The organism is Neoroseomonas soli (genome assembly GCF_018129065.1).
Classification (GTDB): Bacteria; Pseudomonadota; Alphaproteobacteria; order Acetobacterales; family Acetobacteraceae; genus Neoroseomonas; species Neoroseomonas soli.
Genome location: NZ_JAAEDM010000027.1, coordinates 1 through 49,105, shown reverse-complemented (window position 1 = coordinate 49,105; position 49,105 = coordinate 1). Strand labels below are relative to the sequence as shown.

Here is a 49,105-nt window from a genome sequence, read left to right as displayed (position 1 = left end):
CGCCGCGCCGGCACCGCGCCCGGTGCCGGCCGCGCCCGCCGGCATCTCGATCTTCGACCTGCTGCCGGAAGCGCCGCTCGGCATCCCGCTGATGGCCTGGGTCGGCGGCGCCATCATGGTCGTGATCCTCGCGCTGATGTTCCTCCGGTGAGCGATCCCCGCACCGTCGAGGAGACCCAGGCGCTGCTCGCGGCCGGCGGCTATGTCGCCGACCGCGCGCTGGCGACCACGGTCCACCTCGCGCTGCGCATGGGGCGGCCGCTCTTCCTCGAAGGCGAGCCGGGCACCGGCAAGACCGAGATCGCCAAGGTGCTGGCGAAAACGCTGCCGCGGCATCTCGTGCGCCTGCAATGCTACGACGGGCTCGACCTTTCCGCCGCGGCCTACGAGTGGAATCACGCGCGCCAGCTCATGGCCATCCGCCTGGCCGAAGCGGCCGGCGAGACGGACCGCGAGGCGATCGAGCGCGGCATCTACGACCGCAAGTTCCTCCAGGCCCGCCCGCTGCTGCAGGCGCTGGAAGGCGAGCCCGCGGTCCTGCTCATCGACGAGCTCGATCGCGCGGACGAGCCCTTCGAGGCCTTCCTGCTCGAGATCCTCGCCGATTTCCAGATCACCATCCCGGAACTCGGCACGGTGAAGGCGATGGCTCCGCCGGTCGTCATCATCACCTCCAACCGCACGCGGGAGGTGCACGACGCGGTGCGCCGCCGCTGCCTCTACCACTGGGTGGACTACCCGGATGCGGCGCGGGAACGCGCCATCCTGCGCGTGCGCGCGCCGGGCCTGCCGGAGAAGCTCTCGGCGCAGATCGTGGCCTTCGTGCAGAAGGTCCGCGACGGCGACTACTTCAAGCTGCCGGGCGTCGCCGAGACCATCGACTGGGCGCAGGCGCTCGCAGCGTTGGACGCGAAGGAACTGGAGCCGGGCGCCGTGGATGAGACGCTCGGCGTGCTGCTCAAGTACCAGGACGACATCGCCAAGCTGAAGGGCGCCGAAGCCGCGCGGCTGGTGTCGGAGGCCGTGGCGGCGGCCGCGGGGTGACGCCCGATAGGGACGCCGCGCGGATCATCGGCGCAGTCCAGGCGCGCGCGGCCGGGGCCGCCACGGCGCCCGGCGGATACCTGGCCGAGAACCTGCTCGCCTTCACGCGGCTGCTGCGGCGCACCGGCCTGCCGCTCGGCCCCGGCGAGGCCATCGCGGGCCTCGAGGCGCTGACCGAGATCGACATCGCCGAGCGCCGCCAGGTGCACGCCGCGCTGCGGGCCGTGATGGTCCACCGGCGCGAGCATTTCGAGATCTTCGACCAGGCCTTCCAGCTCTTCTGGCGAGACCCCGACGCGGCGGCGCACGCCGCCGCCATGGCGCTGATGGATGGCAACAAGCCGAAGGACGAGAAGGCGCCGCCTGCCTCCCGCCGCCTCGCGGAAGCGATGCAGGAGAACCGGCCGAAGCCGAAGCCCCCCGAGGAACCGCCGCCGCGGCACGACATGACCTTCACGGTCAGCGAGCGCGAGCGCCTGCAGCAGATGGATTTCGAGGCCATGTCGGCCGCCGAGATCGCGGCCGCGAAGCAGGAGATCCGCCGCCTCGTGCTGCCGCTCGATGAGCAGCGCACGCGCCGCTTCCGCCCCGATGCCCTCGGCCCGGTCGCCGACCTGCGCGCGACCGTGCGCCAGTCCCTGCGCACCGGGGGCGAGATCCTGAGCCTCGCGCGCCGCCGCCGCGTGACGCGGCCGCCGCCGCTGGTGGCGCTATGCGATATCAGCGGGTCCATGTCCCGCTACGCGCAGATCCTGCTGCACTTCCTGCACGCCGTCGCCAATGACCGCGACCGCGTGCACACCTTCCTTTTCGGCACGCGGCTCACCAACGTCACGCGGCAACTCAAGCACCGCGACCCGGAAGTGGCCTTCGAGATGGTCTCGCACATCGTGCCGGACTGGTCGGGCGGCACGCGGATCGGCGAATCGCTCGCGCTGTTCAACCGGCTCTGGGGGCGGCGCGTGCTGGGCCAGGGGGCGGTGGTGCTGCTCATCACCGACGGGCTGGACCGGGAAGGTGCGAAGGGCCTCGCGGAGGCCACGGAACGCCTGCGCGGATCCTGCCGCCGGCTCATCTGGTTGAATCCCTTGTTGAGATTCTCGGGCTTCCAGCCCAAATCCCAGGGCATCCGGGCAATGCTGCCCCATGTGGACGATTTCCGCCCGGTGCATAATCTGAACAGCCTGCGTGACCTGGTCGCCACCCTGTCCGGCCGTCACGCCACGCAGCGCGGGAGGATGGCGGCATGAGCACCGACACGACGCAGTCCGAGGACATCCTCGCCACCGCCGCCGCCTGGCGAGCGGAAGGCGAGAAGGTCGCGATCGCCACCGTGGTCGAGACCTGGGGCTCCTCCCCTCGCCCGGCCGGTTCGCGCCTTGCGGTCACGGCCTCGGGCCGGCTTGCCGGCTCGGTCTCCGGCGGCTGCATCGAGGGCGCCGTCGCCGACGCCGCGAAGCAGGCGATGGCGACCGGCACGCCGCAACTGCTCGATTTCGGCGTCACCGACGAGCGCGCGTGGGAGGTCGGCCTGTCCTGCGGTGGCAAGGTGAAGGTCTTCGTGGAGCCGCTGACGTGAAGGCGGAGATCCTCGAAAGGCTGCAGGCCGAACGCGCCGCGCAGCGCCCGGTCGTGCTGCTGACGCGCATGACCGATGGCGAGCAGCATCTCTGGCCGCAGGAAGCCCTGCCCGCCACGCTCGCGGAAGCCGCGCGCGCGGCCCTCGGCAGCGAGAAGGCGGGCAACGTCACGCTCGACGGCGAGACCTGGTTCGTCCACCCGCACAACCCGCCGCTGCGCATCATCGTCGTCGGCGCGGTGCACATCGCGCAGGCCATGGCGCCGATGGCGGCACCGCTCGGCTTCGAGATGATCGTGGTGGACCCGCGCCGCGCCTTCGCGACCGAGGAACGCCTGCCCGGCATCACGCTGCGCACCGACTGGCCGGACGAGGCGATGGCGGAACTGAAGCCCGACGGCCGCAGCGCCGTGGTCACGCTGACGCACGACCCGAAGCTGGACGACCCCGCGCTCGACGCAGCGCTGCGCTCGCACGCTTTCTACGTCGGCGCGCTCGGCAGCCGCCGCACCCATGCGAAGCGCGTCGCTCGGCTGAAGGATCTCGGCCATGGCGACGATGCCATCGCGCGCATCCACGCTCCCGTCGGCCTCGACATCGAGGCGGTGACGGCGCCCGAGATTGCGCTCTCCGTCATGGCGGAGATCGTCGCCGCCCGCCGCGGCGCGGCGCTCGGCCAGCCGCGCCTGCAACCCGCCCCTGACCAGGGCCGCATCAGCATCGGTCTTTCCGCATGATCTTCGGCCCGACGCCGATCGAGGAGGCCAAGGGTGCCATCCTCGCCCATTCGCTGCGCCTGCCCGGCAAGGTCATCAAGAAGGGCACCGTGCTCGACGAAGAGGCCGTTGCCGCGATCAAGGATGCCGGCAAGCGGGATGTCATCACCGCCCGCCTCGAGGCCGGCGACGTGCCCGAGAACGACGCGGCGGAACGCCTGGCGGCGGCGCTGACGGCGCCGCTCGTCGCGCGGTCCCGTGCCGCGACCGGCCGGGTGAACCTGCTCTCCGAGACCGCCGGCCTGCTGGTGCTGGATGCGCGGCGCCTGGACGGCATCAACGCCGTGGACGAGAGCCTGACCGTCGCGACCCTGCCCAACTACACCCCCGTCGCGGCGCGCGAGATGATCGCGACGATCAAGGTCATTCCCTTCGCCGTGCCGGGGAAGTTGCTCGGCGTGGCGGAGGCGGTGGCCCGCGGGGGCAAGGCGCCGGTCTTCGCCGTCCATCCCTTCCGCCCGCTCAAGGTCGGCCTGGTGCTGACCGAACTGCCCGGCATCAAGGAAAGCGTGATGGAAGGCGCGGTGGAGGCCACCGCCGCGCGGGTCGAGGGGCTCTGCGGCAGCATGCTGCCCGTCGAGCGCGTCCGCCACGAGGAAGCGCCGGTCGCCGAGGCGCTCGGCCGGCTGAAGCGCGCCGGGGCGGAGGTCCTGTTGATCGCCGGCGCCTCGGCCGTGGTGGACCGCCGCGACATCGGCCCCGCCGCCATCGTGCGCGCCGGGGGCCGGATCGAGCATTTCGGCATGCCGGTCGATCCGGGCAACCTGCTCTGCCTCGGCCGCGTCGGCGATACTCCGGCCATGGTCCTGCCGGGCTGCGCGCGCAGCCCGAAGCTGAACGGCTTCGATTGGGTGCTGCAGCGCGTCTTCGCGGGCGTGCCGGTGGCGGCGCGCGATGTCATGGCGATGGGCGTCGGCGGGCTGCTCAAGGAGATCGAGGTCCGTCCCCTGCCGCGGGAACAGGCACCGCGCGTCGCCCCGCCGGCGCTGGCCCCGCGCCGGGCGCGCAACGTCGCCGCCGTGGTGCTCGCCGCCGGGCGCTCGCGCCGCATGGCGCCGCTCAACAAGCTGCTGGTTGCCGACAACCAGGGCACGCCGATGGTCGCGCGCGTGGTGGACAACGTGCTCGCGAGCCACGCCCGCCCCGTCATCGTCGTCGTCGGCCACGAGCGCGATCGGGTGGAGGAAGCGCTCGCCGGCCGCCCGGTCATCTTCGCCCATGCCGAGGACTACGCCGAGGGGCTCTCCGCCTCGCTCAAGGCCGGGCTCGCGGCGCTGCCGGCGGATGTGGAAGGCTTCGTCGTCTGCCTCGGCGACATGCCGCTGGTCTCGGGTCCGATGCTGGACCGGCTGATCGCCGCCTTCGACCCGGAGGAGGGCCGCGCCATCGTCATGCCGACCTTCCGCGGCAAGCAGGGCAACCCGATGCTCTGGTCGCGGGAATTCCTGCCCGAGATGTTGGCGATCACCGGCGATGTCGGCGCCCGCCACCTGATCGGCACGCATGCCGACCGGATGGTCGAGGTCGAGATGGCGGACGACGCCGTGCTGCGGGACTTCGACACAACGGATGCGTTGAAGGCAATGCCGGGCGCGGGCCGGGGCGGATAGGCTGCGCGGCGGCGCGGATCCAATTTGATCGCGGGGTGGTTCAAGAATGATGGCTTCGCTTCGTTTCGGCTTCATTGTCCTGTCGATGCCGAAATGCGCCTCCTCCTCCTTGCAGCAAGCATTGATGCCGGTCTGCGACGTTCGTTTCAAAGATCACATGAAGCATGTGAGCTATGCCTTCGTCACGGATTGGGTCTTGCCAATGATGAAGGCGCGCAGGGCCCCCGCCCCCTATGAGCCGCGTGTATTTTCACTTGTAAGAGACCCGATAGACTGGCTTTATTCTTGGTACCGCTATTCCTGGGACGAAAGAGGGCGCCCCACACCGGGAGGCGGCGCTAAGGAACAGCCGGTCTATTCAACGTTCGCCTCATTCCTCGATGCCTATTTCTCATCGAAGCCACCGCGCGTAGGCGGTGTGCTGCGGCAGTCCGATTTCCTGCGGGACCGCACCGGCGCGCTCGGCGAGGTGGAACTGTTCCGCCTCGAATCGCACGCTCGTTTGATCGCGACTCTCGAGACATTGAGTGGGCAGAAGCTCGACGTGAAGGTGACGAACCAATCCCGAGCCCGCAGCGATGTGGATTTCGAAGGCATCGATCTGCTCGCGCTGCGTCGGCGCCTTGCCTCGGAGTACGAGCTTTACGACGCCATCCCGGCGAGCTGACGTGAGGCCGCGCCTTCGCCGCCCCATGGTCATCGGCCAACGCCACGCATTCGACATTCAGGACACGCGGAGAGCCCGCCGTCAGCGGAGGCTTCGGATTCGCGTGGGCAGTCGCGGCCGCACTTGCTGGCATGCCGAGGCGGCCGCCGCGTGGAACACTCCGTCAGCGAACGATCAGGCTGGCTGCCGTCTTCGGGTCTCGGAGACGGATTGAGGTACGTGCGCCCACCCCGCCGACGACCTCATGTTCCACCTGCAGGATCTGCTGCCGGAAACCCTTGGCCGATGCGATCTCGATAAAGGTCCGCCACAGGTCCCGCGGGATGCCGCGATCCAGAATGCTGACCCTCGCCCGCACTCGGTCCAGCAGCAGCAGCAGATGGAACGCCGAGCCCATGAAGCCCGCGATGTCCTCCGCCTCCGCCAAGGCTTCGAGTTGCCCAGCGAGCGGCAGGGCTTCTGGCGTCACGATGGTCCACCCGGCCGAGATGAGGCTGTGCTCGACCTCGTCCTCGCCTTCGATCAGCGCCTTGCCCCCGCTGAGGCCCCGGCGCGAGAGCCAGATTCGGCGGCCTGGCTGCGGTGGCCTTGCCGACACGGCGCCCAGTGCCTGGGCCTGCTCGGGGGAGAAGCGCCCGCCCATCACGGCGCCTTGCGCGGGGACCACCAGGCTTTCCGCCGCCACTGTCTCAGATAGAACCAGGTCCTCCCTTACGGAAAGGCCGAGGAGGCAGAGAATTTCCTGATGCACACTTCCCAGTTTCCCGCCGCGACGGTGCCACAGGACGGGAAGCTCAGGATGTCGCCTGAGGTACCAGGCACGCGACAGGCTCTCGACCAGGAAGTGCCCGATATGCGGCATGAGAATGCCGCCATAGGCGTAGCGCCCCGACAGGAAACGCGCGACCGGCCCCGGCTCGGCGCCGCCCATCCGCCAGCTTCGGCGCAGGAAATCGCCTTCCGGGATGGCGGAGCCGTCGGCCGCAAGGATCGCCATCCGAAAGGGGACGCCGGGCGCTCCGCTGTGACCCGGCGGCACGAGTATCGCCCCTGCGACCAATCGGCCGCGCGCCTCCGGTTCTACGGGCACGACGGCGCCGCTCGGCAGGTCGCGATGCAGGTGCGCGTGCTTCACCTCGCGGCTCATGGCCGGGAAGGCAGCGGTGACCTGATACGGCATGGGCAACACGGCCCCGCTGGCCTGCGCCTCGGTGATGGCGGCGGCTTCAAGCGCGAGTTGATCGATCCACCACAGGTTGGTCCCATCGTGCCGCCAGAAATAGTCGATGGCCCCCGCGACCGCTGCGGCATAGCGCCGCCCCCGAGGCCCGTTCGGCACGAAGAAGAGGCCTGCGGCCAACCGGCGCCAGGGCAGATAGCCGCTTGCCGAGCGCGGCCGGATGCGCGCCATCACGCGGTCCGCCTTCGCCGCCTCCGCCAGCAATTGCGCCACCGCGGGCGTCGGCTCGGGCAGGCTGTCGGCATCGAGGATGAGCAACGAGCAGCCGAGGCGCTCCATCACCATCGGCGCGACCAGGAAGCGCGCGCATGCATGGAAAGCGCGCTCGGCCGAAGGCGCGGGACCGGCGGTCACGGCAAGCGTTGTGCCAAGCGCCTCGGCCCGCGCGTGCAGCCCCGCGGCGATCCGCTCCGCTTCGGCCCGCGGGGCCACCAGATGGAGGTGCAGTCCAAGCCCTTCGGTGCCGGCAAGACCGCGGAGCAGCCCTTCGGCGAAGGCCGCCGCATATCGCGGGTCGACCGACGCGCTCGCCATCACCGCCGGCATTGCGGCAGGCAGCGGTCCCACGGGCTCGGCGATCGCGCCCAGGGCAGCTGGAGCGGATGGAAAGGCCGCCGGCAAACGCCGGATGAACCGAACGGGCGAAGCGAAGTCGAAGCGCTCGAACAAAGGCGAGGCCTCTGCACCGGCCTCGGCGAGGCGCGCGAACGCGAGTTCGGCATCGCCGGCGACATAGGCGCGCACGCCCTCAAGCACGCCAAGGAACGTCCGGGAGCGCGGTGGCATGCTCGCGGCTTCGTCGATCAGGGCGTCGAGCGCGCCAAGTAGCGCCGGCGTCGCCTTCTCCGTCCGCGCTTCCCAATGCGTGGGCTCGCGCAGCAGCGCGAGGGCCGCCAGCACCAGAAGGTAGTGGGCCCAGCGATCCGGCACGCCGCGCTGAAGTGCATCCCGCGCCGCGACGTGCAGTTCCGGAAGTGTGCCCGTGGCAACGGCATGCGAGACGATCTGTCGGATGGCGGCGAGCGCGGCCGCCTGATCGCCGGCCACGGCCAGCTTGCTCAGCGGCGTGGCGATAAGGGTGTCGCCTTCGGCGTTCACGAAGCTTGGGCTCTCACCGGCAGGTTCGGAGTGAAGAAACCGTCCTCCTCGATCAGCCAATGCATGCGATTCAGCCCATCCAAGGTGCGCCGCACCAGGTCCTGGTCTTCGAAGCGGCGGAGCAGGCGGCTACTACCCTGCTTGAACGTGACGAGCTCCGGCGCCGCCGGCTCTGTCACGCCAATGTACCGCGCGGCATTGCGCAGGAATGCAGCGTTCGACAGGTCCTTGTACTCGATCAGGCAGAACGGCTTCCCCGCCTGGTCGCATTGCGCGATCAGCCCGTCGTAGTAGCGCCGGTAGTGGTCGTACTCGTGCAGGAACTCCTCGGGCGAGAAGGAAAGTACCGGCGACGGCAGGGCTGCGGCGGGGCTGCGCGCGATGTATCGTCCGGTCAGCCGCGCCGTCCGCTGGGAGGCGAAGAGCGCGAGGAAGTTTTCCCGGTAAAGCACCAGCACGCGCCAGTCGGGCGCGGAGACGACGTGGTCGCGGACCTGCGCGCTGTGGCCGCGGAACCACTTGAAGCCGAAGTTCGAGGTCGGGCAGGCGGCGGCAACGCGCGCCAGAAAGGCGACCGGGTCGGCATCCCGCTCCGCCATCAATGCGGCCTGGTCCTTTCCTGCCGCGGGCATGAAGCGCGGCAGGTGGACCTTGTTCTGGTGAAAGATCTCGTGCGCGAAGGAAGTGTCGGGCTGCGCGTCGAGATACTCCATCAGCATGGTGGAGCCCGACCGTGCATGCGCCAGGAGGACGGTCTTCACCTGCACGGCCATGGCGGCTCCGTTACTGCCCGGGCTCGGGTCGGTCAAGCAATCGCCGCCCGCACCCATTCCGCCCAGGCCAGCACCGCCGCGTCGTCGCCGATGCGCCCGGCAATCTGCACGCCGAGCGGCAATCCCTTCGGCCCGGTGCCGGCCGGAACCGTGATGCAGGGGCCGTGCAGCAGGGTCCAAAGCGCGTTGAAGGCCGGGTCGCCGGTCCAGTCGAGGCCCTTCGGCGCCTCCCCCGGCGCGGCGGGCGTCAGCACGGCGTCGAAGCCTTCGATCGCCGCGGGGAAGGCGGCGCGGGCGGCGGCGAAGGCGGCGCGGCCCTCCACCAGCTTCGCGCGCGGCTGCGCCCGCGCCCAGTCCATCCGGTCCTGCAGCACGGCCGAGAGCTGGGCGCGCGCATGGGCGAGTTCCCAGCCGATCGCCTCGGCGCTTTCCATGTTCATCACATAGGGATGCGCGGCATAGGCGGCGTCGAAGGCCTCGGGCAGCGTGACCGGGGTGACGGTCGCGCCGGCGCGGCGGCAGGCCTCCGCGGTGCGCTCCATCAGCGCGAGGGTCTCGGGCGCCGGTTCCACGGCGGCGGGCGCCATCACCAGGGCGAGGCGCGGCGCACGGGGCGCCTGCCGCTCCGGTGCGCCGTAGTCGAGGCCGGACATGGCGTGCATGGCCAGCGCACAATCGGCGACGCTGCGGGCCATGACGCCGATGGTGTCGAGGCTCTCGCTCATCACCTTCATGCCGGCGCGGTGCAGCGTGCCGTAGGACGGCTTGAAGCCCACCACGCCGCAATAGGCCGCCGGGCGGACGATGCTGCCCGCCGTCTGGGTGCCGAAGGCGATCGGGAAGAACCCCGCCGCGACGCCCGCCGCAGAACCGGAGGAGGACCCGCCCGGCGTATGCGCCGTGTTCGCGGGATTGGCCGTCGGCCCGGGGTGGCGGGTGGCGAATTCGGTCGTCACGGTCTTGCCGATCACGACGGCCCCGGCCGCCCGCGCCGCGGCGACGCAGGCGGCATCCGAGCGCGGCCGGTGCCCCGACCAGGCCGGGGATCCGTATTGCGACGGCATGTCGGCCGTGTCGATCACGTCCTTCACGCCGATCGGGACGCCCGCGAGCGCCCCCTGCCCGGCCGCCGCCGCGGCGCGCCGCGCCAGCGGGGCGTCGAGCCAGGCGAAGGCACGGACCTCCGGCTCGCGCGCCGCGATGCGGTCGAGGCAGGCCTCCATCAGGGTGGCCGGCGAGAGGCGCCCGGCGCGCATGGCGGCGAGGGCGGCGGAAACGGTCAGGTCTGCGGTCTCGGTCATGGCGCCATGACGGCGCGGGCGAGGCGAGCGGTCAAGCCACCCTGGCGCCGGCCCGCCCGCGGTGCCACATCCCCGTCCATGCCAGCGCCGATCCGGGTCGCGCGCGCCCCTGACGGGGTGCTCGCCTATGCCGTTCCCCTGCCGCCCGAGGCCCTGCCCCCGGTCGCCCCGCGCGACCTGGAAGCGGCCTGGGACCATGCGCGCGCCGCCGCGGCGGCTGAACGCTGGGGCGCGCCGCGCCGGCTGCTCTTCCTGCGCGCCGACGGGACGCCGCAGGAATTGGTGCTCGCCGACACCGACGCCGCCTGCTGGGCGGAGGCGGTGGATGCGCGGCACGACCTCGGCACCCTGTCCGGCCTCTCGCTTTGCCTGCGCTTGCTGGCGCTGGTCGAGGTGATGACGCGGGCGCGCTGGCTCGCCGGGCTCTACAGCCTGACGCCGGACGGGATCGACCTGCACCCGGCGTTGCTGCGCGCGGCGGCCTCCATGCCGCTGGACGCGGCGGCGCGGTTCGACGAAACGGGACTTCGGCGGCTATTGTCACGCCCGATTCCTTCCGGAGTATCCGCATGATCCGCCTGGCGCCCGTGCTGCCGCTTCTCGCATCCCTGGTACTCGCGGGCTGCTCGACGGCCGAGGCACCGCGCTCGATGCGCTCGGCGACAGCCGCGGCCGGCGACGACGCCGCGCTGCGCAATGCCTGCGAGGCCGAGGCCGAGCGCGCCGTGATCTACCGCGAGCGCGGCCAGGAAGCCCGGCTCGACCGCGACCTCGGCCAGACCGACCAGACCAACACCATCCCGTCGCTCCGCGTGCAGTCCGACGCCTTCAACCGCCGCGTCCTGCGCGAGGAACTGATCCGCGACTGCATCCGCGCCAATACCGCCGGCCCGCAGCCGACGGACCGGACCCCGGCCCCGGCGCCGCGCGGGCGGAGGAACTGAAGGCGCGGCGCGCCGCGCGATGGCCTCACTCGGAACGCTGACGCGGGCGCTCTCGCACCGCAACGCCCGCATCTTCTTCGGCGCCTCGCTGGCCGCCTGGACGGGCCTGTGGATGCACCGCATCGCGGTGTCCTGGCTCGCCTGGGAACTCACCGGCAGCGCCTTCTGGGTCGGGCTCGTCGCCTTCTGCGACCTGGCGCCGGCGGTCATCGCGAGCCCCATCGCCGGGGCGGTCGCCGACCGCGCGGACCGGCTGCGCCTGACCATGCTGAGCCAGGCGGCGATCGGGCTGAACGCGGCACTGATCGCGGCGCTCGTGGCCGCGGACCTGATGGGCATCCATCTCCTGCTGGCGCTCGAGGTGGTGGGCGGCATCGCCGCCTCCTTCGCGCAGCCGGCGCGGCAGTCGCTCATGCCTGGGCTGGTGCCGCCTGCGGACCTGCCGGCGGCGGTGGCGCTGAATTCCCTCACCTTCAACGTGGCGCGCTTCATCGGGCCGGCGCTGGCCGGGCCTCTGATCGCCGTGGCCGGCGTATGGCCGGCGATCGCCGCCAATGCCCTCGCCTACCTGGTCGCCACCACCACCACGCCGATGCTGCGCGTGGAGGCCGCCGCGCGGCGCGGCCATTCGGCGAACACGAGCCTGTTCAGGGAGACGCTGGACGGCATCCGCTACGCGGCGCGCCATCCGGGGCTCGGCCCCATCCTGGCCTTCGCGGCGGTGGCCGCGGTGCTGCTGCGCGGCGTGCAGGAGATCCTGCCCCCCTTCGTCGATCGGGCCTTCGGCCTGGGGGCGGAGGCGCTGGCGGTGCTGACCGCGGCCTTTGGCGTCGGCGCGCTGGTCTCGGGCCTGGCGGTGGCGGCGCGCGGGCGGATGGCGGGGACGACGCGGCTCGCGGTGCTCGGCGTCGCCGCGCTGGCGCTGGCGACGGCGGGATTCGCCGCGACCGGGTGGTTCGCCTTCGGCGTGCTCTGCGCGGCCTTCATGGGGGCGGCGGGATCGGTGCATGGCATCAGCGTGCAGACGCTGGCGCAGAATTCCTCCGACCCGTCGATGCGCGGGCGGGTGCTGAGCCTCTGGGGATTGATCACGCGGGCCTGCCCGGCGCTTGGGGCGCTGATCCTCGGCGGCGCGGGGGAACTCTTCGGCCTGCGCTGGCCGGTTCTGCTCGCCGTGGCGCTTTCCCTGGTCGCGGTCGCCTGGGGCCTGGCGCGGCTGCCACGCATGGCGGCCGCGCTCGAGGGCGAGCAGGCCGGTCGGTAGCGGCCTCGTCGCCCCGCGCTCCGCGCGGTAGGAAGTGCGCCGTCGATCCAATTCGAAGGGGAGTTGCGGATGCTGAAGGCCGCCATCGTGGGCATGGGCAAGTGGGGCCAGACGCTGGTGGACAGCGTCCAGGGCAAGGATGGCGCGGGCATCCGCTTCGTCGCCGGCTGCACCGGGCGGCCGGAGCGCGCCGCGGACTGGGCGGCGCGGCAGGGCGTGCGCATCCTGCCCTCCTTCGAGGCCGTGCTGGCCGACCGCGAGGTGCAGGCGGTCGCCATCGCCTCTCCGCACGGAATGCACGCCGAACAGGTGATCGCCGCCGCACGCGCCGGCAAGCACGTCTTCGTCGAGAAGCCCTTCACCATGACCAAGGTCTCGGCCGAGGCGGCGGTGGATGCCTGCCGCAACGCCGGCGTGGTCCTGGCGCTCGGCCACAACCGTCGCTTCCTGCCCGCGGTCGCGGAGATGAAGGCGATGCTCGCCGATGGCCGCCTCGGCACGCTGTTGCATGTCGAAGGGCAGTTCAGCGGGCCGGGCGCGCTCGCCTACAAGCCGGGCATGTGGCGCGCGAACCGTGCGGAAAGCCCGCTCGGCGGCATGGGGGGCATGGGCATCCACATGGTGGACATGTTCATCAACCTCGCCGGCCGCATCGCGGAGGTGACGGTGCAGTCCCATGCGCGCGTGCTCGACAACGGGCTGGACGACACCACGGCGGGGCTGTTCCGCTTCGAAAGCGGGGCGACGGCGAACTTCGCGACGCTCGCCTATGCGCCGCGCTACTGGCGTGTCGGGCTGTTCGGGACCGATGCCTGGGCGGTGCTGCACGGGCATGAATCGCTCGTCACCTGCCGGCGCGACGGCACGCCCGAGGAGAAGGTCTTTCCCGTCACCGACATCGAGCGTGCGGAACTCACGGCCTTCGCCGCGGCGGCGGCGGGCGGGCCGGCGTATCCGCTGCCGCTCCAGGACGCGATCCACGGCGTCGCGGTCTACGAGGCGATGATCGGCGCCGCAGCTTCGGGAAGCACCTACCGCGTGGCGTGAAGCGCTTCGTGGCGGCGGGCCGTCGACGCGGCAGGATGCGCGCATGACGCCCCGCCGCCGCCCTCCCGCTGCTGCTGGTCGCCTGCGCGATGCGCGGCGCGGCGGCGAGGTCCACCGGCCCTTAGCCTGCCGATACGTGCGCGCCCGGAGATGCCTCGAAACACAGCGCCGCAGGCAAGGCACGGACCGCGGCCGACGACGGCGGGGCGCGCGGCCGCTGCCCCGATTGCGCCGCGCTTTCCAGCGGCAAGGGCTGACAGCGTCCGGGGGGTCATTCCCGATGATGGGAAGCTGTTCTAGAAGCGGGCAGCGCGACAGGCGCAGCATCGCGAAGGAGCGGCCGGAATGAGCAAGATCACCCGCCAGGGCACGAACCAGATCCTTTCGTCCTCTGTCGAATACCACAACTTCGTCTACCTCGCGGGGATGACCGCCGACGACCTCTCGAAGGATATCAAGGGCCAGACGGCCGAGGTGCTGGCGAAGATCGACGCCGCGCTCGAGGCGAACGGCACCGACACGACGCGTCTTCTCTCCGCCCAGATCTGGCTGAAGGACATCCGCGACCGCGGCGCGATGAACGAGCTCTGGACCGCCTGGCTGCCGGCCGGCATGGCCCCGGCGCGCGCCTGCGTGGAGGCCAACATGGCCGACCCGCGCCACCTGGTGGAGATCATGATCACCGCCTGCCGCTGATGCGGCCCCGCGCGGCGGAGTCGCATCGCAGGAAATAATTCCGCGAATCAAGCAGGCAGCGCCCGGCCCTCAAGGCCGGGCGCTGTTGCGTTCCGGCCACCACACTGTTGCCTCGCCCAATTCCCGCCGTATTTCGCGGACTGTTTTCCTTTTCTCCGCGACGTTCCAAAGGGCATTCGTGGAAATCACTCCGGATTACACCGGGTAACAGCCGCGGCGGGTTGTCAGCCTCCGCGCGGCCTTGTTACCCCCGGTTGTGTGATCGGGCGCACAAGGCCCGAGGGGAATCACTGGGGGCACAGGGGGCTCATGAAGACAAAGAGGGCGGCGATCGCGTTCGCGATCCTGTTCGGTGGCTTCGGCCTTGCGGCGCAGGACGCCGCTGCCAGGACACCCGATGGACGACAGGGCAAGCCCGCGGCGCGGGCATCTGCGGCACCGGCCGCTGCCGGAGCCCGCGGCACCACCACGCGCACGGCGAATGCGACCGCCCGCGGGTCCAACCAGCGCGGCCAGAACGCCACGCTGCGGACCGCCTCGGTGGGCAATTCCGGAACTGTGGCACGCAACGGCCGTCGCGGCGGCGGCGCGGGCGCCTATGCCGGCGGTGGTGGCGGCGGCATCTCCTGCGTGCCCTATGCGCGCCAGGCGACCGGCATGGCCATCAGCGGCAATGGCGGCCAGTGGTGGTACAACGCCGCCGGCCTCTATGCCCGCGGCAACCGCCCGGAAGTCGGTTCGATCATGGCCTTCCCGGGTTCGGGCGGCATGCGCGCCGGGCACGTCGCGGTGGTCGAGCGCGTCGTCTCCTCCCGCGAGGTGCTGATCCATCACGCCAATTGGGGTGGCCCCGGCATTCGCCGCGGAAGCATCATGCGCGGCGTGTCGGTGGTTGATGCCTCCCCGCAAAACGACTGGACGCAGGTGCGCGTGCAGGTCGGCCACAGCAGCGACAACTACGGCCGCACCTATGCCGTGCAGGGCTTCATCTACAACCGTCCCGACGCGACGGGCGGTACATTGTTCGCCGGCACCGGCCCGCTGCGCGTGAATTCGGCGCAGGCGGCAAGCCTCGGGCTGGAGGAAGTGGCCCAGGCTGGCCCGGCGCGCTCCACGCGCCGCTGAGGCGGGCACGCTCGAACGAAAAGGGGCCGCTCCGGCGACGGGGCGGCCCCTTTCCTTTTGCGGGCGGCGTGGATCAGGCCGCGCGCATCTCCTTGCTGCGGTCCCAGAGGTTCGGCACTGCCGCGTTGTCGTAGCCGGAGACGAAGCGCTTCTGCGCCCCCGTCACGGGGTCGAAGACGCTGCGGGCGATGGCGCCGATGTTGCCGCCATAGACGTGGATGCTGATGCTGGCGCGGTCGGGCAGCGCGTTCTCCACGACATGGATGTCCGTGAGGTTGGGGCTGACCGCCACCACCTCGCCCGGCCGCAGGTGGTCCACCTGGCCGAAGGCCATGGGCACGCCGGGCTTCACCTCGGTCGAGATCTCCTCCCCGCGCAGCATCCCGACCAAGCCCCAGACGGTGTGGTTGTGCACCGGCGTCTTCTGCCCTGGCCCCCAGACGAAGGATACGACGCAGAAGCGTTCCATCGGGTCGCAATGCAGCAGGTACTGGCGGTAGCGCGGGCCGGGCTGCGCGCATTCCTCCGGCAGCCAGGTGTCGTTGGCGATGAGTTGCCGCAGCAGCGCCGCGCCCTCCGTCAGCCAGCGCGATTCCGTCGCGCCTTCATCCGCCAGTCGCGTCATGGCGCGGATGAAGTCCCGCAGCGGCGTGATGTCTGTCATGGTGGAGCCCTTCCGTCCTTCCCGGCATCATGGGGAAGAGGTTTCCACGCGGCAAGGATAGGGACGACATGCACGAACACCGGAAGGACGGTGCGGAGATGCTCCTTCTCCCGGAGGGGCGCGACGTCCCGAACAATTCGCGCCTGCCCGTGCTGGTGCATCGCGGGGCCGTGCCGGCTGGTGACGCCGCAGCGGCCGAGACCCTGTTCCGCGGCCATGGCTGGCGCCCGGCCTGGCGGAACGGCATCCACCCCTGGCACCATTATCATTCCAACGCGCATGAGGCGCTGGCCATCGTCTCAGGCCAGGTCCGCGTGCTGCTGGGCGGCGAGGCCGGGGTGGCGGTGGAGCTCGCGGCCGGCGATGTCGTGGTGCTGCCGGCCGGCACCGGCCACCGCAACATGGGCGCGAGCGAGGACCTGTTGGTGGTGGGCGCCTACCCGAAGGGCGCAGCGCCGCCGGACCAGTTGCACGGCGCGCCGGAGGAACGGCCGCGCGCGCTGCATTCGATCGCCACGACGCCGGACCCGGCGAAGGACCCCGTGACCGGCGGCCCCTACGCGCGGGGCTGATGCGCCCGGCATCAGGGCCGGCGTATCCGCAGGCGGCCGCCCCACCAGCCCCGCGCCATGCCGTTCGCCTCGCCGATGATGAGATCATCGGCAATGCTCGGCGGCATGACGCCGTGATGCGACAGGCCGCGCAAAAGAAGGGCGCCGCGCAGCCGGGCCACGCGGCGCCTTCCTCACGATGGCGCGTCCGGTCCCCCGCCATGCGGCGCGGGGCGCGGCAGGGTCAGGCCGCGCTCGCCGTCAGGCGGCAGGGTCAGGCCGCGCTCGCCGTCAGCACGATGCGGCCGACGACCTTGCCTTCCTTCAGCCGGTTCAGCGCGGCGTCGGCCTGGTTCAGCGGCATGTTGGTGATCGGGATCGCCGGCATCTTGCCGGACTGGGCGATGCCGACCAGTTCCCGCAGCTCCTTAACGTTGCCGACGTAGGAACCCTGGATCGTCAGCGCGCGGATCGGCATCAGCGGCAGCGGAATGTTCATCTCCCCGCCGAAGAGGCCGACCTGCACCAGCTTGCCGCCCTTGCGCAGCGCATCGAAGGAGAAGCGCGCCGTGTCGGTGCCGTTCACCAGGTCCACGATCGCGCCGACCGGGCCGCCGGCGGCCTCGATGATGCGCTTGGCAGTATCGGGGCCGTCGGCGAGCACCGTGTCGGTAGCACCTTCCTGCTTCGCCGCGTCGAGCTTCGCCTGGCTGACATCCACCACGACGATGCGGCGGTGCCCCTTGGCCTTCAGCACGGCGACCGCATTCAGCCCGAGGCCGCCGGCGCCGACCAGCACGATCGGCTCATCCGCCGGCATCGGCATGACCTTGTTGATGGCGCTGAACACCGTGATGCCCGAGCAGGCGTAGGTCGCCGCCAGCGACGGATCGAGGCTGCCGACCGGCACCAGGTGCCGCGGTTCCGGCGCCAGCACATGCGTGGCGTAGCCGCCATGCTGATAGACGCCGAGGCTGCGCGGCGAGAGGCACATGTTGTCCTCGTCGGCCAGGCACTTGTCGCACTTGCCGCAGCCGACCCAGGGGAAGACGATCATGTGGTCGCCGACCTTGAGGCCGGCATTGTTTGCCTCCGGCCCCCACTTCAGCACCTTGCCGACGATCTCGTGGCCCATGGCCAGCGGCAGGACCACGCCGCGATCGGTCAGGCGCATCTTGCCGCGGGAGCCGAGGTCGTACTCGCCTTCCCAGATGTGCAGGTCGGAATGGCAGACGCCGGCGTGGGTGATCTCGATCAGCACCTGCTTGCCGGTGGGCTCGGGCGTCGGCAGTTCGATTTCCTGAAGCGGCTTGCCCGTTTCGATGACGGCCCAGGCGCGCATGGCGTTTCCTCCGTTGGGTGGTGACGTCCCCGCGCATCGGACCAAGGGGGGCGGGCGCGGTCAAGGGAGGGCGGTGCCGAGGAAATGTTCCGCCCGAAGGACGCCCGCGTATAGGATCGCAACGGCTCCGGAATGCAACGGGAGGACGGCCATGTCTTACGGCAAGGGCGGCGGGGGCGAGGCCCTCGAGGGCCTGCTCGGCATGCTCGCTGGCGGGCGCGGCGGGGCGGAGGGCCTCGGCACGCTGGTCGAGCGGCTTCGGCAGGGCGGCCTCGGCGATGAAGTGGACAGTTGGGTTGGCTCCGGCGCCAACAAGCCCGTCGCACCGGACCGCCTCGCCAGGGTGTTCGAGCAGGGCGAACTGAACGCAGTGGCGCAGCGCATCGGCGCCGATCCCGCTGCCGCCGCCGGTCCCGGTGAGGGCGGCGGCGTCGCCGGTCTCCTCGCGGCGGTCCTGCCGCAACTGGTCAATGCCCTGACGCCGCAGGGCCACGTGCCGCAATCGGACGCCGAGTTCGGTTCCAGCGGCATGGGTGGCGCGCTGGCGCAGATCATGGGCGCCATGGCTGGCGGCCAAGGTGGCGGGGGCGCGGCTGGCGGTGGCCTGGGGACGCTGCTAGGCGCACTGGCCGGCGGCGCTGGGTCCGGCGGAGGTGGGTCCGGCGGCGGGCTTGCGGCGCTGCTCGGCGGGTTGATGGGTGGCGGGGAGGAGGCGCCGGCCGGCAAGCCCGGCATGTCCGGCGATCCGGGTCAGGCCGGCCCCTCGAAGCAGGGATTCGGCGGCGGCACGGCGGCGCCCCCGGGCAAGGCGGGGCTCGGCGGGGACGCTGGCGGGCCCCTGCCGCAAAAGCCGCGGCCGCTGCGCTGAGGGTTGCGCGCCGACCGAGGATTCAGCGGCCGACCCGCCGCGCGAGGAATGCGAGGACCGCCTGCGCGCCTCGTCCGTCCTCATCGTTCAGCACAGCGGGATGCGCGGTGCCGGGGAGCATCTCCAGCCGCGCATCGCGCGCGGCTTCGGCCACCCGTCGCGCATGGCCCGCCGGGGTCACGCCGTCGCGCTCGCTGCCCACCACCAGCACCGGGGCGCGGATCGCGGGCAGTCGTGACAGGGTTTCGAAGCGATGCCGCAGCAGCATGTCGGTTGGCAGGAATGGGTAGATCCCGCGCGCCAGGTCGGCGACCGAGGTGAAGGGACTCTCCAGCACCAGCGCCGCGATGCCGTCGCGGTTCTCCGCGAGCCGCGCCACCACGCCGCTGCCGAGGCTCTCCCCCCACAGCACCAGGGCGCTGTCCGGGAAGCGCGCCCGCGTCCAGGCGAGGTAGGCCGCGGCGTCGCGGGCGAAGGCTTCCTCCCCCGGCCTACCGGGGTTGCCGCCATAACCGCGGTATTCCGCAAGAACAACGCCATAGCCCCCGCGGTTCAGGTACGCGCCGAGAGTCGTTCTGTGTTCCACATTGCCGCCGTTGCCGTGGAAATGCAGCAGCACGGGCGCGCCCGGTGCCGGCGGAACCGCCAGGAAGGCGAGGTCCAGCCCGTCCTCCGTGCGCAGCGTCCCGCGTACCCACCCCGGTGGCGTGGCGAAGGCGCGCCTGTCCGGGATGAAGATCATCCGTTCCTGCCCTGCCCAGAGCAGCCCGACCACGATCAGCGGTGCCACCGCCAGGACGGCCAGAGTCGTCAGCACCCTGCGCATGCCCCTCCCCGGCATTCGGTTCCCGAAGGTCCAGGAAACTGAGTTTCCTGGCGGGGTCCAGGGGCAGCGCCCCCGGCCTGCTTCACTTCTCGCAGGGCTGCGTCCCGATGGCAGCCCCCGCGAGCGCCCCCACCCCTGCCCCGATCAGCGCGCCGCGCCCGGCATCCGCATTGGCCGAGCCCGCCAGCGCCCCGATCCCCGCCCCGATCGCCGCGCCATAGGCCGCGCCGGCGCCCGGATCCTCGCAGACGGGCGTAGCCGGAATAGCCAGGGGCGTGGGCTGGACGACGACACAGCCGGCGAGCGGCAGGACCAACAGCGGCAGGAGGCGCTTCATCGCGCCAGCCTGCCGCCGCACTCCGGCGGGAGTGTGGCGCCGCTCAGTCCGGGCGGATGTTGTTCTCGCGCACCACACGGGCCCAGACCTCCATCTGCCGTGCGAGGTAGGGGGCGAAGACGTCCTCGCCCTTCGGGTCGAGGTCGATGCCGAGGCCGATGACGCGGTCGCGCACCTCCGGGATCGCCAGCGCCTTGCGGACCGCGGCCTCCATCCGCTGCTTGATCGCGGGCGGCAGGTTGGCGGGACCGAGGAAGCCCCAGAAGGCGCGCGCATCGATGCCCGGAATGCCAGCCTCGGCGAGCGTCGGGATGTCGGGCATGGATGGCGAGCGCGTCGCCCCCGTCTGCGCCAGCGGGACCAGCGTGCCGGAATCGACATGCACGCCGATGGCCGGGCGCGTCGCGACGGGCAGGTCCACCTCCCCCGCCGCCGCCGCGACGGCGAGCGGCCCGCCGCCGCGATAGGGCACGTGCACCAGGCGGAAGCCGCCCGCGCGCTGCGCCAGTTCCATCGTCAGGTGCGCAAGGCTGCCATTGCCGATGCTGCCATAGGTGATAGTCTCGGGCCTCGCCTTCGCCGCCTCGATCACCTGCGTCAGGCTGCGGTAGGGCCGCGCGCGATGCGCCGTCAGCACCATCGGCGCGGTGCCGAAGAGCAGCAGCGAGGTCAGGTCCTTCTGCGTGTCGAAGCCGATGTTCGGAATCAGCGCGGGGTTCACGGCATGGGTGTCGAAGACGATGAGCCAGGTGTTGCCGTCCGGGGCCGCGCGCGCGGCCTGTGCCGTGCCGAGCGAACCCGAGGCTCCACCGCGGTTCTCGACCACGATGGGCACGCCGAACTCCGCCTGCAGGCGCGGCTGGAGCAGGCGCGCCATGGCGTCCGTGGACCCGCCCGGCGGGAAGGGGACGATGATGCGGATGGGCCCGTTGGGCCAGGCACCCTGGGCAGCGGCGATCGAGGGCGCGGCAAGGGCCGCCGCCGCAGTCAGCAGGGCGCGACGATGCAACATGGACGTGCTTCCTCCGTTGGTCTTGCCAACGGAGGTCGCCCGTCATGCGGGGCTCGTCAAGCCACCGACGGTGGTGGCACCGCGCAGCGACGCCACCACGCAGGCGGATGGGTCAGCGCCCGCTGCCGCCGCTCGATCCGGCAGCCAGCGCAAAGAGCGCCCCGCTCGCGCTCGGCACGCGTGGCGGCTGCGACAGGCGCCGGACGGTCTGATCCGGCCCCGCGGTGAAGACGCCGCGCGGCAGGGCGCGCGCCACGGCCGCGCGGTCGTTGGCGTCAAGCGCCGCCGCCGCCCCCTGCAGCCCGTCGATCACCTGCTGGGCGGGGGCATTCGCCGGGATGCCCAGGGCGCGGCGCGCCTCGCTGCGCGCCTGGGCGAGTTGCGTGACGGCGCCGGCGCCTGCGGTCTGCCAGCGCGGATCCGTCGGCACCGCACCGGCAAGATACTCGATGTCGGCGATGGCGCGCGCCGCGGCCGCGGGCTGCCCGGCCTGCGGCCTGGCAAAGAAGGCCGCTGCGTCCTGCCGCGCGGTGACGATCTGGTCGGTGGTGACCGCACCCTGGCCGGCGGGTGTCCCCAGCGTGGGCGGCGGTTGCGCCGGTGCGCAGGCGGCTACGGCCAGCGCGGTGAGCAGGGCAGAGCGGCGAAGCATGGCGGGATCCTCCGAATGCGCCGTATTTTCGGCAGCGCAATCATTAGCATCCCGCGCCGTGACGCGATTGATGTTTCGCAATACGCCGGCGGGCGCTTGCCCTCAGCCCAGGCCTTCCCGCCTCAGCCGCTCGCCCAGCACCTTCACCTGGACTTCGAGCGCGGCGCTCTCCTCTTCCCGCAGGCGGTCGCGAAGGCCGCGGGCACCGGTTTCGAGGTCGGTCAGCAGGGCGGCAAGTCCGGGCGGCGGCGCCGCGCCCGCTTCCAACCGGGCGACGATGCGTTCCAGCGCGTCGAGGTGCAGCGCCAGCGCGTCCCGCGCCTGGGCGAGGCGCTCGGGGCGGCGCTCCAGGTCGTCCAGCACCCCGCCGATGGCCGAGGCAACCGGCATGAGGCGTGGCTCCGGCAGGGAAGGCAGGCGGCGGATGATCGCGGCCAGCCGCGCGCGCGCCTCGCGCAGGGCCTCGGGCGGCGGCGGCGGGGCGACCGGCGTGCCTTCCTCCATGCCCGTATAGAGCAGGCGCGCCCCACCCCAGGCGCCGGCGCCGAGCAGCAGCGCGGCAACCGGCCCGGCCTCGGCGCCGAGGGCAGCGACCGCGACCGCTGCGCCGCCCATGGCGAGCGCAGCACGGCCGGCATCCCCTTCCCGCCCCCGGCGCAGCAGCCAGGATGCGAGCAGCGGCAGCACCATGCCGATGACGCAGCCGAGCAGCGCGAGGTCGCGCCCGGCGAAGAGGTTGAACAGCGTCGCCGGCAGGAGCGGCAGCGCCATCAGCGGCGGAAGCCAGCCGCGCCAGAAGGCCTTCACGAGCCGAACACCGCCATGGCCGAGCGGATCAGCGCCAGCATGCCGGCGATCCACATCGTCCCGGCCAGCAGGAAGAAGCCGAGGCCGCGCGTGACCAGCAGCGGAAGGGCTGGCGTCCGTGCCGGGAGGGGTGCGTTGCGGGGATCGCTCACGCGGACTTAGATCGCCCGTAGCGACCGGCCGATCAAGGCGGCGCGCTCGGAGGAAAGCGGCATGGAACGCATCGCGGTGGTCGGGGCGGGGCTGATCGGGGGTGCCTGGGCCATTGTCTTCGCGCGTGCCGGGCACTCCGTCGCGATCTGGGATCCCGCGCCGGGGGCCGCGACGGCGACGCTCGCGACGATCCACGCACGACTCGCGGACCTCTCCGCCGCCGGGCTGATCGCGGAAGCGCCGGCGACGGTGGCCGAGCGCGTCTCGGTCGCGGCGACGCTGGAGGAATGCCTCGCCGGCGCGTCGCATGTGCAGGAGAACGGGCCGGAACGGGTCGAGGTGAAGCGCGAGACCTTCGCCCGGCTCGATGCGCTGTGCGGGCCGGATGCGGTGCTGGCCTCCTCGACTTCCGGCATCCCGGCGAGCGCCTTCACCGAGGGGCTGGCGGGCCGGGCGCGCTGCCTGGTCGCGCATCCGGTGAACCCGCCCTACCTGGTGCCGCTGGTCGAGCTGGTGGGCGCCCCCTGGACCGATGCCACCGTGGTGGCGCGCACGCGGGACCTGATGAGCCGGGTCGGCCAGGTGCCGGTGACAGCGATGAAGGAAACGCGCGGCTTCGTGCTGAACCGCCTGCAGGCGGCGCTGGTCGCCGAGGCCTTCCGCCTGGTGCGCGACGGCGTGATGTCGGTCGAGGATGTGGACGCCTGCGTGAAGGAAGGCCTCGGCCTGCGCTGGTCCTTCATGGGGCCCTTCGAGACCATCGACCTCAATGCGCCCGCCGGTGTCGCGGACTACGCGGCGCGCTTCGGCCCGCTGATGGGCGGCATCACCGAGGAGCAGACGCCGTTCCTCTACGACGCGGCGACGGTGGCGCAGGTGGATGCGGCACGGCGAACCAGGCTGCCGCGGGAGGCGATCGGCGACCGTTCCGCCTGGCGCGACCGGCGGCTGATGGCGCTCGCCGCGCACAAGAAGTCTCAGGCAAAATGATGCGGCGACAGCACGAGTCGGGGGCCTGATGCAGATCACCTACAGCACGACCACGGTCCGCTCCGGTGGCCGGGTGGGGCGCATCGTGCCCTGGATCCTGCTGGTGGTGGGGCTCGGGCTGCTGGCCGGCTCGGGCTTCGCGATCTGGTCCGAGATGAAGTTCCGCGGCATCGCGGTGGAGACGGACGGTCGCGTCGTCGAGATGCTCGCGAGCACCAGCCGCGACCGGGACGGCCGCACCTCGCGGACCTACCGGCCAGTCTTCACCTTCGCCCTGCCGAGCGGGAAGCAGATCAGGGTGGAGGGCTCGGTGGCCTCCAACCCGCCCTGCTGCACGGTGGGAGAGGCGATCCGCGTGCGCTACGACCCGGCGCGACCGGAGCACGCGGCGATGACCGGCTTCATGGAGAGCTGGTTCGTCGGCACGCTGCTGGGCGGGATGGGCGTGGTGTTCACCCTTGTCGGCGTGGCGACGCGGCGCGTCTTCGGCCGCCGTGGAGTTGCCGCCATGCCCGGGATGCCGCCCGCGGCGGTCGGCAGCGCCATGGGCTTCGCCGTCCCGCTCGCCGGGCTGCGGCGGGAGCAGACGCCCCAGGGCCCGCGCTGGATGGTGCAGGCGCGCTGGCAGGACCCGCGCAGCGGCGTCCAGCGCCTGTTCGAAGGCGAGCCCCTGCCCTTCGACCCTGTCCCGCAGATGCGGCAGATGACGACGGTGCAGGTGCAGTTCGACCCATCGGCGCCGGACGGGCCGTATTGGATGGACCTGTCCTTCCTGCAACTGCCGGGCACGGATACCGACGCGACCATCGTGGCTGGCCCGGTGCGGCGCGGCTGATCAGGCCTGCAGGAAACCGAGGCGGTCGCCCTCGAAGACAGCGCAGGTCAGGGGGCCGCCGGACCAGGCGGCAGTGTCCACGCAGATGCGGTTGTCCCGCACCACCGGCTGGAAGCCCGCCGTATGGCCGTGGACCACGACCATGCCGTGGTCGCGCTCGCTGCCGAGGAAGTCGTGGCGGATGCGCAGCAGGTCCTCGCGCGACTGGTCTTCCAACGGGATGCCCGGCCGGATGCCGGCATGGACGAAGAGGTAGGATCCCTCCTGGTGCCAGAGGCCGAGGCGCCGCAGGAAGCGCATCTGCGCGGCGGTGAAGTGGTCGGGCCAGGCCTCGCGCGGGGCCTCGGGATCGATGCCCCAGGATTCGAGCGTCGCCCGCCCGCCGCCCCAGAGCCAGTCCGCCGCCGCCGCCCCGTCGCCGGAGAGCGCGGCGAGCATCGTCTCCTCATGGTTGCCGCAGAGGAACATGGCCGGCAGGCCAGGCACCGGGTCCTGATCTACGAGGTAGTCCACCACGCCGCGGCTGTCCGCGCCCTTGTCCACGTAGTCGCCGAGATGGATCAGCAGCGCCGAGGAAACCGGCCGCCGCTTCAGGTCGGCAGCGATCTGCCCGTGCAGGTCGCGCAGCCGGCCGAAAGTTCCGTGGATGTCGCCGATGGCGTAGATGCGGCGCCCCCGCGGCAATTCGCCGGGCGCCGAACGCAGTTCGATCATGTCTTGTCCGCGCGCGGGTCCAGCGCGTCGCGCAGCCCGTCGCCCATCAGGTTGAATGCCAGCACGACAACCATGATGGTCAGGCCGGGGAAGATCGACAACCAGGGGGCCTGCGTCAGGAAGCGCTGGGAGGAATTGAGCATCGACCCCCAGGAAGGATTCGGCGGCTGCTGGCCGAGGCCAAGGAAGGACAAGGCGGCTTCCGCGATGATCGCCTCGGCGATGGCGAGGGAGGCCTGCACCAGCAGCGGCGGGACGATGTTGGGCAACACATGGACGAAGGCGGTGCGCCAGGCGGGGTTGCCCAGGGCGCGCGCCGCCTCGATCCAGTCGGTGGATTTCGCGTCGAGCGCCATGCCGCGCGACAGGCGCACGAAGACCGGCGAGGCGGTGATGGCGATGGCGAGCATCGCATTCTCGAGCGCCGGCCCGAGGAAGGCGGCGAGCGCGATGGCCAGGATCAGGAAGGGCACCGAGAGCATCGCATCCGCGACGCGGGAGATGACGGCATCCGTCCACCCGCCCGCGAGCCCGGCCAGCAGCCCCAGCGGCACGCCGATGCAGAGCGCCCCCAGCACCGAGACGACGCCCGCCATCAGCGAGGCCCTCGCCCCCCAGATGACGCGGGAGAGCACGTCGCGCCCGTTCTCGTCCGTGCCGAACCAGTGCAGTTCGGAGGGCGGCTTGCGGATGCGCGCCCATGAGGTCTGCAACGGGTCATAGGGCGCGATCACCGGCGCGAGGATCGCCACCAGCACGAAGGCGACGACGATGACCAGCCCGAAGACGGCCAGGCGGTGGCGCAGGAAGCGCCTGATGGCGCGGCGCGTGGGGCTTTCGGGCGCGGCGATTGCGGCGGTGGTGCTCATGGCGCGTGAACCCGTGCGACTGCGCGGCCTTGGCCGGTCGGCCGCACCCTGCGGCCCGAGGCTTCGCCTCGGGCCGGGAGCGCAAAGCGCGACCGCGCCCAGACCGCCCGTCGCGCTGGGCGGTCCAGTGCACGGCGCGCAAGCCAAGCCGGCGGATGCCGGCGCCGGCGCGTGAGGCAGAAAAAAAGCAAGCGGCTGAGGAACGCCATCAGGCGTTCCTCAGCCGCGGGTTTATGGCCATGTAGAGAAGATCCGCGATCAGCGAGAGGACCACGAAGATCAGCGCCGTCGCCAGCACCACCCCCTGCACCACCGGGTAGTCGCGGTTGAACACGGCATCGACGATCAACTTGCCGAAACCGGGGATGGTGAAGATCTGCTCGGTCAGCACGGCGCCGGCGAGCAGGCGGCCGAACTCGATGGCGCCGAGCGTGACCACGGGGATCAGCGCGTTGCGCAGCGCGTGCTTCCACACCACGACGCGCTCGCGCAGCCCCTTCGCCCGCGCAGTGCGGACGTAGTCCTGCGACAGCGCCGTCAGCATCGCCGCCCGCGTGTGGCGCATCAGTACCGAGGCCACTCCGGTGCCGAGCACGAAGGCCGGCATGATGGTGGTGGCGAGCGACTGCGCCGGGTCCTCGAAAAGCGGCACGTAGCCGGAGGGCGGCAGCCAGCCGAGTTCCACGCTGAACAGCAGGATCATCATGATCCCGAGCCAGAAATTCGGCGTCGAGATGCCGAACAGCGCGACGCCGTTCGCAGCCCAGTCCGCCGGCGTGTCCTTCCGTACGGCGGAGAGGATGCCGAGCGGCACGCCGATGAGGATGGCGATGACAAAGGCCATCGACGCAAGCTGGAAGGTCACCGGCAGCTTCGCGAGGATCAACTCGCTGACCGGCACGCGGATGCGCCAGGAGAAGCCGAAGTCGCCGGTCAGCACCTTCGACATCCAGATCACGTACTGCTCATGGACCGGGCGATCGAGGCCAAGTTCCGCGCGGATCTGAGCGAGCACGGCCGGGTCGCCGCGTTCCTCGCCAGCCAGGATCACGGCCGGGTCACCGGGCATGAGCTGCTGCAGCCCGAAGATCAGGATCGAGAGGATCAGGAGGGTGGGGATCACCTGCCCCACCCTGCGCAGCAACCAGATGCCCACGTTACTGGAGCCGCATGCCCTGCAGCCGGATCATCCCGTCCGAGATCGGCCGGTAGCCCGTCAGCCGCGCGGTATGCGCCATCACGTTCTTGCGGTGCCACAGGTAGATGCGGCCGACATCCTGGCCGAAGGCGATGCGCAGCGCCTGGGCATAGAGGTCGCGGCGCTTCTCGATATCGAGTTCCGTCCGCGCCGCATCGAGCAGGCGATCCACCTCGGGGTTCGAGTAGCGGCCGTCATTCTGCCCGCCGCCGGTGCGGGTGAAGGTGTAGATGTTGCCGTCCGGATCGGTGCGGCCGGACCAGCCGACCAGGTAGGTCTGGAACTCGCCGCGCGTCGCCGCCTGGAGCGAGGAGGCGAACTCCATCGCGCGCAGCGTCAGGGCGAAGCCGGCTTCGGCGACCATGGACTGGATCACCTCCCCCACCTGGCGCAGGTCGGGGTTGTTGGGGACGGTCATCTCGACCTGCACGGGTGTGGTCACGCCGGCCTCGCGCAGCAGGGCGCGGGCGCGATCGACATTGCGCTCGGTCGGCGGGAAGTCCCGGACATGGAAGGGATTGGCCGGCGGGAAGGGCTGCCGCGTCGGCGTGTACATGCCCTCATAGACCACCTGGTTGATGGCCGCGCGGTCGATGGCGAGCTCGAAGGCCTGGCGCACGCGCGCATCGCGGCCGAGCGGATTGTTCGCCCTCTCCCCGTTGCCGATGTTGATGGTGATGCCCTGGTAGCCGAGTTCGTCCACCGCGACCGCGCGCAGGTTGCGCGCGCGCTGGATGGTCTTCATGTCGTCGGGTTCCATGCGCTCGACGAACTCGACCGCGCCGGATTGCAAGTTCGCGAGGCGCACCGTGTTGTCCGGGATGGGCAGGTAGGTGACGCGGTCGAAGTGGATGTTCGCGGCGTCCCAGTATTCGCGGAAGCGCTCGACGACGATGCGTTCCTGCGCCACGCGCTCGACGAAGCGGAAGGGGCCGGCGCAGACCGGGCGCGTGCCGAAGTTGCGGCCCGCGGCCTCGGCGGCCTTTGGGCTGACGATCATGCCGGCACGGTCGGTCAGCGCCGAGAGGAAGGAGGCGGACGGTCCCTTCAGCGTGATGCGCACCGTGCGCGGGTCCACCACCTCGACCGACTGCATGTCGGCGATCTCGCTGCGGCGGAAGGAACCCTGCATCGTCAGGTGGCGGTTCAGCGAGTAGCGGACGGCCTCGGCGTCCATCGCCTCCCCGTCGTGGAAGCGCACGCCCTCGCGCAGCGTGATCAGCAACTGCGTCGGGCTCTCCCAGCGGAAGCCGGTGGCAAGCTGGGGCACCACCTCCAGCCGTTCGTTGATGTCGAACAGCTTGTCGCAGAGCGCCATGTACACGATGCGCCCGACATAGGTGCGCGACAGGGTCGGGTCGAGGATGTCCGGGTCCTCGCGCAGGCCGATGCGCAGGTTCTGCGCCTGCGCGGGCGCGATGGTCGCGACCGCCGGGATGATGGCCGCCGCGGCGGCGAGGATGACCTTGATGCTCGTCTTCATGGTTGCGCTCCCGTTGGTGGGGCCGGGGCCCGGAAGAAGGATTGCAGGCGCCTGAGGCGCTCGCCACCGGCCAGGCGCTCGGGGCGCGGCCGGACAGGCGGCAGGCGGCCGTCGAGGAGGCAGGCGACCGCGTGCGGCGCGCCGGTCAGTTCGGGCTGGATGATGCGGCACTGCGCCTCGGCGAAGGGGCAGCGGGTGTGGAAGCGGCAGCCCGGCGGCGGTGCGATCGGGGACGGCACGTCGCCTTCGATCGGCGGCGCCTTCACGCCATGGCCCGGCACGGCGGCGAGCAGTGCGCGCGTGTAGGGGTGCTTCGGTGCGGTCAGCACCTCCTCCGCCGGCCCCTGCTCCACGATGCGGCCGAGATACATCACCGCCACCCGGTCCGCGACGTGGCGCACCACGCCGAGATCGTGGCTGATGAGCACGAAGGTCAGGCCGAGGTCGCGGATCAGGTCCGACAGCAGGTTCACCACCTGCGCCTGAACGCTGACGTCGAGTGCGGAAACGGGCTCGTCGCCGACGATCAGCCTCGGCTGGCTGGCGAGCGCACGCGCGATCGCGATGCGCTGGCGCTGCCCGCCCGAGAACTCATGCGGCCAGCGCCGCGCCAGTTCCGGCCGCAGCCCGACGCGGGAGAGAAGGTCCGCGACGCGCGCGCGTTCCTCGCCGCGCGGCACGATGCGATGCAGGCGCAGCGGCTCGGCCACCGCCTGCTCGACCGTCATGCGCGGGTCGAGGCTGGCGAAGGGGTCCTGGAAGATCAGTTGCATGTCCCGCCGGCGGGCGCGCATCGCGGCCGGCGAGAGCCTCACCAGGTCCTCCCCCGCGAAGCGGACGCTGCCCGCATCCGGGGTGATCAGGTTCATCATCAGCCGGCCGAGCGTGGACTTGCCGCAGCCGGATTCACCGACGATCGCCAGCGTCTCCCCCTGCGCGACGGACAGCGACACGCCATCCACCGCATGCACCGCCCCGGCACGGCGCCCGAGCGCATCGCGCACCGGGAAGCGCTTCACCACGCCGTCGAGTTCGAGCAGCGCGCTCATGCCGCCTGCCCCAGCACGGTGTCGAGCGGCGCGCGCCAGCAGGCGGAGAGATGGCCCGGCGCGACCTCGGCGAGCGGCGGCGGCTCGGCGATGCAGCCCGAGATCACGAAGGGGCAGCGCGGGGCGAAGCGGCAGCCGCGCGGCGGGGCGCGCAGATCCGGCACGGTGCCCTCGATGCTGGCCAGGCGCTCGCCGCGCTCCCCCTCCCCCGGCGCCGCGCCGAGCAGGCCGGCGGTATAGGGATGCTCGGGCCGCGCGAAGAGCGTCGCGGCAGCCGCCTGTTCCGCGATGCGGCCGGCGTACATCACCGCCACCTCGTCGGCATGGTCGGCGACGACGCCGAGGTCGTGTGTCACGAGGATGACCGCGGTGCCGGTCTCCCGCTTCATCTCGTCGAGCAGCGCGAGGATCTGCGCCTGCACGGTCACGTCGAGCGCCGTGGTCGGCTCGTCCGCGATCAGCAGCTTCGGTCGGCAGGCGAGCGCCATCGCGATCATCACCCGCTGGCGCATCCCGCCCGAGAGCTGGTGCGGATACTGCCGCGCGCGCCGCGCCGCATCGGGGATGCGCACGCGGTCGAGCATCCGGATGGCCTCCGCGAAGGCCGCCGCCCGGTCGAGGCCCTGGTGCAGCCGCAGCGCCTCGGCCACCTGCTCGCCCGCGGTGAAGGCAGGGTTCAGGCTGGTCATCGGCTCCTGGAAGATCATCGCCATCTCGGCGCCGCGCAGCATCCGCCGCTCCTCGCGCGACAGCGACGTCAGTTCGCGCCCAGCCAGGCGGATGGCGCCGCCCACGGTCGCGTTCTCCGGCAGCAGCCCCATCACCGCGAGGGAGGCGACCGACTTGCCGCAGCCCGATTCCCCGACGATGGCGAGCGTGCGCCCGGCATCGACGCGGAAGGACACGCCATCGAGCACGCGCAGCGCGCGCCCGTCCTGGCGGAAGTCGAGCGTGAGGCCGACGACCTCGAGGGCCGGGGTCATCGGTGGCCGTTCCCGCTGACAGGGGCGAACATGCTCATGCGACGAAGAAGCGCGCGCCTGTGCGGATTCCGCAAGCCCCCGGATGCGTGCTGCACCGCACGCTCGTCACGCCCCCGCCCATATCGCCCGCAGCCGCTGCCCAACCGCCGGGCAAGGACGGGGTGACGCCGCAGCCGAAAGCCGCAAGGATGTCCGCAACGAAAAATGCGGCCCGCCCGACGCGGCCGCGATCGGAGGAAACCACATGCTCCCAACCCGCCGGACCCTGCTTGCCGCCACGACGCTCGCCTTCGGGCTTGCCGGCGCCGCGCAGGCGCAGGAATTTCCCACACGCCCCATCACCATCGTCGCCGGCGCCGCCGCCGGCGGGCCGACGGACGTGATCACCCGCCTGGTCGCCGAGGCCATGGGGAAGCACCTGCCGCAGCCTGTCGTGGTCGAGAATATCGGCCCCGCGCATGTCGGCGCCCAGCGCGTCGCGCAGTCGCGGCCCGACGGCTACATGCTGCTGATGACCAATGTCGGCATGGCCGCCGGCGCCACGCTGTTCCGCCGCCTGTCCTTCGACACGCTGAACGACTTCGCGCCGCTCGGCCTGGTTTCGGACGCGGCGATGACGATCATCGCGAAGCCAGGCTTCCCGGCGGAGAACCTCGCCGGGCTGGTCGCCGAACTGCGCCGGCGCGGGGATGCGCTGAACCTCGGCACGGCGGGGCTCGGCTCGGCGGCCAACCTGTGCGGGCTGCTGCTGCAACAGGCGGCGGGGAACCGCGCGACCATCGTCGGCTTCCGCGGCACGGCGCCGGCCATCACCGAACTCATGGCCGGACGGCTCGACCTGCTGTGCGACCAGGCGACCAACACCGCGCCCTTCATCCGCGAGAACCGCGTGCGCGCCTATGGCGTGACCAGCCCGGCGCGCCTGCCAGGCCTGCCGGACATCCCCACCACCGCCGAGGCCGGCGCGCCCACGATCAGCATGAGCACTTGGCATGGCCTCTACGCGCCCGCCGGCACGCCGGAGGCGGTGCAGCAGCGCCTCAACGCCGCGCTGCTGCTCGCGATGCGGGATGAACGCCTGCGCGCCCGCTTCGCCGAACTGGTGACCGACCCGGCGACGCCGGAGCGCGCCAGCCTCGCCTTCCATCGCCGCTACCACGGGGAGGAGATCGCGCGCTGGCGGCCCATCATCGTCGAGGCCGGGTCCTTCGCGGACTGATACGCCCGGCGGGCGTGAAGGCGGGGGAGGACTCCCTCCCCCGCCGCTGCGTCAGAGCCGCACCCGCAGGAGGTTGGCGATCTCGCCCACGATGCCGCGGCGGAAAGCCAGCACGCAGGCGACGAAGATGCCGCCCTGGATCACCGTGACCCAGGCGCCCATCTCGGCCAGGTAGTTCTGCATCGTCACGATCACCGCCGCGCCGACGACGGGGCCGAAAACCGTGCCGAGGCCGCCCACCAGCGTCATCAGCACCACCTCGCCCGACATCGCCCAGTGCACGTCGGTGAGCGTCGCGATGCCGAAGACCAGCGCCTTGGTCCCGCCCGCCACGCCCGCGAGCGTCGCCGAAAGGATGAAGGCCACCAGCTTGTAGTCTTCCGTTCGGTAGCCGAGGGAAATCGCGCGCGGCTCGTTCTCGCGGATCGCCTTGAGCACCTGGCCGTAGGGCGAATGGATGATGCGGTGAATCAGCAGGAAGCCGATCATGAAGATGCCGGCGACGAACCAGTACATGCTCCAGTCGGAGGACAGGCCCATGCTGCCGAGGAAACTGCCGCGCGGGATCGCCTGGATGCCGTCCTCGCCGCCGGTGAAGGGCGCCTGCACGCAGAAGAAGTAGATCATCTGCGCGAGCGCGAGGGTGATCATCGCGAAGTAGATGCCGGCCCGGCGGATCGCGATCCAGCCGAAGACCCAGCCCTGGAGGCCGGCGACCACGGCGCCCGCCAGCACCGCGACCTCGGGGGTGAAGCCCCAGACCTTGGCGACGTGGCCCGCGATGTAGCCGCCCATGCCGAAATACGCGGCGTGCCCGAAGGAGAGCAGGCCGACATAGCCGATCAGCAGGTTGAACGCGCAGGCGAACAACGCGAAGCAGAGCAGCTTCATCAGGAAGACCGGGTAGAGGAAGTACGGCCCGGCGACGAGCATCGCCGCGAGCACCAGCAGTGCGACGAGCTGCGGCCGCGTGAAGCCCCAGATGCCACGGCCATCCCGCGCGGCAGGAACGATGGCGTCGGCGGTGGTTTCGGACGCCATGGGTCAGCCCCTCCCGAACAGGCCGGCGGGACGCGCGAGCAGCACGATCGCCATGATGACGAAGATGACGGTGGCCGAGGCCTCGGGCCAGAAGACCTTGGTCAGTCCCTCGACGATGCCGAGGCCGAAGCCCGTCAACACCGAGCCGAGGATCGAGCCCATGCCGCCGATGACGACGACGGCGAAGACCACGATGATGAGGTTGCTGCCCATCTGCGGGTTCACCGAGTAGATCGGCGCCGCCAGCACGCCCGCGAGCGCGGCGAGCCCCACCCCCGCCCCGTAGGTCAGCGTGATCATGCGCGGTACGTTGACGCCGAAGGCCTGCACCAGGGTCGCGTTCTCCGTCGCGGCACGGAGATAGGCGCCGAGGCGCGTCTTCTCGATCACCAGCCAGGTCGCGAGGCAGGCGAAGAGCGCGAAGATCACCACCCAGCCGCGGTAGATCGGCAGGAACATGAAGCCGAGGTCCCAGGACCCCTGGAGCTGCGGCGGGATGCGGTAGGGCAGGCCGGAGGAGCCGAACTCGTTGCGGAAGATGCCCTCGATGATCAGGCCGATGCCGAAGGTCAGCAACAGCCCGTAGAGGTGGTCGAGCTTGTACAATCGACGGATCATCAATCGTTCGGTGATGACGCCGGTGGCGCCGACGATGATCGGCGCGAGCAGCAGGGCCCACCAGTAGCCGAGCCCTGCCCATTCCAGCAGCATCCACGCCGCGAAGGCGCCCATCATGAACTGGGCGCCATGCGTGAAGTTGATGATGTTGAGCAGCCCGAAGATCACCGCGAGGCCGAGCGAGAGCATCGCGTAGAAGGCGCCGTTGATGAGTCCGAGCAGCAACTGTCCGAACAGCAGCGGCGCGGGGATGCCGAATATCTCGTCCATGCGGTGGTCAGGTCCTTGTCAGGAACGCACGAGGGAGCAGCCGCCTTCGGCGAGGGGCCGGAAGGCTTCCTCGGCGGGGGTGGTCTGCAGCAGCTTCAGGTAATCCCACGGGGCCCGGGATTCGGCCGGGGATTTCACCTCGAAGAGGAAGGAAGGGATGATCCGCCTTCCGTCCGGGCGGATGGTGCCGGTGCCGAAGGCGTCGTCCTCGGTCGGCATCGCCTTCATCCGGTTGATCACGTCCACGCCCGAGGCCTTGGCCGCCGCCACGCCCATGTCCGCGACCGCCTTCAGGTAGTGCAGCGTGCCGGAGTAGTTCCCGGCGGTGACCATGTTCGGCACCTGGCCGTTGTTGAGGCGCGGGCGCACACGCTGGGTGAAGGTGCGCGTGCGGTCGTTCATGTCCCAGTAGAAGCTCTCCGTCATCACGAGCCCCTGCGCCACGTCAAGGCCAAGGGCATGGACGTCGGCGATGAACATGAGCAGTGCGGCGACCTTGGTGCCGCGGCGGGTCAGGCCGAATTCGGCGATCTGCTTGATGCAGTTGGTGGTGTCCTGCCCGGCATTCGCGAGGCCGATCACCTTCGCGCGCGAGGCCTGGGCCTGGACGATGAAGGAAGAGAAGTCCGTGGTCGCCGGGAAGGGATAGCGCACGCCCCCCATGACGCGCCCGCCGGCTGCGCGCACGAACGTCGTGGTGTCGCGTTCCAGCGCGTGGCCGAAGGCATAGTCGGCGGTGATGAAGAACCAGCTGTCGCCGCCCGCGCGCACCATCGCGCCACCGGTGGACTTCGCCAGCATGTAGGTGTCGTACACCCAATGGGCGGTGTTCGGGCTGCACTGCGACCCGGTCAGGTCGGCGGTCGCGGAGCCGACGTTGATGTAGGCCTTGTTCTTCTCGCGGCAGATGCCGTTGACGGCCAGGCCGATCGAGGACGTCGGCACATCGAGGATCATGTCCACGCCGTCGCGGTCGAGCCACTGCCGAGCAATATTGGCGCCGACATCGGGCTTGTTCTGGTGGTCGGCGGAGAGGATCTCGACGTTGAAGCCGCGGTTGCCGAATTCCTGCGCGGCGACCTGCGCCATGATGACCCCGTTGAGCCCGGCGATGTAGCTGTAGTTGCCGGACTGGTCGTTCAGCACGCCGATCTTGATCGTGTTGGCCTGGGCCCGCGCGCGAGACAGCGGCGCGGGCATGACCGCAGCGGCGGTGCCTGCGGCAAGCAACGTACGGCGATGCATCATCGGTTCAACCTCCCTGTCATTGCGGCCTTATGGCGCCGCGGCCGGGGATGTTGCCTCCCCGTGCCGCGGCAGGCATTGAGCTTCAACTGCGGACGAGCGCGCACCCGCCTTCGGAGAGCGGGCGGAAAGCTTCATCCGCAGCGGTGGTCTGCAGCGGCTTGTAGTAGTCCCACGCCCCGCGGCTTTCGCCCGGTGCCTTCACCTCGAGCAGGTAGGCCGGGTGCAGCTTGCGCCCGTCGGCGCGGATGCTGCCGGGGCCGAAGGCGTCGTCGTCGGCCGGCATCGCCTTCATGCGCGCGACCGTGTCCGTGCCGCTCGCCTTCGCCGCCGCGACGCCGAGATCGGCCACGGCCTTGAGGTAGTGCAACACGCCCGAGTAGCACCCCGCCTGCGCCATGCCCGGGCGCAGCCCCTGCGGCATCGAGGGCAGCACGCGCTGCGTGAAGGCGCGGGTCCGGTCGTTGAGATCCCAGTAGAAGGTCTCGGTGCAGACGAGGCCCTGCGCGGTGGCCAGGCCGAGCGCATGGACGTCCGAGATGAACATCAGCAGAGCCGCGAGCTTCACCCCGCGCCGCGTCAGCCCGAACTCGGCCGCCTGCTTGATGGAGTTGATCGTGTCGCCGCCCGCATTCGCAAGCCCGACGACCTTCGCGCGCGAGGCCTGCGCCTGCACGAGGAAGGAGGAGAAGTCCGTCGTGCCTGGGAAGGGCGTGCGGACCGAACCCAGCACGCGGCCGCCCGCGGCGCGGATGAAGGCGGAGGTGTCGCGTTCCAGCGCATGGCCGAAGGCGTAGTCCGCGGTGATGAAGAACCAGGTGTCGCCGCCCGCGCGCACCATCGCCCCGCCGGTGGACTTCGCCAGCATGTAGGTGTCGTAGGTCCAGTGCACGGTGTTCGGCGAGCAGGCCGAGCCCGTGAGGTCCGAGGTCGCGCCGGACGAATTGATGTAGGCCTTGTTCTTCTCCCGCACGACGCCGGCGACGGCGAGCGCGACGGAGGAGGTCGGCACGTCGATGATCAGGTCCACGCCATCGCGGTCGATCCACTGGCGGGAGATGTTGACGCCGACATCGGGGCGGTTCTGGTGGTCGGCCACCAGCACCTCGACATTGATGCCCTTCGCCGCCGCGCCGAAATCGGCGATGGCCTGCCGCACGCAGGCGACCGAGCCCGGGCCGTTCACGTCGCGATAGAGGCCCGACTGGTCGTTCAGGACGCCGATCCTGATCGTGTTGGCGGCCTGGGCGCGCGCCCGATGGATGGGCAGCGCCCCGGCGCCGGCACCGAAGGCGGCGGCGGCAATCAGACTGCGGCGGTTCAATGACGTCATCCCTGTCTCCCTTTTATCCCGTAGGAGAGGCGGGCGGGGTTTGCCCCGCTCCGCCCCCTGTTCTCTGCGGTCAGCCCCGGACCAGGGCGCAGCCGCCTTCCGCCAGCGGGCGGAAGGCCTGGTCGGCCGGCACGGTCTGGACCACCTTGTAGTAATCCCACGGCCCGCGGCTCTCGCCCGGCGCCTTCACCTCGAAAAGATAGACGGGGTGGATCTTGCGGCCGTCGGGGCGGATCGTGCCCTCGCCGAAGGCGTCGTCATTGGTCGGCATCGCCTTCATGCGCGCGATGGTCGCCGCGCCATCGGCCTTGGCCGCGGCGACGCCCATCTCCTTCACCGCCTTGAGGTAGTGCAGCGCGCCGGCATAGCAGCCGGCCTGCGCCATGGTCGGCGGCGCGTTGGCCGGCATGTTCGGCCGCACGCGCGTGGTCAGCGCGCGGGTGCGGTCATTGAGGTCCCAGTAGAAGGATTCCGTCAGCGACAGCCCCTGCGCCGTCTGCAGGCCGAGCGAATGGACATCGGTGATGAACACCAGCAGCCCGGCCAGCTTCACGCCGCGCCGCGTGATGCCGAACTCGGCCGCCTGCTTGATGCAGTTGATGGTGTCGCCGCCGGCATTGGCGAGGCCGATCACCTTCGCGCGGGAAGCCTGCGCCTGCACGAGGAAGGAGGAGAAGTCCGTGGTGCCCGGGAAGGGCGTGCGCACGGAGCCGAGCACGCGACCGCCATTGGCGCGGATGAAGCCCGTCGTGTCGCGCTCGAGCGCATGGCCGAAGGCGTAGTCGGCGGTGATGAAGAACCAGGTGTCGCCGCCCGCGCGCACCATTGCCCCGCCGGTGCCGTTCGCCAGCATCCAGGTGTCATAGGTCCAGTGCACGGTGTTCGGGCTGCACTGGGACCCGGTCAGGTCGGAGGAGGCGCCGGTGCTGTTGATGTAGGCCTTGTTCTTCTCCCGCACGACGCCGGCAACGGCGAGCGCGACGGAGGAGGTCGGCACGTCGATGATGAGATCGACGCCGTCGCGATCGAGCCACTGCCGCGCGATGTTGGAGCCGACATCCGGGCGGTTCTGGTGGTCGGCCTGGATCACCTCGACGTTGAAGCCGAGCGCGCCGAGTTCCTGCACCGCCTGGCGCACGCAGGCGGTCGAGCCCGGCCCGGAGAGGTCGCGATAGAGACCCGATTGGTCGTTCAGGACGCCGATCTTGATCGTGTTCGCGGCCTGCGCGCGCGCCCGTGAGATCGGCAGCGCGCCGGTGGCGGCGGCGGCCGTTCCGGCGGCGAGGAGGGTGCGGCGCGACAGGTCGGTCATGGGTACTCTCCTTGCTGGTGGCCCGGCGCCCGACCCGGTTCGGGTGCCCGAGGCCCGTCGCTCGGCGTCAGACGCCGAGGTATTGCTGCAGCCGCTCAAGGGAGGCGGTGAGGTCCTCGTTGCGGACCGTGTCCACCACCTTGCCGTGCTCCATCACGTAATGGCGGTCGGCCACCGTCTGGGCGAAGCGGAAATTCTGCTCCACCAGCACCACGGTGAAGCCGCGCTCCTTCAGTTTCCGGATGGTGCGGCCGATCTGCTGCACGATGACGGGCGCGAGGCCCTCGGAGGGCTCGTCCAGCAGCAGCAGCTTGGCACCCGTGCGCAGGATGCGCGCGATCGCGAGCATCTGTTGCTCGCCGCCCGAAAGCTTGGTGCCCTGGCTGCGCGCACGCTCGCGCAGGTTGGGGAACAGCTCGTAGATCTCGTCGAGCGGCAGTCCGCCAGGGCGGACCACCGGCGGCAGCATCAGGTTCTCGGTCACGTCGAGCGAGGCGAAGATGCCGCGCTCCTCCGGGACGTAGCCGATGCCGGCGCGGGCGATGATGTCGGAGCGCGCCCCGATCAACTCCCGCCCGGCATAGTGCACCGAGCCGCTGCGCTTCGGCACCACGCCCATGATCGAGCGCAGCGTCGTTGTCTTGCCCGCGCCATTGCGGCCGAGCAGGGTGACGACCTCGCCCTCGCGGACTTCGAGGTTCACGCCGTGCAGCACATGGCTCTCACCGTACCAGGCCTCGAGCCCGCGCACGAGCATCAGCGGCGCACTGCCATCCTGTGTCGCGATCGGCAGTTCGGCGAGCACATCAGCCATGGGCCGCCTCCGTCGGGGCTTCGGTGCCGAGATAGGCGGTGACGACATCCGGGTTGCGCGCCACCGTCGCGTAGTCGCCTTCCGCCAGCACGCGACCGCGGGCGAGGACGGTGATGAAGTCGCAGAGCCCGGAGACCACCGTCAGGTTGTGCTCCACCAGCAGCACCGTGCGACCGGCAGAGACGCGCCGGATCAGCGAGACGATTCGCCCGACGTCGTCATGCGTCATGCCCGCCGTCGGTTCGTCCAGCAGCATCATCACCGGGTCGAGCGCGAGGGTCGTCGCGATCTCCAGCGCGCGCTTGCGGCCATAGGGCAGTTCGCCGGCCGTCAGGTTCGCATAGGCCGAGAGTCCGACATCCTCGAGCAATTCGCGCGCCCGCGCATCGTAGGAACGCAGGATCGAATCGGGGCGCCAGAAATCGAAGGACCCGCCGCGCGAGCGCTGCAGCGACACGCGAACGTTCTCGAGCACCGTCAGGTGCGGGAAGACCGCGGAGATCTGGAAGGAACGCACGAGGCCGAGCCGCGCGACCTCGGCCGGCTTCATCCCGGTGATGTCGCGCCCGTCGTAGCGGATGGTGCCGCGGGTCGGCTGCAGGAACTTGGTGAGGAGATTGAAGCAGGTCGTCTTGCCGGCGCCGTTGGGGCCGATCAGACCGTGAATCGTGCCGCGTCGGATGCTCAGGTTCACGTCGTTGACCGCGACGAAACCCCGGAACTCCTTCGTCAGACCCGCCGTCTCGAGGATGGCGTCGGACACCCTGGCAGCTCTCCCCTTTCCTGGCGGCCTGGATGGCCGCTCGTTCCTCTCCCGTGCATCTAGGCAAGGCGCCGCGCGCCGCGCAAGCCGCAGCACGCGTCATATTCCTTATTTTTCAAACTTCTTCCGAGCAGGCGAAGAAGTCCTGCGCGGCATGCATGAATGAGGGGCGGCGGACCGCGCGACGCGACCCATCCCCCGCGAGGCGCAGTCGTGCCTGGCGGTGCCGCGGCGGGAGGAGCGGAAAGGAAATGGGCCGCCGGAGCCACAGCCCCGACGGCCCATCCTGTCCCCTGCCCCGGCCGGCGGCCATGCCGCCGGCCCCCCGCGTCAGGCGGCGGCGAGTTCGTCCGGCGCGACCTGGCGCTCGGTCACCTTCGCCAGTTCGAGCACGAAGTCGACGACCTTCTCCTCGAAGATCGGCGCGCGCAGGCTTTCGGCGGCCTGCGGGTTCTTGCGGAAGAACTCCAGCACCTGCTGCTCCTGGCCCGGATAGCGGGAGGCTTCCTGGCGGACGGCGCGGGCCATCTCCTCGGCGCCGACCTGGACGTTGTTGGTCCGGCCGATCTCCGAGAGCATCAGGCCGAGGCGGATGCGGCGCTCCGCGATGCCGCGGTATTCCGCCTTCAGCGTCGTCTCGTCCTTGCCCTGGTCGTCCTCGTCGAGGCGGCCGGCCTTGAGGTCGGCCTCCACGCGCTGCCAGATCTGGCCGAACTCGGCCTCCACCATGCCATCGGGCACGGCGAAGGACGCCTGGTCGGCGAGCTTGTCGAGCAGCGCGCGCTTCACGCGCAGGCGCGACAGCGCATCGTATTCGCGCTGGAGCGAGCCGCGGATCGCCTCCTTCAGCGCGCCGAGGTCCTCCATGCCGACGACCTTGGCCAGCTCATCATCCACCGCGCGGGCCTTGCGCGTCTTGAGCGCCTTGGCCGCGATGGTGAAGCGCGCGTGCTTGCCCGCGAGTTCGGCCGAGCCGTAGTCGCCCGGGAACACCACGTCGATGTCGCGCGATTCGCCCGGGGCGAGGCCTTCCATCTGCTCCGTGAAGCCGGGGATGAAGCCCATCCCGCCGACCTCGATCGGCATGTCGCTCGCCGCGCCGCCGGAGAAGGCACGCGCCTCCGGCTCCTCGGCGCCGGCGAAGACGCGGGCCGGGCCGACGCGCAGCGTCACGTCCACCGCGGCGCCGGCCGCGACCGGGATCTCGAACACCGGGCGCGCATGGGCGAGCGCGGCGTCGTCGGTCATGGTCAGGGTCGCGCGGTCGCCGGCTTCGGCCAGCGTCGCCGGCGCGCGGGAGGCGCGGATGAAGTCGTTCTCCGACCGCTCGTTGAAGCCGAGCGACGCCTTCGCACCCTCCGGCAGCGCGCCGGCCACCGGATGCACCGACATCGCCAGCGTCAGCACCGCGCCCGGCTTGGCCGAGAGCGCATTGGGCTGGGCGGCGTAGATGCGGATGGCGCCGGCCTCGCTCGCCGTGCCCTTCACCGCCAGGTCGAAATAGGGCAGGCCCTTCTCGGCGCCGATCGCGGCGATCTCGCGCTCGAGCCCGCCAGCGAGGTCCACGTCCCAACCGGTCGGAATCTCGCCCGGCTTGCCCGGACGGGCGCCGAGGCCGGGGCCGTTCTTCAGCAGGTCCGCCGGCAGGCGGCCGGTGAAGTCGCAGACCAGCACGTCGCCCTTGCCGGCGGCGCGCGGCTCGGCGTCCTCGAGCGTGCCGTTGCGCTCGGCGATGGAGGCGAGCGCCTTGTCGATCGCTTCATCGGTCGGCTCGGCCTTCAGGCGCTCGAGCTCGATGCCGGCGAAGTCGGGCATCGGCACTTCGGGCAGCACCTCGAAGTCCATGCGGAATTCGAGGTCGGCGCCGTCGGCGAAGTTCGTGACCTCGATCTTCGGCTGCTGGGCGGGCTTCAGGCCGCGGTCGTCCACCACCTTGCGCGAGGCGTCGGTGACGGACTGCTCCAGCACCTCGCCGAGCACGGAGGAGCCGTAGCGCTGCTTGACCACCGAGAGCGGCACCTTGCCCGGACGAAAGCCCGGCATGGAGACGGTCTTGGCAATCTCCGCGAGGCGCTTGTCGCGCGTGGAGGCGATGTCGCCCGCGGAAACGGTGACGGAGTAGGCGCGCTTCAGCCCGTCATTCGCGAGCTCGGTGACCTGCATCGAGGACGTCCATCCATCCAAAAGACTAGAGAAACCCGGCGGCGCCTTGGTGCGGGCGAAGGGATTCGAACCCCCACGGCTTGCGCCACCGGAACCTAAATCCGGCGTGTCTACCAGTTCCACCACGCCCGCCCGCGTAGGCGCCGCGCGGCGGCAAGGGGGCGGGGTTTAGCGCATGACGGCGGGGTTTCCAAGGCGGCTCGGTCGGGTTCGCCCCGGAAAGCGCCCGGATCGGTCCGCGCAGGGGGGCGCGTCGGTCGGCAGGTTGGACTGGGCCCGGAGCCGATGATCGCGATCCGCGTCATCACCACGCCGCAGGCGCGGTTGGTCCGGCCGACCCGAAGCCGGGTAGCCGTGGCTTCCGCCGCGGGCGCCCGCATGCATGCGGGACCGGGCGACGGTCGCGGCAATCACGCCGGCGTCCACGCCGGGCAGGAGGCGGGCGGTGATCGCGCGCATTCCCCTTCCGCGAGGCGGAGCACCGGGCAGATCGCGGCATGATTGCATCGGATCGCTTTGCGTGCGCGGCGTCACCGCCAAGTCACACCCCGGGGCGATGCTGCGCTTGACTGATGGTGACGCCTCCCCAACATTTCAGGCAAGGGGCCATCCGCGATCGCCCCGTGAGGCTTCGGCCCGAGCATCGCGTTCACGCACCGGCGCCATGCGCCGCCGGGGGACGCCCATGCCGAGGTTCACCGCCAACCGCTCCGCACCCTTCTTCCGCCCTGCCGACCGCCCCCCGGATACGAACATTCGGGCGCCTTCCCACGCAGCCGCGACGGGTCGGCAGGATCTGCGGTCCATCCTCCTCGCGCGCGGCCTCAGGGATTTCGGCGACGGCCTGGTTGCCGTGCTGCTGCCGGCCTATCTGCTCGCGCTCGGTTTCGGGGCGGCGGAAGTGGGCGTGGTGGCGACGGCGGCGCTGCTTGGTTCCGCGCTCATGACCCTCGGTGTCGGCGTGGCGGGTGCGCGGGCCGATCCTCGCACGCTGCTCCTGCTCGCCGCCCTGCTGATGGTGGTGACCGGGCTGGGCTTCGCCATGGCCGGCGGGCTCGCGGCGATCCTGGCCCTGGCCCTGGTCGGCACGATCAACCCCTCGGCGGGCAGCGTGAGCGTCTTCGTGCCGCTCGAGCAATCGGCGCTGACGCATGCCACGCCCGATGCGGAACGCACCGCCGTCTTCGCGCGCTACAGCCTGGTGGGTGCGCTGGCAGCCGCTTCGGGGGCGCTCGCCGCGGGCGTGCCGGAGGCGCTGGGTGTTCTCGGCCTGTCCGAAACCTCCGCGCTGCGATCGCCGTTCATCGTCTATGCGCTGCTCGGCCTCGCCTGCTGGGCCGCCTATCGGGCGATGCCGCTCCAGCCGCCGGGCGCGCCCGGCAATGGGCATGCGCCGCTCGGCCCGTCGCGCGGGATCGTGTTGCGCCTGGCGGCGCTGTTCAGCGTGGATTCCTTCGCCGGCGGGCTTGCGGTGCAATCGCTGCTGGCGCTCTGGCTGTTCGAGCGGTTCGACCTGTCACTCACCGAGGCGGGGCTGTTTTTCTTCTGGTCCGGGGTGCTGTCGGCCTTCTCCTTCCCCGTCGCGGCCTGGCTGGCGGGCCGGGTCGGGCTCGTGAACACGATGGTGTTCACGCATATTCCGTCGAGCCTCTGCCTGATCGCCGCGACCTTCGCCCCGGATGTGTCGTGGGCACTGGGGCTGCTGCTGCTGCGCGCGGCCCTGTCGCAGATGGATGTGCCGACGCGGACCTCCTACGTCATGGCCGTGGTCACGCCGGCCGAGCGCACCGCCGCGGCCAGCGTCACGGCGGTGCCGCGCAGCCTCGCGGCCGCGGCCGGTCCCGCGATCGCGGGGGCGGTCATCGCGATGGGCTATCCGACGGCGCCGTTCATCCTCTGCGGCGCGCTGAAGATCGCCTACGACCTTGCCCTGCTGCGTGCCTTCGGGCGGATGAAGCCGCCGGAGGAGCGATAGGCGCTCGCGCCCGGCGCGCGTCAGCGGCCGAGCAACGCCTCCGCGCAGGCATCGAGGATCGCGTCCGCATCCAGCCCGTATTCCCGGTAGAGGTCGGGAAGATCCCCGGCCTGGCCGAAGTGGTCCACGCCGAGCGGCACCACCCGCTGCCCGCGCACCGCCCCCATCCAGGCATGGGCGGCCGGGTGGCCATCCAGCACGGTGACCAGCGCGGCCCCGCTCGCCAGCGGTGCCAGCAGGCGCTCGACATGCGAGACCTCGCGCGCCCCGCCCCGCACCGCGCGCCGCGCGGCGAGCCATTCCGCATGCAGCCGGTCGGGGCTGGTGATGGCGAGAAGGCCGGCGGTGGGTTCCTCCGCTCGCAGTTCCTCGAAGGCGGTCATGGCTTCCGGCGCCACCGCGCCCTGGTAGGCGATGGCGATGCGCGCCCCCTGCCCCGGCGGCACCACCCAGTGCCCGCCGGCGATCACCGCCTCCGGATCCAGCGCGCGCTGCGGCTGCTCCAGCCCGCGCGTGGACAGGCGCAGCCACACCGCCGAACCGTCCGGCTTCTGCATGTGGTCGAAGGCGTGGCGCAGCAGGATGGCGAGTTCGTCCGCATGGGCCGGCTCGAAGGAGGCGAGCCGATCCGCGGCCATGCCGATCAGCGGCGTGTTGACCGACTGGTGCTGCCCGCCTTCCGGTGCGAGCGTCAGCCCGGAAGGCGTTGAAACCAGAAGAAATCTCGCATCCTGATAGCAGGCGTAGATCAGCGCATCGAGGCCGCGGTTCACGAAGGGATCGTACACGGTGCCGATCGGCAGCAGCCGCGCGCCGTAGAGCCGGTCCGCCAGCCCCAGACCGGCGAGCAGCAGGAACAGGTTCTGCTCGGCGATGCCGAGTTCGACATGCTGCCCCTCCGGCGACATGCCCCAGCGCTGCGCCGAGGCCAGTTTCGCGTCGCGGAAGACGTCGTTCTTCTTGTGTCGGTCGAAAATGCCGCGCCGGTTCACCCAGGGGCCGAGATTGGTCGACACCGTCACGTCCGGGCTGGTGGTGACGATGCGCTTCGCGAGGTCCGCGAATTCCCCCTGCCCGCGCCCGATCTCGGCGAGGATGTCGCCGAAGGCGGCCTGGGTGGCGAGCTTGCGTCCCTCACCCACGCGCGGCGCGGCGAAGGTCGCGGGCACATGGATCGGCGGGGAGAGCAGGCTCCGCCCGCCCGGCGCCAGCGGCCGCGCGAAGGGGACGGAGGCGAGGAAGTCACGGATCTCCGCCTCGGGGATGCCGAGGCCCTCGAAGGGGTCCCATTCATGCCCGGGGCGGATGCCCATCGCCGCCCGGAAGCCCTCCATCTGCTCCTTCGTCATCAGCCCGGCGTGGTTGTCCTTGTGGCCGGCGAAGGGCAGGCCCATGCCTTTGATGGTGTAGGCGATGAAGCAGGTGGGCTGGTCGCCCTCGGCGTCCTGGGTGCGGAAGGCCTCGATCAGCGTCTCGATGTCGTGGCCGCCGAGGTTGTTCATCAGCGCCGCCAACTCGTCGTCGCTGAGCGGGTCGATGATGGCCCGGACGCCCTCGATCCGCCCGAGTTCGGCGAGCAGCGCCTGGCGCCAGGCGGCGCCGCCCTGGAAGGTGAGCGCGGCATAGAGCGAGTTCGGGCAGTCATCGATCCAGCGGCGGAGGTGTTCGCCGTCCGGCCGGGCAAAGGCCGCTTCCAGCCGCCGCCCGTATTTCAGGGTGACGACGTTCCAGCCCATGTCGCGGAACAGCCCCTCGATGCGGCCGAAGAGCCGGTCCGGCACCACGGAATCGAGCGACTGGCGATTGTAGTCCACCACCCACCAGACATTGCGGATGTCGTGCTTCCACCCTTCGAGCAGGGCCTCGTAGATATTGCCCTCGTCGAGTTCGGCATCGCCCACCACGGCGACATGCCGCCCGGCGGGCAGCCCTTCCGGCGCCAGGTTGTGCAGGTGGACATAGTCCTGCACCAGCGCACCGAAGGAGGCGAGCGCCACCCCCAGCCCGACGGAACCGGTGGAGAAATCCACCTCCGCCCCGTCCTTCACGCGGGACGGATAGGGCTGGATGCCGCCGAAGCGGCGCAGCGTCTCGAGCCTGTCGCGCTGCTGGCGCCCGAGAAGGTAGTTGATGGCATGGAAGACCGGCCCGGCATGGGGCTTCACCGCCACGCGGTCGGCCGGGCGCAGGATGCCGAAATAGAGTGCGGCGAGGATCGATACCGCCGAGGCGCAGGAGGCCTGGTGCCCGCCGACCTTCAGCCCGTCACGGTTCGGCCGGATGTGGTTGGCGTGATGGATCATCCAGGCGCTGAGCCAGAGCAGCTTGCGCTCCAGCGCGTGCAGGACCTCGATGCGGCGCGCGGTATCCGGCGTGTCCAACCGCCGTGACGTGCCTTGCGCGGTCATTCGCGGCCTCCCCGGGATCCTGCATGCACGACTATGGGGCTTCGGCCGGCCGGGGAGAAGGCCGCGAGACCGGCGGGTGCGCGCGTCGGCGGCTCCGTCGCCGGTGGCGCACCGGTCCCCGCAGGAAGAAGCGCTGCGTCAGCGCAGGCGGAGCGGGTCCGCCACCGGGTCCCCGCCATGCGGGCGGGCGGCAACCCTTGCGGGGCGGCGCGTCGCCAGGGCCAGCAGCAGCGCCGGCGCGGCGAAGAAGAAGAACAGGGCGGTAGACATGGCGTCCTCTGGATCGTTGGTCCGCCAGGATGCTCCTTCGACCGCCGGACCACCGTGCGCCGGATCACGGGGCGCCACACGGTCGCCCCGCCGACGGCTGGCCCGGCTTCCCTGTTCGTGGCGGTGGAGCAGCGGCCTTCGGGCAGCCTGCACGTCGGCGGCACCGTCCTGTCAGCCAGCCCGAAGGACCGCATCCCGGCTGGCGCCGCGCACTTGTTCCCAGGCGCGGCATCCGGCGCCGGCAACGCACCGCATCCCGGCCGCTGCCGCGCACTTGGTAAGGCCCGACCGTGGCGACGGACGCCATCGCGCGCCCTCCCGCGACGGGGCGCGTGCCGGGAGGGGTCGTGCCGCCGGGCGCTGCCCCCTTCCCCCTTCCGCGTTCAGGCGCGCGCGAGCTTCCTCAGCGCCGGGGAGACGGCGCGCTGGCCCTCGCCGACATAGAGCTCATGGTTCTCCTCGATCCGCTTCGGATCGTAGAGGTAGTTCACCATCAGCGCCGCGGACTGCTTCATCCCGTTCTCGCTGGTATCGGCGCGCCAGTTCAGCCTTTCGATGCGCGCGCCGTTGGAGAGGTGGAAATGCGCGACGGGATCGCGGGCGCGGCCCGCACGGCCCGGCGCTTCCTCCTTCGCGAGGTAGCGGGCGCAGAGCCGCGTCAGGATCGGCTCCATCGCCTTCGCGACGGCGGCCTCGCGCATCCAGCTGCGCCGCGCGAGCAGCCGCTGCAATGCGGAGACGCCCGGGGAGCGCTCCGGCTGCGGCGGATCGACACCCTCCGGGCCGACCAGCGCGAGCGGCGGCGGTGCGACGGCGAGGAGCGCCTTCCGCTCATCCTCGGTCAGCGCCACCTCGTCCGCCAGCAGCGCGGCATCGAGCCAGCGGCGGAAGCCGGGGACGGGCGAGAGGGTGCAGAAGGCCTCGAGGTTGCGGAACTCGTCGGAGAGCAGCCCGACCACCCGCTTGATGAGGAAGTTGCCGAAGGAGATCCCGTCCAGCCCGCGCTGGCAGTTGTTGATGGAATAGAACACCGCGGTGTCGGTGTGATGCGGGTCGAGCACCGGCGCCTTCTCGTCCAGCAGGTTCTGCACGCTGTCGGACATGCCCCGGACCAGCGCGACCTCGACGAAGATCAGCGGCTCCTCGGGCATGCGGGGATGGAAGAAGGCGTAGCAGCGGCGGTCGGAATCCAGCCGGTTCTTGAGGTCCCGCCAGGTGCGGATGCGATGGACCGCCTCGTATTCCACCAGCTTCTCGAGCAGCGAGGCCGGAGAACGCCAGTCGATCCGGCGCAGGTCCAGGAAGCCGACGTCGAACCAGGCGGCGAGCAGGCCCTTGAGGTCGGTCTCGAGCGCCTGCAGCAGCTTGTCGCCGTCCAGCCGCGCCAGCAGGTCCGCGCGGAGGTCCACCAGGAACTTCATCCCGTCCGGGATGGCGGCGAAGGCGGTCAGCAGCCGGATGCGCGGCGGCTCCAGGGCGCGACGCAGGCGCGCGGTGGCGACGGCGCGCTCGGCGGCATCCGCCGCGTCGGCCACCTTTTCCATGGCGCGGGCGACGGCCGCGGGGTCTGAATCGAAGGCGGCGACGGCGCGCAGGAAATCCGTGCGTCCGGCCTCATCCAGGGTGCGATAGGTCTCAGCGAGGCCGGCCGCGCGGTTGCGGGCGGAAACTTCGCCTCCTCGCGCCTCGAGGCACGCGCGCAGGCGGGTCGCGAGGCCCTCATCCTGCTCGCCGCCGGAAACGGCGGCGGCCATGTCCCTCCAGAGGAGGGTGACGCGGCGCAGGGCCCGGTCGAGCAGCCCGGCCTGGATTGCGACCTCGGACATGCGTGGCTCCCCTCTCCGTCGCTCTCGGACTGTAATGTAGAGACACAGTCCGTGAAACGCCAGCGCGGCAGAGGGCCGCCTCGGCCCCAGGGCTGCGCCTTTGGCCGAGGCAGGAAGCGTTCCGAAACAGGGAGAAGCACCGCGTTTCGGAGATGATATCTCAGAAAAGACTTCGGGCGGCCGCGTCTGTCGCGGGCCGCCCGGAAGGGTCTCCGATCGTGGTGGCGCGGGAGGACGGAGGCCCTCGCGCGACCGGCGGTCAGGCCTTGCCGATCCCGAGCAGCGCGGCCCGCACGCTGGAGACGACGCTGGCGGACTCACCCGGCATGCCGGCGCCGACCGGCGCGGCGTGCGCGGACTCTGCCACGGTGGCCTCTGCCATCACCGCGACCGGTCCCGGCATCGCGATGGCCTGGGCGATGGTCGGCGGCACGGACGAGGGCGACGCCACGGCGGCGGCAGCGGCGGCCGGCGCGATGTGGATCACCGGCGCGGCGGCGCGCTCGGGCTCCATCGCGGGCGAGATCTCGAGCCCCACCATGACCGATGGCTGTGTGTCATACATCTCAAGCAACCGCCGGATGCCTTCCAGGCGCTGGAACGGCTTCGAGGCGCGAAGTTCAGCGACGATGGCACGCTCCTCGTGGTGGAGCGCGGCGACGAGTTGGCTGCTCATTGGTTTCCCCAATTCATCCGACCGCGTTCATTTTGCGTTAAAGAATGCGTGAATTCAATACTCTAACCGAGACCGTTCCAAATTTTGAGGCCTACATCATCTGGTAGGCACGATCGCGTGCGCGACAAGATGTGGTTCGCGCGGAGGTGGCAGGCTCGTGAAAGCCCTCCCGGCGAATCCGGAACGGTCCGCGCCAGGACTCATCTCCGGTCGTTCCCGGGCCTCGGCGGCACGCCGGAAAGGCGCGGTCATGCCCCCGGATACGTCACGGATCGCCCGCCCTCCCGGGCCGCCCGCAGGGCCTCGGGCAGGCGGGGGGCGAGATCCTCGGCCAGCAGCCCGGGGCCGCAGCGCAGGGCGGCCTCCCCGTGCAGCCAGGCGGCGGCGGCGGCGGCCTCGAAGGGTGCCAGCCCGCCGGCCAGCAGGGTCGCGATCACCCCGGCCAGCACGTCGCCCGTCCCGCCGGTGGCAAGCCAGGGCGGGGCGTGGTCGTTGATCGCCACCCGCCCGTCCGGCGCCGCGACCACGGTGTCCGGCCCCTTCAGCAGGACCACCGCCCCGGTCGCCGCTGCCGCCCGGCGGGCCGCTTCCGGCCGGTCGCCGGCGACTGGGCCGAAGACGCGGGCGAATTCGCCCTCATGCGGCGTCAGCACGGCGCAGCCGGCGAGTGCGGCG

48 protein-coding genes, 1 tRNA gene and 2 pseudogenes are annotated in these 49,105 nt (G+C 71.2%); 18 read left to right on the top strand and 33 right to left on the bottom strand.

Going from position 1 to position 49,105, the window contains the following annotated elements; translation table 11 throughout:
• Nucleotides 1-147: 147 nt before the first annotated feature.
• Genes GXW76_RS11975 through GXW76_RS11950 form a run of 6 tightly spaced genes read left to right on the top strand, consistent with a single transcriptional unit; the run spans nucleotide 148 to nucleotide 5,676 of the window.
• Complete coding sequence (locus GXW76_RS11975; RefSeq protein WP_211862252.1) at nucleotides 148-1,044, top strand: AAA family ATPase; 897 nt, start codon at nucleotides 148-150, stop codon at nucleotides 1,042-1,044.
• Nucleotides 1,041-2,294 (top strand): VWA domain-containing protein, encoded by a 1,254-nt coding sequence (locus GXW76_RS11970; protein ID WP_338150944.1) that lies wholly within the window; start codon nucleotides 1,041-1,043, stop codon nucleotides 2,292-2,294. The genes GXW76_RS11975 and GXW76_RS11970 overlap by 4 nt, the downstream gene beginning before the upstream one ends.
• Complete coding sequence (locus GXW76_RS11965) at nucleotides 2,291-2,623, top strand: XdhC family protein (RefSeq protein WP_211862251.1); 333 nt, start codon at nucleotides 2,291-2,293, stop codon at nucleotides 2,621-2,623. Before GXW76_RS11970 ends, GXW76_RS11965 begins: the two co-directional genes overlap by 4 nt.
• Nucleotides 2,620-3,360 (top strand): XdhC family protein, encoded by a 741-nt coding sequence (locus GXW76_RS11960; RefSeq protein ID WP_211862250.1) that lies wholly within the window; start codon nucleotides 2,620-2,622, stop codon nucleotides 3,358-3,360. Before GXW76_RS11965 ends, GXW76_RS11960 begins: the two co-directional genes overlap by 4 nt.
• Entirely contained in the window at nucleotides 3,357-5,009 is a 1,653-nt protein-coding gene (locus GXW76_RS11955) for an NTP transferase domain-containing protein (RefSeq protein ID WP_211862249.1), read from the top strand. The genes GXW76_RS11960 and GXW76_RS11955 overlap by 4 nt, the downstream gene beginning before the upstream one ends.
• A 46-nt stretch (nucleotides 5,010-5,055) precedes the next feature.
• On the top strand, nucleotides 5,056-5,676 hold the full coding sequence (locus GXW76_RS11950) for a hypothetical protein (RefSeq protein ID WP_211862248.1): 621 nt from the start codon (nucleotides 5,056-5,058) through the stop codon (nucleotides 5,674-5,676).
• 163 nt (nucleotides 5,677-5,839) lie between these two features.
• On the opposite strand, the gene GXW76_RS26150 is transcribed toward GXW76_RS11950, so the two are convergent.
• From GXW76_RS26150 to GXW76_RS11935, 3 genes are read right to left on the bottom strand one after another with little or no spacing between them, the layout of a single operon-like run.
• On the bottom strand, nucleotides 5,840-8,014 hold the full coding sequence (locus tag GXW76_RS26150) for a glycosyltransferase 61 family protein (RefSeq protein ID WP_211862247.1): 2,175 nt from the start codon (nucleotides 8,012-8,014) through the stop codon (nucleotides 5,840-5,842).
• Nucleotides 8,011-8,787, bottom strand: a complete 777-nt coding sequence (locus tag GXW76_RS11940) for a hypothetical protein (RefSeq protein ID WP_211862246.1) — start codon at nucleotides 8,785-8,787, stop codon at nucleotides 8,011-8,013. Before GXW76_RS11940 ends, GXW76_RS26150 begins: the two co-directional genes overlap by 4 nt.
• A 32-nt stretch (nucleotides 8,788-8,819) precedes the next feature.
• Entirely contained in the window at nucleotides 8,820-10,088 is a 1,269-nt protein-coding gene (locus tag GXW76_RS11935) for an amidase (RefSeq protein ID WP_211862245.1), read from the bottom strand.
• Nucleotides 10,089-10,166: 78 nt separating this feature from the next.
• Between GXW76_RS11935 and GXW76_RS11930 the strand changes: the two genes are divergently transcribed.
• From GXW76_RS11930 to GXW76_RS11905, 6 genes are all read left to right on the top strand, one after another.
• Entirely contained in the window at nucleotides 10,167-10,661 is a 495-nt protein-coding gene (locus GXW76_RS11930) for a hypothetical protein (RefSeq protein ID WP_246514142.1), read from the top strand.
• Nucleotides 10,658-11,032 (top strand): hypothetical protein, encoded by a 375-nt coding sequence (locus tag GXW76_RS11925; RefSeq protein ID WP_211862244.1) that lies wholly within the window; start codon nucleotides 10,658-10,660, stop codon nucleotides 11,030-11,032. The genes GXW76_RS11930 and GXW76_RS11925 overlap by 4 nt, the downstream gene beginning before the upstream one ends.
• Before the next feature lie 19 nt (nucleotides 11,033-11,051).
• Nucleotides 11,052-12,296, top strand: coding sequence for an MFS transporter (locus GXW76_RS11920; RefSeq protein WP_211862243.1), 1,245 nt, complete (start codon nucleotides 11,052-11,054; stop codon nucleotides 12,294-12,296).
• Nucleotides 12,297-12,365: 69 nt separating this feature from the next.
• Nucleotides 12,366-13,343 (top strand): Gfo/Idh/MocA family protein, encoded by a 978-nt coding sequence (locus GXW76_RS11915; RefSeq protein WP_211862242.1) that lies wholly within the window; start codon nucleotides 12,366-12,368, stop codon nucleotides 13,341-13,343.
• 345 nt (nucleotides 13,344-13,688) lie between these two features.
• Nucleotides 13,689-14,039: a RidA family protein gene (locus tag GXW76_RS11910; protein ID WP_211862241.1), complete on the top strand. Its 351-nt coding sequence runs from the start codon at nucleotides 13,689-13,691 to the stop codon at nucleotides 14,037-14,039.
• 309 nt (nucleotides 14,040-14,348) lie between these two features.
• Entirely contained in the window at nucleotides 14,349-15,164 is an 816-nt protein-coding gene (locus tag GXW76_RS11905; protein WP_211862240.1) for a CHAP domain-containing protein, read from the top strand.
• 73 nt (nucleotides 15,165-15,237) lie between these two features.
• On the opposite strand, the gene GXW76_RS11900 is transcribed toward GXW76_RS11905, so the two are convergent.
• A complete protein-coding gene (locus GXW76_RS11900; protein WP_211862239.1) occupies nucleotides 15,238-15,828 on the bottom strand; it encodes a cysteine dioxygenase family protein in 591 nt (196 codons plus the stop codon).
• A gap of 68 nt (nucleotides 15,829-15,896) precedes the next feature.
• Here GXW76_RS11900 and GXW76_RS11895 point away from each other — a divergent pair, with 68 nt between their 5' ends.
• A complete protein-coding gene (locus GXW76_RS11895) occupies nucleotides 15,897-16,400 on the top strand; it encodes a cupin domain-containing protein (RefSeq protein WP_211862238.1) in 504 nt (167 codons plus the stop codon).
• 11 nt (nucleotides 16,401-16,411) lie between these two features.
• Here GXW76_RS11895 and GXW76_RS11890 read toward each other — a convergent pair whose 3' ends face one another.
• Both GXW76_RS11890 and GXW76_RS11885 read right to left on the bottom strand, forming a co-directional pair.
• Nucleotides 16,412-16,561: a hypothetical protein gene (locus GXW76_RS11890; RefSeq protein ID WP_211862237.1), complete on the bottom strand. Its 150-nt coding sequence runs from the start codon at nucleotides 16,559-16,561 to the stop codon at nucleotides 16,412-16,414.
• 92 nt (nucleotides 16,562-16,653) lie between these two features.
• Nucleotides 16,654-17,721: an alcohol dehydrogenase gene (locus tag GXW76_RS11885; RefSeq protein WP_211862236.1), complete on the bottom strand. Its 1,068-nt coding sequence runs from the start codon at nucleotides 17,719-17,721 to the stop codon at nucleotides 16,654-16,656.
• Between the two features lie 151 nt (nucleotides 17,722-17,872).
• Here GXW76_RS11885 and GXW76_RS11880 point away from each other — a divergent pair, with 151 nt between their 5' ends.
• Complete coding sequence (locus GXW76_RS11880; RefSeq protein WP_211862235.1) at nucleotides 17,873-18,589, top strand: YidB family protein; 717 nt, start codon at nucleotides 17,873-17,875, stop codon at nucleotides 18,587-18,589.
• Between the two features lie 22 nt (nucleotides 18,590-18,611).
• Here the strand turns inward: GXW76_RS11880 and GXW76_RS11875 are convergent, their stop codons facing one another.
• The 6 genes from GXW76_RS11875 to GXW76_RS11850 form a co-directional block, all read right to left on the bottom strand.
• The gene (locus GXW76_RS11875; protein ID WP_211862234.1) at nucleotides 18,612-19,415 is read right to left on the bottom strand and encodes an alpha/beta hydrolase; all 804 of its coding nucleotides are present in this window, start codon (nucleotides 19,413-19,415) and stop codon (nucleotides 18,612-18,614) included.
• Nucleotides 19,416-19,497: 82 nt separating this feature from the next.
• A complete protein-coding gene (locus GXW76_RS11870) occupies nucleotides 19,498-19,752 on the bottom strand; it encodes a YMGG-like glycine zipper-containing protein (protein ID WP_211862233.1) in 255 nt (84 codons plus the stop codon).
• Between the two features lie 43 nt (nucleotides 19,753-19,795).
• A complete protein-coding gene (locus GXW76_RS11865) occupies nucleotides 19,796-20,764 on the bottom strand; it encodes a tripartite tricarboxylate transporter substrate binding protein (protein ID WP_211862232.1) in 969 nt (322 codons plus the stop codon).
• 112 nt (nucleotides 20,765-20,876) lie between these two features.
• The gene (locus tag GXW76_RS11860; protein WP_211862231.1) at nucleotides 20,877-21,416 is read right to left on the bottom strand and encodes a hypothetical protein; all 540 of its coding nucleotides are present in this window, start codon (nucleotides 21,414-21,416) and stop codon (nucleotides 20,877-20,879) included.
• 102 nt (nucleotides 21,417-21,518) lie between these two features.
• Nucleotides 21,519-22,223, bottom strand: coding sequence for a Clp protease/crotonase-like domain-containing protein (locus GXW76_RS11855; RefSeq protein WP_211862230.1), 705 nt, complete (start codon nucleotides 22,221-22,223; stop codon nucleotides 21,519-21,521).
• Nucleotides 22,220-22,375: a hypothetical protein gene (locus tag GXW76_RS11850; protein WP_211862229.1), complete on the bottom strand. Its 156-nt coding sequence runs from the start codon at nucleotides 22,373-22,375 to the stop codon at nucleotides 22,220-22,222. Before GXW76_RS11850 ends, GXW76_RS11855 begins: the two co-directional genes overlap by 4 nt.
• A 61-nt stretch (nucleotides 22,376-22,436) precedes the next feature.
• Between GXW76_RS11850 and GXW76_RS11845 the strand changes: the two genes are divergently transcribed.
• Complete coding sequence (locus GXW76_RS11845; RefSeq protein ID WP_211862228.1) at nucleotides 22,437-23,366, top strand: 3-hydroxyacyl-CoA dehydrogenase; 930 nt, start codon at nucleotides 22,437-22,439, stop codon at nucleotides 23,364-23,366.
• A gap of 28 nt (nucleotides 23,367-23,394) precedes the next feature.
• Nucleotides 23,395-24,201 (top strand): DUF3592 domain-containing protein, encoded by an 807-nt coding sequence (locus GXW76_RS11840; protein ID WP_211862227.1) that lies wholly within the window; start codon nucleotides 23,395-23,397, stop codon nucleotides 24,199-24,201.
• On the opposite strand, the gene GXW76_RS11835 is transcribed toward GXW76_RS11840, so the two are convergent.
• The 6 genes from GXW76_RS11835 to GXW76_RS11810 all read right to left on the bottom strand — a co-directional run bounded on the left by GXW76_RS11835 (nucleotide 24,202) and on the right by GXW76_RS11810 (nucleotide 30,497).
• Nucleotides 24,202-24,915, bottom strand: coding sequence for a metallophosphoesterase (locus tag GXW76_RS11835; protein ID WP_211862226.1), 714 nt, complete (start codon nucleotides 24,913-24,915; stop codon nucleotides 24,202-24,204).
• Nucleotides 24,912-25,784, bottom strand: coding sequence for an ABC transporter permease (locus GXW76_RS11830; RefSeq protein ID WP_211862225.1), 873 nt, complete (start codon nucleotides 25,782-25,784; stop codon nucleotides 24,912-24,914). Before GXW76_RS11830 ends, GXW76_RS11835 begins: the two co-directional genes overlap by 4 nt.
• Before the next feature lie 208 nt (nucleotides 25,785-25,992).
• The gene (locus tag GXW76_RS11825) at nucleotides 25,993-26,940 is read right to left on the bottom strand and encodes an ABC transporter permease (RefSeq protein ID WP_211862224.1); all 948 of its coding nucleotides are present in this window, start codon (nucleotides 26,938-26,940) and stop codon (nucleotides 25,993-25,995) included.
• Nucleotide 26,941: 1 nt separating this feature from the next.
• Nucleotides 26,942-28,465 carry an ABC transporter substrate-binding protein gene (locus GXW76_RS11820; RefSeq protein WP_211862223.1) on the bottom strand — a complete coding sequence of 508 codons (1,524 nt, stop codon included), beginning with the start codon at nucleotides 28,463-28,465 and terminating at the stop codon, nucleotides 26,942-26,944.
• Nucleotides 28,462-29,514, bottom strand: coding sequence for an ABC transporter ATP-binding protein (locus GXW76_RS11815; RefSeq protein WP_211862222.1), 1,053 nt, complete (start codon nucleotides 29,512-29,514; stop codon nucleotides 28,462-28,464). Before GXW76_RS11815 ends, GXW76_RS11820 begins: the two co-directional genes overlap by 4 nt.
• On the bottom strand, nucleotides 29,511-30,497 hold the full coding sequence (locus tag GXW76_RS11810; RefSeq protein WP_211862221.1) for an ABC transporter ATP-binding protein: 987 nt from the start codon (nucleotides 30,495-30,497) through the stop codon (nucleotides 29,511-29,513). The genes GXW76_RS11815 and GXW76_RS11810 overlap by 4 nt, the downstream gene beginning before the upstream one ends.
• A 244-nt stretch (nucleotides 30,498-30,741) precedes the next feature.
• On the opposite strand from GXW76_RS11810, the gene GXW76_RS11805 reads away from it, so the two are divergent.
• A complete protein-coding gene (locus GXW76_RS11805) occupies nucleotides 30,742-31,716 on the top strand; it encodes a tripartite tricarboxylate transporter substrate-binding protein (RefSeq protein WP_211862220.1) in 975 nt (324 codons plus the stop codon).
• Nucleotides 31,717-31,767: 51 nt separating this feature from the next.
• On the opposite strand, the gene GXW76_RS11800 is transcribed toward GXW76_RS11805, so the two are convergent.
• The 10 genes and pseudogenes from GXW76_RS11800 to GXW76_RS11755 form a co-directional block, all read right to left on the bottom strand.
• A complete protein-coding gene (locus GXW76_RS11800) occupies nucleotides 31,768-32,757 on the bottom strand; it encodes a branched-chain amino acid ABC transporter permease (RefSeq protein WP_211862219.1) in 990 nt (329 codons plus the stop codon).
• A 3-nt stretch (nucleotides 32,758-32,760) separates the two neighbouring features.
• Entirely contained in the window at nucleotides 32,761-33,645 is an 885-nt protein-coding gene (locus GXW76_RS11795; protein ID WP_211862218.1) for a branched-chain amino acid ABC transporter permease, read from the bottom strand.
• A gap of 18 nt (nucleotides 33,646-33,663) precedes the next feature.
• Nucleotides 33,664-34,893 (bottom strand): ABC transporter substrate-binding protein, encoded by a 1,230-nt coding sequence (locus GXW76_RS11790; RefSeq protein ID WP_338150943.1) that lies wholly within the window; start codon nucleotides 34,891-34,893, stop codon nucleotides 33,664-33,666.
• Between the two features lie 82 nt (nucleotides 34,894-34,975).
• Nucleotides 34,976-36,223, bottom strand: coding sequence for an ABC transporter substrate-binding protein (locus tag GXW76_RS11785; RefSeq protein ID WP_211862217.1), 1,248 nt, complete (start codon nucleotides 36,221-36,223; stop codon nucleotides 34,976-34,978).
• A gap of 70 nt (nucleotides 36,224-36,293) precedes the next feature.
• Nucleotides 36,294-37,535 (bottom strand): ABC transporter substrate-binding protein, encoded by a 1,242-nt coding sequence (locus GXW76_RS11780; RefSeq protein WP_211862216.1) that lies wholly within the window; start codon nucleotides 37,533-37,535, stop codon nucleotides 36,294-36,296.
• Between the two features lie 67 nt (nucleotides 37,536-37,602).
• A complete protein-coding gene (locus tag GXW76_RS11775) occupies nucleotides 37,603-38,349 on the bottom strand; it encodes an ABC transporter ATP-binding protein (RefSeq protein ID WP_408904325.1) in 747 nt (248 codons plus the stop codon).
• Complete coding sequence (locus GXW76_RS11770) at nucleotides 38,342-39,112, bottom strand: ABC transporter ATP-binding protein (protein WP_211862215.1); 771 nt, start codon at nucleotides 39,110-39,112, stop codon at nucleotides 38,342-38,344. The genes GXW76_RS11775 and GXW76_RS11770 overlap by 8 nt, the downstream gene beginning before the upstream one ends.
• A gap of 330 nt (nucleotides 39,113-39,442) precedes the next feature.
• Nucleotides 39,443-40,225 (bottom strand): annotated as a pseudogene (tig, locus tag GXW76_RS11765) (trigger factor); the annotation flags it as partial.
• Between the two features lie 633 nt (nucleotides 40,226-40,858).
• A pseudogene (locus tag GXW76_RS11760) lies at nucleotides 40,859-41,275 on the bottom strand (trigger factor); the annotation flags it as partial.
• Between the two features lie 47 nt (nucleotides 41,276-41,322).
• Nucleotides 41,323-41,407: transfer RNA gene (locus GXW76_RS11755), tRNA-Leu, on the bottom strand.
• A gap of 553 nt (nucleotides 41,408-41,960) precedes the next feature.
• Between GXW76_RS11755 and GXW76_RS11750 the strand changes: the two genes are divergently transcribed.
• Complete coding sequence (locus GXW76_RS11750) at nucleotides 41,961-43,250, top strand: MFS transporter (protein ID WP_211862214.1); 1,290 nt, start codon at nucleotides 41,961-41,963, stop codon at nucleotides 43,248-43,250.
• A 20-nt stretch (nucleotides 43,251-43,270) separates the two neighbouring features.
• Here GXW76_RS11750 and GXW76_RS11745 read toward each other — a convergent pair whose 3' ends face one another.
• The 5 genes from GXW76_RS11745 to GXW76_RS11730 form a co-directional block, all read right to left on the bottom strand.
• The gene (locus tag GXW76_RS11745; protein ID WP_211862213.1) at nucleotides 43,271-45,658 is read right to left on the bottom strand and encodes a 1-deoxy-D-xylulose-5-phosphate synthase N-terminal domain-containing protein; all 2,388 of its coding nucleotides are present in this window, start codon (nucleotides 45,656-45,658) and stop codon (nucleotides 43,271-43,273) included.
• Between the two features lie 138 nt (nucleotides 45,659-45,796).
• Nucleotides 45,797-45,928, bottom strand: coding sequence for a hypothetical protein (locus GXW76_RS25990; RefSeq protein ID WP_272876057.1), 132 nt, complete (start codon nucleotides 45,926-45,928; stop codon nucleotides 45,797-45,799).
• Between the two features lie 383 nt (nucleotides 45,929-46,311).
• Nucleotides 46,312-47,754 carry a malonyl-CoA decarboxylase gene (locus GXW76_RS11740; RefSeq protein WP_211862212.1) on the bottom strand — a complete coding sequence of 481 codons (1,443 nt, stop codon included), beginning with the start codon at nucleotides 47,752-47,754 and terminating at the stop codon, nucleotides 46,312-46,314.
• Nucleotides 47,755-48,013: 259 nt separating this feature from the next.
• Entirely contained in the window at nucleotides 48,014-48,430 is a 417-nt protein-coding gene (locus GXW76_RS11735) for a hypothetical protein (protein WP_211862211.1), read from the bottom strand.
• A 248-nt stretch (nucleotides 48,431-48,678) separates the two neighbouring features.
• The coding region (locus tag GXW76_RS11730; protein ID WP_211862210.1) for an ADP-dependent NAD(P)H-hydrate dehydratase at nucleotides 48,679-49,105 on the bottom strand (427 nt) is incomplete at its 5' end.

Bases quoted from the DNA above. Each gene is read 5' to 3' on its own strand.
- GXW76_RS11880 (WP_211862235.1), top strand. From the start codon at position 17,873: ATGTCTTACGGCAAGGGCGGCGGGGGCGAGGCCCTCGAGGGCCTGCTC.
- GXW76_RS11835 (WP_211862226.1), bottom strand. From the start codon at position 24,915: ATGATCGAACTGCGTTCGGCGCCCGGCGAATTGCCGCGGGGGCGCCGC.
- GXW76_RS11860 (WP_211862231.1), bottom strand. From the start codon at position 21,416: ATGCTTCGCCGCTCTGCCCTGCTCACCGCGCTGGCCGTAGCCGCCTGC.
- GXW76_RS11775 (WP_408904325.1), bottom strand. From the start codon at position 38,349: ATGGCTGATGTGCTCGCCGAACTGCCGATCGCGACACAGGATGGCAGT.
- GXW76_RS11780 (WP_211862216.1), bottom strand. From the start codon at position 37,535: ATGACCGACCTGTCGCGCCGCACCCTCCTCGCCGCCGGAACGGCCGCC.
- GXW76_RS11820 (WP_211862223.1), bottom strand. From the start codon at position 28,465: ATGAAGACGAGCATCAAGGTCATCCTCGCCGCCGCGGCGGCCATCATC.
- GXW76_RS11875 (WP_211862234.1), bottom strand. From the start codon at position 19,415: ATGCGCAGGGTGCTGACGACTCTGGCCGTCCTGGCGGTGGCACCGCTG.
- GXW76_RS11965 (WP_211862251.1), top strand. From the start codon at position 2,291: ATGAGCACCGACACGACGCAGTCCGAGGACATCCTCGCCACCGCCGCC.
- GXW76_RS11925 (WP_211862244.1), top strand. From the start codon at position 10,658: ATGATCCGCCTGGCGCCCGTGCTGCCGCTTCTCGCATCCCTGGTACTC.
- GXW76_RS11790 (WP_338150943.1), bottom strand. From the start codon at position 34,893: ATGATGCATCGCCGTACGTTGCTTGCCGCAGGCACCGCCGCTGCGGTC.
- GXW76_RS11895 (WP_211862238.1), top strand. From the start codon at position 15,897: ATGCACGAACACCGGAAGGACGGTGCGGAGATGCTCCTTCTCCCGGAG.
- GXW76_RS11940 (WP_211862246.1), bottom strand. From the start codon at position 8,787: ATGGCCGTGCAGGTGAAGACCGTCCTCCTGGCGCATGCACGGTCGGGC.
- GXW76_RS11795 (WP_211862218.1), bottom strand. From the start codon at position 33,645: ATGGACGAGATATTCGGCATCCCCGCGCCGCTGCTGTTCGGACAGTTG.
- GXW76_RS11920 (WP_211862243.1), top strand. From the start codon at position 11,052: ATGGCCTCACTCGGAACGCTGACGCGGGCGCTCTCGCACCGCAACGCC.
- GXW76_RS11900 (WP_211862239.1), bottom strand. From the start codon at position 15,828: ATGACAGACATCACGCCGCTGCGGGACTTCATCCGCGCCATGACGCGA.
- GXW76_RS11815 (WP_211862222.1), bottom strand. From the start codon at position 29,514: ATGAGCGCGCTGCTCGAACTCGACGGCGTGGTGAAGCGCTTCCCGGTG.
- GXW76_RS11955 (WP_211862249.1), top strand. From the start codon at position 3,357: ATGATCTTCGGCCCGACGCCGATCGAGGAGGCCAAGGGTGCCATCCTC.
- GXW76_RS11930 (WP_246514142.1), top strand. From the start codon at position 10,167: ATGCCAGCGCCGATCCGGGTCGCGCGCGCCCCTGACGGGGTGCTCGCC.
- GXW76_RS11950 (WP_211862248.1), top strand. From the start codon at position 5,056: ATGATGGCTTCGCTTCGTTTCGGCTTCATTGTCCTGTCGATGCCGAAA.
- GXW76_RS11910 (WP_211862241.1), top strand. From the start codon at position 13,689: ATGAGCAAGATCACCCGCCAGGGCACGAACCAGATCCTTTCGTCCTCT.
- GXW76_RS11915 (WP_211862242.1), top strand. From the start codon at position 12,366: ATGCTGAAGGCCGCCATCGTGGGCATGGGCAAGTGGGGCCAGACGCTG.
- GXW76_RS11830 (WP_211862225.1), bottom strand. From the start codon at position 25,784: ATGAGCACCACCGCCGCAATCGCCGCGCCCGAAAGCCCCACGCGCCGC.
- GXW76_RS11865 (WP_211862232.1), bottom strand. From the start codon at position 20,764: ATGTTGCATCGTCGCGCCCTGCTGACTGCGGCGGCGGCCCTTGCCGCG.
- GXW76_RS11735 (WP_211862211.1), bottom strand. From the start codon at position 48,430: ATGAGCAGCCAACTCGTCGCCGCGCTCCACCACGAGGAGCGTGCCATC.
- GXW76_RS11840 (WP_211862227.1), top strand. From the start codon at position 23,395: ATGCAGATCACCTACAGCACGACCACGGTCCGCTCCGGTGGCCGGGTG.
- GXW76_RS11740 (WP_211862212.1), bottom strand. From the start codon at position 47,754: ATGTCCGAGGTCGCAATCCAGGCCGGGCTGCTCGACCGGGCCCTGCGC.
- GXW76_RS11935 (WP_211862245.1), bottom strand. From the start codon at position 10,088: ATGACCGAGACCGCAGACCTGACCGTTTCCGCCGCCCTCGCCGCCATG.
- GXW76_RS11750 (WP_211862214.1), top strand. From the start codon at position 41,961: ATGCCGAGGTTCACCGCCAACCGCTCCGCACCCTTCTTCCGCCCTGCC.
- GXW76_RS11845 (WP_211862228.1), top strand. From the start codon at position 22,437: ATGGAACGCATCGCGGTGGTCGGGGCGGGGCTGATCGGGGGTGCCTGG.
- GXW76_RS25990 (WP_272876057.1), bottom strand. From the start codon at position 45,928: ATGTCTACCGCCCTGTTCTTCTTCTTCGCCGCGCCGGCGCTGCTGCTG.
- GXW76_RS11745 (WP_211862213.1), bottom strand. From the start codon at position 45,658: ATGACCGCGCAAGGCACGTCACGGCGGTTGGACACGCCGGATACCGCG.
- GXW76_RS11905 (WP_211862240.1), top strand. From the start codon at position 14,349: ATGAAGACAAAGAGGGCGGCGATCGCGTTCGCGATCCTGTTCGGTGGC.
- GXW76_RS11785 (WP_211862217.1), bottom strand. From the start codon at position 36,223: ATGACGTCATTGAACCGCCGCAGTCTGATTGCCGCCGCCGCCTTCGGT.
- GXW76_RS11805 (WP_211862220.1), top strand. From the start codon at position 30,742: ATGCTCCCAACCCGCCGGACCCTGCTTGCCGCCACGACGCTCGCCTTC.
- GXW76_RS11800 (WP_211862219.1), bottom strand. From the start codon at position 32,757: ATGGCGTCCGAAACCACCGCCGACGCCATCGTTCCTGCCGCGCGGGAT.
- GXW76_RS11870 (WP_211862233.1), bottom strand. From the start codon at position 19,752: ATGAAGCGCCTCCTGCCGCTGTTGGTCCTGCCGCTCGCCGGCTGTGTC.
- GXW76_RS11885 (WP_211862236.1), bottom strand. From the start codon at position 17,721: ATGCGCGCCTGGGCCGTCATCGAAACGGGCAAGCCGCTTCAGGAAATC.
- GXW76_RS11810 (WP_211862221.1), bottom strand. From the start codon at position 30,497: ATGACCCCGGCCCTCGAGGTCGTCGGCCTCACGCTCGACTTCCGCCAG.